Genomic DNA, 56,340 nt, shown 5'->3' on the forward strand with positions numbered 1-56,340 from the left:
GCCGGCACGGCGCTCGGCGTGGGTACCGCGTTCGCCGGCGCGTCCGCGCCGCAACTGTTCGTGCACGGAGAGTTGGACGAGGTGGTCAACTACGCGGCGGGTAAGGCCGCGTACGACAAGGTGCCCTGGCCGAAGGCGATGCTGAGCCTGCCAAAGGGCGACCACGGGCGGGCTCTGCTCAGTGATGGCGCGACACTGCGGGTCGTCTCGGACACGTCCGTCGAGTTCCTCCGCTGGTCGCTCTACGGCGACGCGGCGGCCAAGAAGCGCATCCACACCGACGCGACGCGTGGCGACATCGCCACCTTCGACGATCACCTCTGAGCCGCGCGCGTCCAGATCCGCACAACATCCAGGAAACAGTGGCCTCCCGCGACGCTGAGGCCACTGTTTCCATGATGTTGTGCGGATCTTGCGCGCGGGGCGCGGGGCGCGGGGCGCGGGGCGGGCGGGGCGCGGGGCGGGGGGGCGGGGCGGGGGGGGGGCGGGGGGGGGGGGGGGGGGGGGGCGGGGGGGGGGGGGGGGGGGGGGGGGGGGGGGGGCGGGCGGGTCAGGCGGTGTGGTCGATGACGACCTTGCCGAAGGCGTCGCCTGAGTGCAGGCGGGCGAAGGCGTCCTCGACCCGGCTGAACGGGACGACCGAGTCCACCACCGGGCGCACCTCGTTGTCGGAGCAGAACGCCAACAACTCGTACAGCTCGCCGGGAGTGCCCATCGAGGTGCCCAGGATCTCCAGCTGCATCGCGAAGACCCGGCGCAGGTTGATCGCCGGCTCGTGCCCGGCGGTCGCGCCGGAGACCACGATCCGGGCCATCGGCGCGGCCGACTTCAGCGAGTGGTCGAAGGTGGCCGCGCCAACCGTCTCGATCACCACGTCGACCCGTTCCGGCAGCCGGGCACCGGGTTCCACGGCGGTAGCGCCGAGGGCCGAGATCCGCTCCCGCTTGGCGGCGTCGCGACTGGTGGCGTACACCCGCTTGCCCATGGCGACGGCGAGCGCGACGGCCGCGGTGGCGACGCCACCGCCCGCGCCCTGGACCAGCACGCTGTCGGCGTCCGCGACGCGGCCCTTGGTGGTCAGCATCCGCCACGCGGTCAGCCAGGCCGTGGGCAGGCACGCCGCGTCGGTGGCCGTCATGCCGTCGGGCAACGGGATCAGGTTCGATCGGGGTACGGCGACCCGCTCGGCGAGGGTCCCGGCGAAGTGCTCGGAGAGGATGGAGACCCCGCGCGGGTCACCAGCGGTGACCACCACCGGGTACACGACCACCGGGTGCCCCTCCGGGTCGACGCCGACCGCGTCGCAGCCGAGGATCATCGGCAGCTGGGCCTTGGTGAGCCCCACTCCGCGCAATGACCAGAGGTCGTGGTGGTTGAGCGAGGTGGCCCGCAACTGCACGGTCACCCAGTCGTCGGCCGGGTGGGTCGGCTCGGGCCGCTCACCGACGGTGAGGGCGGCGAGCGGATCGGCGTCGTCGAAGCTGGAGGCGAAGGCGGCACGCATGATCGGCACGGTAACAAGCTGAGCGCCCGTTAAGAAGGTGCCCGGCCGCCCGGCCCCCGGTGTCCGTCGCTAGCGGCGGGCGACGCCGTCGCGGCGGGCGGCCTCGGCGACCGCCGCGGCGACGGCCGGCGCGACGCGCGGGTCGAGCGGCGAGGGGACGATCGCGTCGGCGGTCAACGACTCGGCCACCACCCCGGCGATGGCGTCCGCGGCGGCGACCTTCATCGCCTCGGTGATCCGGGTGGCGCCGGCGTCCAACGCACCGCGGAACACCCCCGGGAACGCCAGCACGTTGTTGATCTGGTTGGGGTAGTCACTGCGCCCGGTGGCGACCACCGCGACGTGCCGGGCGGCGACCTCGGGGTGCACCTCCGGGGTCGGGTTGGCCAGCGCGAACACGATCCCGCCCGGTGCCATTCCAGCGACCGCGCTCTCGGGGATCTGCCCGCCGGAGACCCCGATCAGGACGTCCGCGTCACGCAGCGCCTCGGTGATGTCGCCGCGGCGGCCGTCCGCGTTGGTGATCTCCGCCAGCTCGGCCTTGGTGCCGGTCAGTTCGGTGCGGTGCCGGCCGATGATGCCCCGGGAGTCGCAGACCACCACCTGGTCAGGGTTGACACCCCCGGCGACCAGCATCTTCGTCACCGCCACCCCGGCTGCGCCCGCGCCGCTCACCGCCACCCGCAGGTCACCGAGCTTGCGGTTGAGCAGGGTCGCGGCGTTGCGCAGCGCGGCGAGCACCACGATCGCGGTGCCGTGCTGGTCGTCGTGGAAGACCGGAATGTCCAGCGCCTCGTCGAGCCGTCGCTCCACCTCGAAGCAGCGCGGCGCGCTGATGTCCTCCAGGTTGATCCCACCGAACGAGGGGGCCAGCGCCCGCACCACGGCGACGATCTCGTCGACGTCCTGGGTGTCCAGGCAGACCGGCACAGCGTCCACCCCGGCGAACTGCTTGAACAGCACCGCCTTGCCCTCCATCACCGGCAGCGCGGCGCGTGGGCCGATGTTGCCGAGCCCGAGCACCGCCGAGCCGTCGGTGACCACCGCGACCGTGTGCGACACCCAGGTGTACTCGTCCACCAGGCTGGGATCGGCGGCGATCGCCTCACACACCCGGGCCACCCCCGGGGTGTACGCCAGGGAGAGATCTTCCCGGCTGGTGAGCGGCACGGTCGAGGTGACGGCCATCTTGCCGCCCCGGTGCAGCAGGAAGACGGGATCGGCGGGGTCCACGGTGGACGAAGACATGGTGGTGACTCCAGGATCTGTCGAGCAGATGGGGCGGCCGGCCCTGCCGCGGAGTGGGCGGCGAGCGGTGGCACGCGGTGCAGGGGGTCACCCGGGCACTTCCGAGCATAGTGTCGACCCTGCCCTGCGGATGTGAGCGGGGTCATAACCGGCGACGACGTACCCGGCCGGGACGCGGCCAGTAGCGGGCCACCACCCGCGCCCGCACGTCGGCCACCCCGTACGCCCGGGAGTCATCGGTGACCAGGTCGTTGTCCCCGCGCAGCCACCAGCCGCCGTCCTGTTGCCGGACCGCACGCTTCACCACCAGCAGTTCCGGACGGGTCCGGAAGACCGCGACCACCACGTCCCCGGGTCGGATCGGGCGGCCCCCGGGGCGCACCAGCACCGCGTCACCGTGCCGCAGCGTCGGTGCCATGGACGGACCGGTCACCAGGACGGCGGTCAGCGGCCCCCGCAATCGCGGTGCCTCAGCCGGGTGATCGGTTCCCACTGGTTTCACCTCCACCCCATCCGGGGAGCATTCCCAGGAGTAATGTCGCCTTTGATCATCGCAAACTTCCCATGGAGGATCCCGATGCGATTTCCCCGCATCCTTGCGCCCCGCGTCACCGCGAGCGCTCACTGCGACCTGCCGTGCGGTGTCTACGACCCGGCCCAGGCCCGGATCGAGGCCGAGTCGGTCAAAATGATCTGCGAGAAGTACCAGGCGAACACCGACCCGGAGTTCCGCACCCGCGCTGTCATCATCAAGGAGCAGCGCGCCGAGCTGGTCAAGCACCACCTCTGGGTGCTGTGGACCGACTACTTCAAGCCGCCGCACTTCGAGAAGTACCCGAACCTGCACAGCCTGTTCAACGAGGCCACCAAGCTCGCCGGCGCCGGTGGCGTCAAGGGCAGCCTCGACCCGGCCACCGCCGACAAGCTGCTCGCGAAGATCGACGAGATCTCGAAGATCTTCTGGGAGACCAAGAAGGCGTGACCGCACCGGTCATTCCGACGATCCGGCCGGCACGTCCCGAGGACGTGCCGGCCGTCGTCGCCATGGTGCACGAGCTGGCGGAGTACGAACGTGCCCCCGACCAGTGCCAGCTGACCGTCGAGCAGTTGGCCACGGCCCTGTTTCCGGCTGCTCCAGACCGCGGCACGGCGTCGGACGCGTCGAGTCCGGCGGCGGCTCCGGCGCTCTTCGGTCACGTCGCGGTCGACGAGCACGACGAGCCGATCGGCTTCGCGCTGTGGTTCCTCAACTTCTCCACCTGGGCCGGCGTGCACGGCATCTACCTGGAGGACCTCTACGTCTCCCCGGCCGCCCGTGGCACCGGGGCCGGTCGGCTGCTGCTCGCCACCCTGGCCGACATCTGCGTACGACGCGGCTATCGGCGGCTGGAGTGGTGGATGATCGACTGGAACCCGGCCGCCGGGTTCTACGCCTCGATCGGCGCGCAGCAGATGAGCGAGTGGGTTCCCTACCGCCTCAGCGGCGACGCGCTGCGCCAACTGGCCGATCAGGCCAGCGTCGTCGGCACGCGTACCGGCGACCGACCGGGTAGAGTCCCCGACCGGGGGGATGAGGCGTGACTCAACTGACTGGCCAGCCAGTGACCGACGACGTGGTGCACCTCACGGTGCCCGCCGACGGCGGTTACCTCGGCGTGCTCCGTACCGCCACCGCAGGTCTCGCGGCCCGGTTGCAGTTCGCGCTCGACGAGATCGAGGATCTGCGGATCGCGGTCGACGAGGCGTGCGCCATGCTGCTCGCCATCGCCACCCGGGACGCCGAGTTGGAGTGCCGTTTCGCGGTCACCGAGGACGCGTTGACCGTCGAGGTGACCGTGCCGACCGTGCGTGGCGCCACACTGCCCGCCGAGTCGTCCTTCGCCTGGAAGGTGCTCACCGCGCTGACCACCTCGGCATCCGCCACCGCCGCCGAGGGTCGAGCCACGATCGCGCTGCTCACCCGACGCTCCGGCGGCTACTGACCAACCCGGCGCACGCCGGCAGCCTCACTCGAAGCCGAGGGCCCGGGTCGTCGGAGGGCTGACCAGCAGCCAGCCCACGCCCAGACCGAGGGCCATCAACGGCACACCCAGCCAGCCGAGCCCCGCCTGGATCATGAACCAGCCGATCGGCAGCAGCATCAGCTGGAGCACGATCGCGGGGGCCCGAGCGCCCGCCTTACGGCGCAGCAGCGCACGGCCCAGCGCCCAGAGCGCGACCGCCGCCCCGGCGGCGAAGGCGGTCACCAGCAGCGCCGACGCCAGATCGGTGGTGGTGGCCGTGAGGTCGGCCCAGACCAGCCAGGCCGCGAGCAGCCCGACGACTGCCGCTTCCGCCCACAGCAGCCGGACCGCCCAGCGGAGCGTGACGGGCAACGGGGCCGAGTCGATGGTCACGCGCGCCACGATACCCGGGCTACCGAGAGGTACAGTGCCGCCCATGCGGGCCGTCCTGGTGGTCAATCCGAAGGCCACCACCACCAGCGAACGCAGCCGGGACGTGCTTGTCCGGGCGCTGCGCAGCGAAGTCGACCTCAGCGTGCGCTACACCCGTCGGCGTGGGCACGCCATGGCGTTGGCCCGGGAGGCCGCTGCGGAGGGCGCCGACCTGGTCGTCACCCTGGGTGGCGACGGCACCGTGAACGAGGTGGTGAACGGTCTGATGACGGCCGACCCGCCGCTGGGCGCCGACGGTGCCACGATGGCCGAGCGGCTGCCCGCGCTGGCGACCGTGCCGGGCGGCTCGACAAACGTGTTCGCCCGTGCGCTGGGCCTGCCCCGGGAGTGGCCGGATGCGACCAGCATGATCCTCGAAGGGTTGCGGCTGGGCCGGAGCCGAACGGTCGGGCTGGGTCGCGCGGACGACCGCTACTTCACCTTCTGCGCGGGGTTCGGCGTGGACGCGGCCGTGATCCACCGGGTGGAGCAGGCCCGGCGGAAGGGTCGGGTGTCCACGCCGTCGCTCTATCTGCGCTCGATCATGAACCAGTACTTCTTCGCCTCGGACCGACGCCATCCGGCGATCGTCCTGGAGCGTCCGGGTGAGCCGGCGGAGGCTGAACTCGCCACCGTCATCATCCAGAACACGGCGCCGTGGACGTACCTGGGCGACCGGGAGGTCAACCCGAACCCGGCGGCGTCGTTCGACCTCGGGCTGGATGTGCTGGCGTTGCGTCAGCTCCGGGTGGCTAGCACAACACGGACAGTGACTCAGTTCCTGTCCCGGCAGCCGGATCCGCGCGGTCGTCAGGTGTTACGACTCCATGACACAGCGGAGTTCACGCTGCTCTCCAGCCGCCCACAGGCGTTCCAGCTGGACGGCGACTATCTTGGCGAGCGGGAGAAAGTCAGATTCACCTCCGTTCCCGCCGCACTGAGAGTAATCTGCTAGGTCTCGGGTACTGCCCTTGGTCGACACGGTGACCGCAGCCGCTTCGGCCGGTCACCGCCACACCGAGGGGTAGGTGCCGGAAATGTCAGCAATGTCACGCGGACTGTACTATATTGATCCTCGGCTGTGGCACGGCGGGTAACCAGGAAAGCACTGGAACCCGGACAAATGGGTTGTGGGCTTGCTCACCGCCCGGAGTTTTTCCGAGCGTCACCCTTGACATCACGACTGTTCGTGAAAGTATTCACAAGCGAACTTGAGTTACCGGGACATTGCCTGGATATGCTCGTCAGGTTGAGCTGTTCCAGCAGGTCCCCGGCGCTAACCGCCTGCTCACGCACTGCCGAATGGACGAACGCTAACTGTCACCATCGGCACTGCGGATGCATATAGGAAAAGCACGACCAAGCAATTGTTGCCACCCATCCAGAATGAGGAGTGTTGCCGCCATGGACTGGCGTCACCATGCTGTCTGCCGCGACGAGGACCCGGAACTGTTCTTCCCGATCGGGACGTCCGGACCGGCTCTCCTGCAGGTCGAGCAGGCCAAGGCCGTCTGCAGGCGCTGCTCCGTGACCGACCAGTGCCTGCAGTGGGCACTCGAGTCTGGTCAGGACGCCGGCGTCTGGGGCGGAATGAGCGAGGAGGAGCGGCGCGCTGTCAAGCGGCGCGGCGGCCTCCGGGTGCTGCGCGCTCACTCCGCCTGATCCCCAACGACACAGCTGTACGCCCCGGTGGGTTCGCCCGCCGGGGCGTTCCGCTGCCCGGCACAGGATCAGCGCGCCGTCACCCTGCCGGTGTCGCTCCGCGCCCACCTGGCTGGTCATCGACCCGGCGCAGCACCAACCCGACCACCTCCGGTGCGTCGGTCAACGGCGCGGCGACCGCCACCGCGCCGGCCGCGCAGGCAGCCTCGGTCACCGCGTCGTGGAACAGACCCGGCGCCAGGAAGTACGCGGACACCGCGACCCGGCCTGCGCCGGCCGCCCGTAGCCGGGACACCGCCACGCCGGTCGCCGGTGGAGCCGCCGACGCGTACGCCACCCGGCAGGGCACCCCGAACTCCACCCCCAGCGCATCCGCGACCTGGCCCACCGAGCGCCGGGCCCGCGCGTCCCGGGTGCCCGCCGCGGCCAACACCAGCGCGTCGAACCGGCCCGGCTGCGCCTCACCGAGTCGACGACGCAGCCCGGCCAGCAGCCCAGGGTCGACCGTTCCGTCCGCCGGGCCGAGCACGTCGGTCACCCGTACCGCCAGCGGTGGCCCGGCCTGCGCCGCCGCGGCGACCGCCGCCGGGATGTCCACCCGATGGTGGTACGCGGCGGTCAGCAGCAGCGGCACCAGCACCGCCCGACGGTGACCGGCCACCGCCAGGTCGCGCAGCACCTCGGTCGGCCCCGGCTCGGTGTGGTCCAGCCAGCTCGCCCACACCGGTGTGCCCGGCCGAGCGGCCGACACGGCCTCGGCCAGCGCCCGGGTCGCATCTGCCGCTCGTGGATCACGGCTGCCGTGCGCGACCAGCACCACCGGGTCCGCCCCGGGGCCGGTGGGGGTCGCCGCCGCGGAGGTCAGACGTGCAGCCCGCACTCGGTCTTCTCGAACATGGCCCACCGGCCGGCCCGCGGGTCCTCGCCGGCCTTGGTCCGGCGTGTGCACGGCCAGCAGCCGATCGACCCGTAGCCCTGCTTGAACAGCTCGTTGACCGGCACGTTGAAGCGGGCGATGTAGGCGTCCACATCCCCCTGGGACCACGCCGCGATCGGGTTGACCTTGACCTTGCCGCGCCGCGCGTCGAAGGTCACCACCGGGGTGTTGGCCCGGCTGGGTGACTCGTCCCGACGCAGACCCGCGGCCCAGGCGTCGTACCCGGTCAGTGCCCGCTCCAGCGGCTCCACCTTGCGGAGCTGACAGCAGTCGTCCGGCGACTTGTTGAACAGCCGGGGGCCGTACTGGCCGTCCTGCTGGCCGACGGTGAGCCGGGGCCGGATCGACCGGACGTTCACCGGGAGCGTCCGGGCGACCTCGTCGCGCACCCGTAGCGTCTCGGGGAAGTGCAGGCCGGTGTCGAGGAAGACCACGTCCACCCCCGGGGCCACCCGGGACACCAGGTGGGCCAGCACGGCATCGGCCATCGAACTGGTGACGCAGAACCGGTCGCCGAAGGTCTGCGCCGCCCAGCGGGCGATCTCCAGCGCCGGGGCGCCCTCCAGGTCGCGAGCCGCCTGCTCGGCCAGCGACCGCAGCTCGTCCGGGTTGCGCCGGGCCGGATCGGCCGGCGTCGGACCACCCGGACCGACCAGGCCCAGGCCGGTGGCGGAGACGAGGCTCATCGGGTCACCGCCCGCGAGAGCAGCCCGGTGAACTTCACCGAGAAGACCCGGGTGCAGGCGTGGCACTCCCAGGCGCCGTGCCCCGCCTCGTGCGGCCGCAGGTCTTCCTCCCCGCAGTACGGGCAGTACAGAGGTGCCGCTCGGTTCTCGCTGCTCACCGCAGTTCCTCCTCGTCGACTCTGATCACCCAGTTGGCGAACGTCTCGCCCTCGCTCCGACCGGCCAGGTATCGGCGGGCCAGCCGCTCCACGTACTCCGGAAGCTCCTCGGCGGTGGTCTTCAGACCGCGTAGCTTGCGGCCGAAACCGGCGGTCTGCCCCTGGGCCATGCCCAGCCCGCCGCCCAGGTGCACCTGGAAACCCTCCACCTGCCGACCGTCCGGGCCGACCACCAGCTGGCCCTTGAGCCCGATGTCGGCCACCTGGGTGCGGGCGCACGCGTTCGGGCAGCCGTTGATGTGGATCGAGATGTCCGCGTCGAAGTCACGCAGCCGCTGCTCCAGCCGGGCCACCAACTCCTCACCGCGGGCCTTCGTCTCGACGATGGCCAACTTGCAGTACTCGATGCCGGTGCAGGCCATCGTGCCGCGCCGCCACGCCGAGGGCCGGGCCTCCAAGCCGATGCCGCGCAGCGCGTCGACAAGCGACTCCGTCCGCTCCGACGGCACGTCGAGCACCAGCAGCTTCTGGTACGGGGTGAGTCGCACCCGGTCACTGCCGTGCGCCTCGACCACGTCGGCCAGTTGGGCGAGCTGCTTGCCGGAGACCCGCCCGACCACCGGGGCCGCGCCCACGTAGTGCCGCCCGTCGGCCTGCTCGTGCACGCCCACGTGGTCGACCGGCTTGGACGGCAGGGTCGGCGCCGGGCCGTCGAGCAGCGTCCGGCCGAGATAGTCCTTCTCCAGGACCTCGCGGAAGCGCTCCACGCCCCAGTCGGCCACCAGGAACTTCAGCCGGGCCCGGTTGCGCAGCCGCCGGTAGCCGTAGTCGCGGAAGATCCCGACCACCCCGGCCCACACGTCGGGCACCTCGGCCAGCGGCACCCAGACGCCGAGCCGCTGGGCGAGCATCGGGTTGGTGGAGAGACCCCCACCGACCCAGACGTCGAAACCCGGGCCGTGCTCGGGGTGGTCGACGCCGAGGAAGGCGATGTCGTTCGACTCGTACGGGGTGTCGACCAGCCAGGAGATCGACGTCTTGAACTTGCGGGGGAGGTTGGAGAACTGCTTGTCCCCGACGTACCGGGCGACGATCTCGTCGATCGCCGGGGTCGGGTCGAGGATCTCGTCGCGGGCCACCCCGGCGACCGGGCTGCCCAGCACGATCCGCGGGCAGTCGCCACACGCCTCGGTGGTCTGCAGGCCGACCGACTCCAGCCGGCGCCAGATCTCCGGCATGTCCTCGACCCGGATCCAGTGGTACTGGATGTTCTGCCGGTCGGTGATGTCGGCGGTGTCCCGCGCGAACTCCCGGGAGATGTCCGCGATCACCCGCAACTGGGCCAGGCTGAGCTGGCCGCCGTCGATGCGGACCCGGAGCATGAAGAACTCGTCCTCCAGCTCGTGCGGCTCCAGCACGGCCGTGCGCCCGCCGTCGATGCCCGCCTTGCGCTGGGTGTAGAGGCCCCACCAGCGGAAACGGCCGCGCAGATCCTGCGGGTCGATGGAGGCGAAGCCGCGGTGGGCGTAGATGGTCTCGATGCGGGCCCGGACGTTCAGCGGGTCGTCGTCCTTCTTGATCCGCTCGTTGGGGTTGAGCGGCTCGCGGTGGCCGAGCGCCCACTGACCCTCACCCCGTGGGCGGCGCGGGGCCCGCGCCGGGCGGGCCGTCGGGCCCTCGGGACGGGCCGGGGTGCTGCTGACCGCCATCGGGGCGTCCTCCGTTGTCTGCTGTGCCTCGGGCGTGCGCGGGGCGCGGCGGCCGGCCCGGCGAAGCGGGCGGGACAACGGTGTCTTCAGACAGCCGGCGCGGAGCGCGCCCGAGACGGATTGGTCGGGCGTCGTCAGTAGGCCGGACAGATCGCGCTGAACACGCGGCCGTAATCGACGTGGCGACGGGCCACGAAGCGGCGGACGACAGCGGCGGTCATGGGGCCTATGCTGCCACACCGCATGGGGGCCGGCCAATGTCCACGTGCGGGATCCCACATCACGGGCCGAACGCTAGCCGACCAGCTGGTCACCGAGGACAGTTCGGGCATAGCGCACCACCCGCCCCTGCCGTACGCCGGCGATCAGGCCGTTGTCCCGCAGCGTGGTGAGGTGGTGCGACCGGCCCGCGATGCCCGCCTGGCGTCCACCGGCTGCCGCGAGCTGACACCCACGACCGGGATAGCCGTGGCAGGCTCGGACCGTGGGCAGATTGTCCGAGAAGTCGACCGGGGCGGCGTGGGGCGACCTGCGCCGCCTGCCGGTCTGGCTTGCCCCGGCGCTGCTGACCCTGGCGGTGACCCTGACCGGGCTGGGCTCCGCCCAGCTCTGGCGCGACGAGTTGGCGACCTGGAGCGCGGCCACCCGGTCACCGCACGACCTGGCCCGGCTGGCCGGCACCATCGACGCCGCCACCGGGCCGTACTACCTGCTGATGCACGGCTGGACCGCGGTCGTCGGCGACTCCACGATCGCCCTCCGCGTACCGGCCGTGCTGGCGATGACCGTGGCCGCCGGGTTGCTCGCCGTGCTCGGCGCCTGGCTCGTCGACCGACGAACCGGCCTCTTCGCCGGGCTGCTGTTCGCGGTGCTCCCCGGCACCTCGCGCTACGGGCAGGAGGCCCGCCCGTACGCGCTGGCCACCATGCTCGCGGTGCTCGCCACCCTGTTGCTGGTGAGCGCGCTCCGTCGGCCGAGCTGGGCCCGTTGGGCCGGGTACGCGGCCGCCGTCGCCGCTCTCGGACTCATCCACCTGATCGCTCTCACCCTGCTCGCCGCGCACGCGCTGATCGTCCTGCTCGCCTGGTGGCGTGGCACGGTCGCGGCCGGCATCGCCGCCCCGGCTGACGGCGGCGCTGAGCGGGACCGGCGGGTATGGCGGTGGGTGGTCGCCGTGGTGCCGGTCGTGCTGCTGGTCATTCCCCTGTTGCTCAAGGCCCGGGCCCAGCGGTCTCGGCAGCTGAACTGGGTCGACCTGGCTCGACTGGACGACCTCACCGCCCTGCCCGGCGGCGTGACCCAGAGCAGCGTGGTGGGCGGCCTGCTGGTCGGGGTCGCCGCGCTCGGCGCGGCCCGGCTCGGGCGGCGTGCCCTGCTGCCGGTGAGCGCGGTGCTGCTGCCCGTGTTGCTGCTCTTCGCCGCCGGCACGGTCGTCGCGCTGTGGGTGCCCCGGTACCTGGTCTTCGTGGTGCCCTTCGCCTGCCTACTGGCGGGCGCGGCGCTGGCCGCGGTGGCCGCGCCGGCCGCGCTCGTCGTGGTGGTCCTGGCCGGGCTGCTCGGCCTGCCCGACCAGACCGCGCTGCGGCGGACCCACGAGTGGCCGCGCAGCGCACCAGTGGACTACGCGGGCGCGGCGCGGGTGATCGCGGACGGTCAGCGGCCGGGCGACGCGGTGGTCTACTCGCCCCGGCAGAGCTGGCTCTTCCTCGACCTCGGCATCGAGTACCACCTCGACGACCCGCCAAGGGACGTGCTGGCCACCGAGGACGAGGTCCGCCGGGGTGACCTGTGGGCCGCCGAGTGCCCACAACCGGCACAGTGCCTGGCCGGTACCACACGGGTGTGGCTGGTCATCTCCGGCCGGCACGCGGAGCCGCTGGCCGCCGTGACCGGGGTCAAGGGCGACGCGCTACGCGCGGACTTCACCGTCGCCCAGGTCTGGCAGCGCCCCGGCCTGACCGTCGCGCTGCTGACCAGCCGCCCCGACCGCTGACCCGCCCGGTTGCCACCTCGGACCCGTCAGTCGGCGGTCCGCCGGAAGCCGCGGCCGGTTGCCCCGCCCATCGTCAGACCGCCGTCCCCTCAGTAGGCGATATACCTGGGAGTCATATCTATGACCCACAGGTATATCGCTCACAACGACAGGACCCCTCGGGCGCGACGCGCCGCCCTGCCGGACGGCGAACGCACCGCGCGCGACGGTCAGGCCTGCGAGCGGCCTTCGTGGGCGTTGCGGGCGAGCGGGACGACAAGCATCGCCTCGGTGCCGCCGTTGGCACCGGCGCGCAGCTCGATGGTGCCGCGCAGCTCCCCGGTGACCAGGGCTCGGACGATCTGCAGGCCGAGGCGGCTGCCGCGTTCGGCGTCGAAGTCGGGCGGCAGCCCACGCCCGTTGTCCGTCACCGAGACATGCAGCATCTTGCGGAACCGGTGCGCCGACACCACCACCTCCGGCCGCACCGACGGGTCGGCCTCCGCAACGGCGGCCGGCACGAATGCAGGGCCGGCCACGGCGGAGGCGGGCTCGTCGTCCGCCTCGTCGGCCGGCGGGAAGCCGTGCTCGACGGCGTTGAGCAGCAGCTCGTTGAGGACCATCACCAGCGAGGTCGCGATCTCCGCCGGCAGCACACCGAAGCTGCCCCGCCGACGCATGCCGACGCTCACCTCGGTCGCGGCCACCTCGGTCGCGGCACTGGCCACCCGGTCGACGATGCCGTCGAACTCGACCGCCTCGTCGCTGGACATGGAGAGCGTCTCGTGCACCAGCGCGATCGAGGCGACCCGGCGGACCGACTCCTCCAGGGCGACCCGGGCCTCCGGCATGGCCACCCGGCGGGCCTGCAACCGCAGCAGCGCGGCAACGGTCTGGAGGTTGTTCTTCACCCGGTGGTGGATCTCCCGGATCGTGGCGTCCTTGGTGATCAGGGCCCGATCGCGGCGGCGAACCTCGGTGATGTCCCGCACCAGCACGAGCGCGCCGATCGGCACCCCGGCCGGCATCAGTGGCAGCGCCCGGGTGAGCATCGTCGCGCCACGTGCGTCGATCTCGCGTCGGGGCGGCGCCTCACCGCGCAGCGCGGCCAGGATGCCGTTCGACGCCTCGGTGCCGTCCAGCGGGTCGCCGGCGAGCCGGCGGTGCAGCGCGGCCAGGTCCTCGCCCACCAGATGGGAGGCGTAACCCAACCGGCGGTACGCCGACTGCGCGTTCGGGCTCGCGTAGGTGACCTTGCCGCCGGCGTCCAGCCGCACCAGGCCGTCACCGACCCGGGGCGCGGAGGTGGTCTCACCCGGGTGCCGGGGTGGCGGGAAGGTGCCGTCCGCGATCATCTGGGCCAGGTCGTCGGCCGTGGTCAGGTAGTTGAGCTCAAGCTGGCTGGGGGTACGCGCGGTGGAGAGGTTGGTGTCCCGGCCCACCACGGCGATGACCTCTCCGGCCTCCCCCTCGGCGGTTCGCAGACGGACCGGAATCGCCTCGTGCCGGGCGGGAACGTCGCCGTACCAGACCGGGTCGCCCTCCCGCCAGATCCGGCCCTGGGAGTACGCCACCCCCAGGTGCGCCACCTCCGACCCGCCGACGATCCGTCCCACCTGGTCGTCCTGGTAGGCGGTGGGTGCGGTGGTCGGGCGGACCTGGGCGACGCAGAGAAACGTGCCGTCGGCGTCGACCGGCACCCAGAGCAGCAGGTCAGCGAAGGACAGATCGGAGAGCAACTGCCAGTCGCCGGCGATCCGGTGCAGGTGGTCGATGTCGGCCGGACGGAGATGGGTGTGCTCCTCGGCGAGGTCGCGCAGCGTGGACACGGTGACCAGGGTGCCACGCCGGGCCTCACATCGTCGCGGTGACCTTCTTCAACCCGCGCGGCGCGTCCGGGTCCTCACCTCGCGTGAGCGCCAGGGCCAGCGCCAACCGCTGCAACGGCAGGATGTCCAGCAGCGGGGCGTACCGCTCGTCGACCTCGGGAACCGCCAGCCGGGTGGCACCCGGCACGTCGGCGGAGCCGACCACCACGACGTCGGCGCGGCGTTCGCCGAGGCGGGGCAGCACCTCGCCCATCGACCGTCCACCGGGGCCGGAGCCGACCAGGGCGAGCACCGGCACGTCCGGGTCGGTCATCGCGAGCGGGCCGTGCAGCAGGTCGGCGCCGGAGAAGGCGAGCGCCGGCAGGTAGGAGGTCTCCATCAGCTTCAACGCGGCCTCCCGCGCGGTCGGGTAGGCGTACCCCCGGCCGGTGGTGACGAGTTGGCGGGCGAACCGGTAGCGCGGCGCGAGCTGGGCCGGCGTGCCGTCGGTCAGGGTGCGGGCGGCCAGCTCGGGCAGGGCGTCGAGCGCCTGGCGTTCGGCCGCCGGGAGCACGCCGTCGCCGGCCCGGACGCCCTCCACCAGCATCAGCAGGGCGAGCAGTTCGGCGGTGTACGTCTTGGTGGCGGCCACCGCCCGCTCGTGCCCGGCGGCGATGTCGATGCTCAACTCGGCGACGTCGACCAGCGGCGACCCTGGCGCGTTCGTCACCGCGAGGGTCAGCGCCCCGGACGCTCGGGCGGCGCGCAGCACCTCGGCCAGGTCGGGTGACCCGCCGCTCTGGCTGACCCCGACGACCAGCGCGTCGGACAGGTCGGGGCGGGCCCCGAACAGGGTGACCGCGCTGGGCGAGGCGAGCCCGGCGGGCAGGCCGAGCCGGATCTCGGTCAGATACGCCCCATAGAGGGCCGCGTGGTCCGAGGTGCCGCGGGCGGTGAAGACCACGTGCCGCGGCCGACGCTCGGCGATCACCGCCGCCACCCGGGCGATCTCGGTGGCGTTGGCGGCGGAGAGCAGCCGCGCGTAGCCGGCCGGCTGCTCCTCGATGTCGGCGGCCATCCCAGCCCCTGCACGTGTCACGGACACTCCCCCCTTGCGCGATTGCCGCGCGATTCCTGCTCAGTCTTGCACTTTTTATCGTATCTCAGCAATCGAACGAGCAGGAGTGCGCAGGCGATCACCGAATGATCCCAATATCAACTACGCTTGGCCGGCCACACACGGTCTAGGCTGCGACGAGAGGACGACGTGCCCGAGGGAACGGACGACCCCGCGCTCTCCGCGACGGAGGAGCTGGCGCTGGCCCGGCTGGCACTCGACGAGGGCGACCTGCACCACGCCGCCGGCCACCTCGCCGGCGCGTTGGCGCAGGCCCCCACCCTCCCGGAGGTGCACGAGACGCTCGCGCGGTTGGCCGCGGCGAGCGGCGGCGGCCTCGACCTCTTCCCGATCAACCACCACACCTTCGTGGGGGCGGTCGTCGCCCGCGCCCATCTGCTCGCCACCGCCGGCCGCCCCGCCGAAGGGTTGGAGCTGCTGGCCGCGGCAACCGCGTACGCGCCGGGCACGCAGTGGGCCGGCGTTCCGTGGGTCACCGCGCCCGAGTTGGCCGAGCGGCTGGCCCCGGAGCACATCGCCCGCGTCCTCATGCAGGTCTGCGCCGCGCTGCCCGACCCGGTGCCGCGGGCCGGCCGGGGCGCCCTCACGCCGTACCTCACGCTGGCCCACAACGCGGTCACCGTCCACCCCGAGCACGCTCTGCTGCTGGGCGCGGCGTCCGCGCTGGCCCGGCGTCTCGGTGACGTCGCACTGGCGGTCCGCTGGGCCACCCGAGGGGTACGCGCACAACCGTCGAAGATGGGCGAGGTCTGGCTCGGGTACGCGTACCGCAGCGCGGGCCGGACCCGCGACGGCCTCGCGGCCCTCGGTCGGGCCGTGGAGCTGGACCCCGACGACCTGGCGATCTACGCGGACATCGCCGGCACCCTGGCCGAGATCGGCCGGCTGGACGAGGCGTTGGAGTGGACCGAGCGGGCGTTGGCGCGGGACCCGTCGTTCGACTGCGCGGTGCACACCGCCCACCGTCTGCGGCACCTGCGCGACGGCGACCTGGCCCACCTGGTCGCGCTCGCCGACTTCGTCCGCGACCACCCCGACGACAGCCATGAACACGGCGACCTGGCCCAGTGCTGCCGGGGCCGGCCCTGGCTCGGTCAACTGACCCCGGCCAACGGCCCACTTGTCGACGCGATGCGCCAGGCGGTGGCCGATGACGACAACGGTCTCGGCGGTGCCGTCCGCCTACCCGCCGCCGCACCGCCGAGTGCCGTCCGGACGGCGACGTCCACCGCCCCCGGGCTGCGGATCGACGTCGTCGGGACGCTGGAGCCGGACCCGCGCGAGCCCCGGCGCGCGTCGGCCCAGCGGTTGTGGCAGTACGTGGACGACGTCCCCACGCCCGCGCTGCCGGCACCCTCGGCGACGGCGGTCGAACGGATCGGGCAGATCGCGCACCCGGCGTGGCCGCACCCACCGGCGGCGTACGACGCGGCGGTGGGCCTGGCCGGCCTCGACGTTGCCGACCTGCTCGGCCTGCTGGTGCACCCGCCGGCGGCGCCGGCCAACGCGGTGGGTCGGCTGCTGGCCGCCCACGACCCGTCGGTCTGGGTCCGGGGTGTGCAGGTATGGGCCTGCCTGGGGCTGCTGCACCACCGCACCGACGAGCCGTGGGAGGGGTCGACCCGGCGCCGCGTGCTGCTCGACCTGATCTGGGACGTCGAGGACTGGGTCACCGAGGCAGCACTGTTCGCCCTGGTCACCGCCGCCTGGGTGGATCCCTCGGTACGGTCGGACGTGGCGCGGGTGGTGGCGGACCGGCTCGCCGACGCGGCAGCCGTGGCTCGGGCCCGACCGGTCCCGATCGCCGTCTCGCTGGCTCACCTGGCGCTCGCCGCCCCGGAGCTGGACCCGGCCACCTCGGCACTGGCCACCGAACTGCTCAACACGCGATCCTCCCAACTCCCCCGCCCCCGCAACCCCCTCCGCCGCCTCTGGCAACGCCTGACCCGCCAAAACAGCAGCGCGCCGCGCCGGCCCTGACGGGCTGGCGCGGCGCGGGGGAAGGGTGCGGGTCAGGCGACCGGGGCCGCCTTGCCGAGAGCGATCTCGGCCTCCTCCTCCGGAGTGGCCTGCGGCGGCGCCTCGTTGGCGGTGCGCAGCGGGATCTCCTTGATGAACCAGGCGAGCACCGGGATCACGATGGTGAACAGCACCGCCCAGAGGAAGACGTGCGAGATCGCGTCGGAGAGGCCACCGAGCACCGCCTCGCGCGCCTGGGCGGGCAGTTCCTTGAGCTTCTCCAGGTCCATTCCGCCGCCGTCGCCGCCGAAGGCTGCGCCACCGGCCGAGCTGGCCAACCGGTTGGCGAAGATCGCGCCGAACAGCGAGATGCCGAACGAGCCGCCGATCGACCGGAAGAACGTCGCCGCGCCGCTGGCCGCACCGAGGTCCTTCTGCCCCACGCTGTTCTGCGCGATCAGCATCGACGTCTGCATGAGGAAGCCCATGCCGACGCCGAGCACGACCATGTACAGCGAGGACATCAGCTTGCTGGTGTCGGTGTCGAGCATGGACAGCAGCGCCATGCCCCCGGTCATCACCACACCACCGATGATCGGGTACATCCGGTACTTACCGTTCTTGGTGATCGCCCGGCCGATGACGAGCGAGACGACCAGCATGCCGAACATCAGGGGCAGCAGCAGCAGACCACTGTTGGTCGCCGACGCTCCCTGCACGGTCTGCTGGTAGAGCGGCAGGAAGTTCATCGCGCCGAACATCGCGAAGCCGAGCAGGAAGCCGATCACCGAGATCAGCGCGAAGTTGCGGTTGGCGAAGAGCGCCAACGGGAGGATCGGCTCCTGGACGCGGCGCTCCACCAGGCCGAAGGCCACCAGCGCGAGCACGGCCAGCACGGCCAGGCCGAGGATCTGCGGTGACGTCCAGTCGTACTCGTTGCCACCCCAGGTGGTGATGAGCACGATCGCGGTGATGCCGACCGAGAGCAGCCCGGCGCCGAGCCAGTCGATCCGGTGCTCGGTGCGGTACTTCGGCAGGTGCATGGTGCTGATCAGGACGAGCAGCGCGACACCACCCAGCGGCAGGTTCACGTAGAACGCCCAGCGCCAGGAGAGGTGATCGGTGATGAAGCCACCGGCCAGCGGGCCGGCAACCATGGCAATGGCCATGATTCCGGCGATCATGCCCTGGTAGCGCCCACGCTCGCGGGGCGGGACCAGGTCACCGATGATCGCCATCACGCCGACCATGAGGCCACCGGCACCGAGGCCCTGCACGGCCCGGAAGGCGATGAGCTGAACCATGCCGTCCTGCGGGCCGCCGAGCATCGCGGAGCCGGCCATGCCACAGAGGGCCGAGCCGACGAGGAAGACGACGACCGAGGTCAGGAAGACGGACTTGCGGCCGTAGAGGTCACCGAGCTTGCCCCAGATCGGGGTGGAGACGGTGGTGCCCAGGACGTACGCCGTGACCACCCAGGTGAAGTGGTTGAGGCCGCCGAATTCGCCGACGATCCGCGGTAGCGCGGTGCTGACGATCATGTTGTCGAGCATCGCGAGCATCATCGCGATCATCAGCCCGAACAGCACGACCCGTATGTTGTTGGGTCGTACGCCGGTCTGTGTTGCCTGAGTCATGGGTAAGCTCCCCCCGAGAAATGCCTTACTTACTTGCCGCCCGGCTAGTCACCTTACTAGCCGCACGGTAAGTTGGGTAGCAAGCAGCGGTCAAGCGATTTGGGGGGCGTGGGTGAGCGAGAGCACAGGCGGGACGCGGGAACGGATCAAGGCCGTCGCGCTCGAGCTCTTCACCGAGCAGGGGTACGAGAAGACCTCGCTCCGGGAAATCGCCGAGCGGCTCAATGTCACCAAGGCGGCGCTCTACTACCACTTCAAGAGCAAGGACGACATCGTCGCCAGCTTCGTCGAGGCCCGGCTGGAGGGGATGGACGCACTGATCGCCTGGGCCGCCACGCAGCCCGCCACCCTGGACACCCGGCGCGAGCTGATCTCCCGGTACGCCGACACGATGTTCGACGGGACCCAGCCGTCGGTGATGCGCTTCTTCGAGCAGAACCAGACGGCGCTCAAGAGCCTCTCCGCCGGCCAGCAGATGCGCGGTCGGATGTTGGAGCTGACCGACGCGCTGTGCCGGGGTGACGACTCCCCCGCCGCCCAACTTCGCGCCGCGCTGTCGCTGTTCGCAGTGCACACCAGCTGGTTCGCGGTCCGCGCCCCGCACATCAGCGACGACGAACGCCGCAAGCTCGCCCTGGACGTGGCCGACGAGTTGTTGGCCGCCATCGGCACGCATCCCGACGAGGCGGCGGAGCTCGACCGGGGCGCAGCCCCGGCCGACCTGGACTGATCGGTCGGCGGCGGATCAGCCGCGCGTCAGGTCCAGGCGCAGGCCGAGCAGGTCCACGTCCACCGCCGGCGACCAGTCCTTCTCCGGCGCGCGGACGAACCCGAGCCGCGAGTAGAGCCGGTGCGCCGACTCGGCCATCCCGGCCCGGACGCAGATCACGACCGCCGTGCAGCCCAGCTCGGCCGCGCGCTCGACACACGCCTTGGCCAGCGCGGCGCCGACACCCCGCCCCTGCGCGCCCGGGTCGACCGCGAGCATCCGGAACTCCGCCTCGCCCGGGCCGGACAACTCGGCGAACGGGGTGCCCGGCAGCACGAACGTCACCGAGCCGAGCACCGCGTCGGTCACCTCGTCGACCGCGACCAGCACCTCGCCGCTGACGGCCCGGGTCGATACGTCGGCCAGCACCGTGCCGTACCCGTGTTCACCCTTGAGCTGGCCGTCCGCCTCGTACGCGGCCACGGTCAGCCGGGCCACCGCCGGGAAGTCGGCCGGCTCGGCAGGACGAACCCATAGCCCACTCAAGCGATCACCGCAATGAGGTCGCCGTCCTGCACGACGTCCCCCTCGTGCACGGCGAGCCGCTCGATCACACCATCGGACTCGGCGATGACCGGGATCTCCATCTTCATCGACTCGAGGATCACCAGGGTGTCGCCCTCGGTCACGGTGTCACCTGCCGTGGCGACGACCTTCCAGACGTTCGCCACCATCTCGGCGCGGATCTCCTCGGCCATGTCCAGGCCCTCCCTTTTCGCGATGTGCCTGCCGACGTATCCAATCATGCGGCTGCCGACGGTGGGCCCGCAGCGGCACGGCCGGGATAGCGCGCCCGCCCTGGGGAAGGCGGCGGGTGTCGACCGCACTACCATCAGCGGGTCGGACCCGATGCCGGGCCGCCGGTGGGCACACCGGCGCCGAGGTCGTCCGCAGAACGGATCCGACCCATCACGAGGAGGTCAGCATGGCGAAGAAGTCCCGCAAGAAGAAGGCCCGTAAGAAGAGCGCCGCGAACCACGGCAAGCGTCCCAACTCCTGAACGGGTCGGCGGGCCGGCGGCCCGTCACCGATCAGCTTGACCCGGCCGACGCCGGATACACCGGTGGCCCGGGTCGACATCGACCCGGGCCACCGGTCTTGGTCCGTCAGATACGACCGACGCTCAGTCGGCCAACTCGCGGGAATCACTGGTCTCGAAGACCACCAGCTCGGTGAGCTTGACCCGCAGTCGCTCGCGCAGCTCGTCCGGCGCGGTCTCGTTGCCGCAGCAACGAGCCACCAGCGCCCGCACCTCCTGCTCAAGCCCGTACTCGCGCAGGCAGGGCCCGCACTCGTCCAGGTGGTGCCGGATCAGCGAGCGCCGCTCGTCGGCGCACTCCAGATCCAGGTAGAGGTAGACCTCCGCGAGCACTTCGCGGCAATCCGTCTCGTGCGGCTCCCCACAGCTCACGTCACACCTCCCGGCCGGCAGCGGCGGCAGTCGAGCCCTTTGCCGAGCGGGCCGCACTGAAGCCCCGCTCCCCGGCGTAGCGCTCGAGCAGCTTGCGCAGATTACGACGGCCCCGGTGCAGGCGCGACATCACGGTGCCGATCGGCGTGCCCATGATGTCCGCGACCTCCTTGTACGAGAAGCCCTCGACATCGGTGAGGTAGACGGCCAGGCGGAACTCCTCCGGCAACTGCTGGAGGGCCTCCTTGACGTCGCTGTCCGGCAGCCGGTCCAGTGCCTCGGTCTCCGCGGAGCGCAGCCCACTGGAGGTGTGCGACTCGGCCTCGGCGAGCTGCCAGTCGGTGATCTCCTCGGTGGGCGCCTGGATCGGCTGGCGCTGCCGTTTGCGGTAGGAGTTGATGTAGGTGTTGGTCAGGATCCGGTAGAGCCAGGCCTTCAGGTTCGTGCCCTGCTCGAACTGGTGGAAGGCCGCGTACGCCTTCAGGTAGGTCTCCTGGACCAGGTCCTCGGCATCCGCCGGGTTGCGTGTCATCCGCAGCCCAGCAGCGTAGAGCTGATCGACGAATGGCATCGCGTCCCGTTCGAATCGGGCCCTGCGCTCGTCCGTCTTCTCGGTGGTCAACCGCACATCCCCTCGCGTCGGATGCTTCCCCGCCGAGGATACGCGCACAGACCTGCCCGCAGATTCACTTCCGGCCGGTGTGCCCGTGCTCACCGCGCCCACCCCGCCCGGTCCCGCCGTCGCGGGCCAATCCGGGCCATCCAGCAGCCGCTTCAGCTGCCGGGCGTCCCGCTCGTCCCGTTCCAGGCTCCGTGTCTCGGTCGGCACCGTGCACCCCCCTCGCAGAAAAGTCGTCCGGGGGTTGTAACGCGAGATGACCACTGGGGCATTCCGGCCCACCCACCCCGTTCCTGGTCCCGGCCCCGACGGCGGCCGGCGCTGGGACCAGGAAGGGCCTGGGAGGACTGGTATCGCCCGTCCGGTTCGGGCCGGCGGCACCAACGGATGCAACGACCCGCGCCGGGCACCGGAAACGGTCGCCCGGGCGAGCCGGGGCCAACCGGCCGGGGGCGAGCCGGGCCGGGCGACCGCGTCGCGCCGCAGCGAGCCGGATCGGCCCGCCGGAGCGCGTCGGATCACTCCGACTCGGCCCAGCCCTGGGCACGCAGCCAGTCGCGGACGAGGGCAGCGGTGCCGGCCGGATCCCGCCGCAGGTCGTGCGTCTCCCCCGGTCGGGTCAGCACCTGCACGGCCGGTCCCGGCTGCGGCGTCCCGAACGGGTCCCGGTCGCCGTTGACGACAAGCGTCGGCAGGCCGGTGGCCAGTTCGGCGGCCCGAGAGCGCTCCGGTCGACCGGGCGGGTGCAGCGGAAAAGCCAACGCGAGCACGCCCACCGCGCCCACCGCGCGGGCCGTCCGGCAGGCCACCCGTGCGCCACTGGACCGACCACCCACCAGCACCGTCGGCACGTCGGCGTGCCGGTCACGCAGCACGCCGAGCACCGCCGTCCAGGCCTCGTCGAGATGACCCGCCGGTGCCGGCGCACGTCGACCGGCGACCCGGTAGGGCTGGGTCACCCGGACCACCGCCAGGCCGGCCGCGACCGACGCGTCCCGGACCGCGAGCAGGTCGGGGGCATCGACACTGCCGCCCGCGCCGTGCCCGAGCACGAGCAGAGCGGTGGCAGGGCGGGTCGGCAGATCGGTGTCGATCCGCGCCGAACCACGCGGAGTGGTGATCTCGTCGCTGGGCAGCACCGACCCATTCTGCGCCGCCTGTCGGGCGACGGGTGCGGACCGGGTGAGCTGATCAGCTCAACGGGACCAGCGTGAGCAGGCGATCCCGCACCGGCGGGCCGGCGTCGTCGACGGCATCCGGGTCGGGTTCGACCTCGCCGCGCCAGGCGACCAGCATCGCCCGCCGTTCGCGGGGCGTGGTGGCGCCCCAGACACCGTGGCAGTCGCCGACGTCGAGGGCCCAGGCCAGGCAGGACCCCTGCACGTCACAGCTGCGGCACAGCGCGACGGCGGCGTCCACCGGCTCGTTCGGTGCCGGAAAGAATGTCTCCGGATCGACCGCCTGGCACGTGCCTCTGGTGCGCCACGCGTCGTCCTGTCGTCGTTCCCGCACGGCCCGCAGCAGTCGCGGATCTCGCCGCGCCGCAGCCACCTCGTGCGGGCGGGGCATACGCGCCCGTGTCATCCACCCACCTCCCCCGTGGGACCGGCAAAAGCTGTGGACGTCGTCCGCCCTGTGCGAATCGACAGCCACTACCGGCGCTGTGTTCTATCGCACTTCGCAACACCGGGACAAGGGTCTGCCGGGAACATGACTGAACAGCCAGGAGACGAATCGAGCGCAACCCTGGCAAATCGGCACCCAACGATGCCCTCGGGCTCAGAACAGAGTCAACTCCTGCGGAGTCACCGCCGGCACCCGGGCGGTCAGGTGCGGCCCGTCGTTACGAACGTCGCCCACCGCCGCCCCCACCGGGCGAATCTCCAACCCGGCAAGCCACTCCGCCGACGCCGGAATGAGCAGCCGCTCCGGCTCGTCGGTCGGCGCCAGCCACGACGACCAGCGCTCCGGCGGCAGCAGCACCGGCATCCGGTCGTGCACCTCGGCCAGGTCACCGAGCGCCGCGGTGGTCAGCACGCTGAAGGTGAGCCGGTTGTCGGCGCCGGACCCCCAGACCGACCAGATGCCGGCCAGGGCGAGCACCGAGCCGTCGCGGGGGGTCAGGTAAAAGGCCTGCCGCCCACCATCGGGCCGGCGGACCCACTCGTACCAGCCGTCGGCGGGGACCAGGCAGCGGCGACGGGAGAACGACCCGGCGTACGCCCGACTGGTGGCCACCGTCTCCGCCCGCGCGTTGATCATGCGGGCCGCCCCGGCGGCGGAGCGGGACCAGTGCGGCAGCAGACCCCAACGACCGACGCAGAGACTGCGGTGCCCCTGCGGGCTGACCCGGACCAGCGGCACCGGGTCGGTGGGCGCGACGTTGTGATCCGGTCCGAGCAGGCCGTCCGTGTCGTCGGACGACTCGAACAGCGCGCTCAGCTCGCCGGAGCTCCGGGTCGTCGCGTACCTGCCGCACATGAGCCACACGCTAACGCGTGGGGGGTCCGTCGGCTGTCCCGCCAACCGGGAGTACGACCGCCGGTTCCCGCCGTCCACCGGCCGACACGGCAGAATGTAACCGTGGGGAACCTGACAGCGACCCGGCCGCCGCAGCCGTGGACCGCACCGACCGCATCCGACCCGGTGATGGCGACGCTGCGTCTGCCCGGTTCCAAATCGATGACCGCGCGCGCCCTGGTGCTCAGCGCGCTGGCCGCCGGCCCGTCGACGCTGGCCGGGCCGCTACGCGCCCGCGACACCGAGTTGATGGCCTCCGGCCTGCGGGCGATGGGCGCGCACGTGTCGATCAGCGACGACGAGCGCTGGTTGGTCCGGCCCCACCCGCTGGTCGGCCCCGCGCACGTCGACGTGGGCCTGGCCGGCACCGTGATGCGGTTCGCGCCGCCGGTGGCCGGGCTCGCCGACGGGCAGGTCACCTTCGACGGCGACCCCCATGCCCGCACCCGACCCCTCGGCCCGCTGGTCGGTGCGCTGCGCTCGCTGGGCGTCCGGATCGACGTCGCCGGCTCGGGCAGCCTGCCGCTGACCGTGTTCGGCGTCGGCCGGGTCACCGGGGGCGAGGTGGTGATCGACGCGTCCGCCTCCAGCCAACTCGTCTCCGGGTTGCTGCTGGCCGCCCCGCGCTTCGACCGTGGCGTCGTGGTGCGGCACGTCGGCCCGCCGGTGCCGTCCGCGCCGCACCTCCGGATGACGGTGCAGATGTTGCGTGCCGCCGGGGCAGCCGTCGACGACACCACCCCCGACGTGTGGACCGTCGAGCCGGGCCCGCTCACCGGCCGCGGCTGGCAAATCGAACCAGACCTCTCCGGCGCGGTGCCGTTCTTCGCCGCCGCCCTGGTGACCGGCGGCGAGGTGACCCTGCAGGGTTGGCCACACAGCAGCGCGCAGCCGGTCGAGCAGCTCCGCTCGCTGCTGCAACGGATGGGTGGAGAGGTCACCCTCTCGACCAGTGGGCTGACCGTCCGGGGCACCGGCGTGGTGCACGGTCTGACCGCCGACCTCTCCGACGTCAGTGAGCTGACGCCGGCGCTGACCGCACTGGCCATGCTTGCCGACTCTCCGTCGGTCTTCACCGGCATCGGGCACATCCGTGGCCACGAAACCGACCGGCTGACCGCGCTCGCGCGCGAGTTCACCGCACTCGGGGCGGACGTCACCGAGGCGCCGGACGGGCTGGAGATCCGGCCCCGGCCGCTGCGCGGCGGGGTGTTCCGCACCTACCAGGATCACCGCATGGCGCACTCCGCCGCGGTGGCCGGGCTCGCCGTTCCCGGCATCGAGGTGGACGACGTGGGGTGTACCTCGAAGACCATGCCCGAGTTCCCGGCACTATGGTCAGCGATGGTGACCGGCAAGAGCTGACGCGAGAAGAGGACAGGTCCTGGCGACCAAACGGCGGGAGTACGACGAGGACGACGTACGGGTCCGACCCGGGAAGTCGTCGCGCCCGCGTACGCGCACCCGGCCCCAGCACGCCGACGCCGTGGACGGCTTCGTCATCGCCGTCGACCGGGGGCGCTACCAGTGCGTGCTGGCCGGGGCCGAGCGCGGCGTGGTGGGGGCCGAGCTACCCACGGTCACCGCGATGCGGGCCCGTGAGCTGGGCCGCAAATCGGTGGTGGTCGGCGACCGGGTCAGCCTGGTCGGGGACACGTCCGGGGCGGAGGGCGCCCTCGCCCGCATCGTCCGGATCGCCGAGCGCCGCTCGGTGCTGCGCCGCACCGCCGACGACGACGAGACCACCGCCGAGGGCCGGCTGGAACGGGTGGTGGTGGCCAACGCCGACCAGTTGGTGATCGTCAGCGCGCTGGCCGACCCGCCGCCGCGCACCGGGTTCATCGACCGCTGCCTGGTGGCCGCGTACGACGCGGACGTCGAGCCGCTGCTCTGCCTCACGAAGGCCGACCTGGCCGGGCCGGAGGAGGTACTGGGCTACTACACCGAGCTGGAGCTGCCGTACGTGCTCAACCGCCCCGACTCCGACCTCGACGCGCTCCGAGCGCTGCTGAGCGGCAAGGTGTCGGTACTGGTCGGGCACTCCGGGGTGGGCAAGTCGACGCTTGTCAACCGTCTCGTCCCGGACGCCCTGCGCGCGGTCGGCGTGGTCAGCGCGATCGGCCGGGGTCGGCACACCTCCACCAGCGCGGTGGCGCTGCGGTTGCCACCGGTGCCCGGCGTCGACACCGACCCGGGCTGGATCATCGACACCCCCGGGATCCGCAGCTTCGGGCTGGCACACGTCTCCGCCGACAGCCTGCTGCACGGCTTCCCGGATCTGGTCGAGGGCACCGTCGACTGCCCGCCCAACTGCCAGCACACGGCCGACGAGGCCGCCTGCGGGCTCGACGCCTGGGTGGCTGCCGGCAAGGCCGATCCGCGCCGGCTGGCGTCGTACCGTCGATTGCTCGCCTCCCGCGCCGGCGACGGTGACTCGCGTGGCGAGAGCGACCAGCGCGGGCCCGGCGAGGGTGACCGGCGCGGGCCCGACGAGTGAGCCGACGGGCGTCGGCTAGGTTGCCGGCATGACCGGGTACGCCGACGACCTCGCCCTCGCCCACCTGCTCGCCGACCGAGCCGACGCCATCGCCACGTCCCGGTTCCGCGCGCTCGACCTGCGGGTCGAGGCGAAGCCCGACCTGACCCCGGTCTCCGACGCGGACACCGCCGTGGAGCGGGAGATCCGCGCCCTGCTGGCCGAGCACCGGCCCGCCGACGGGCTGCTCGGGGAGGAGTACGGGGCGCAGCCGGCCAGCGACCCGGACGGCCGTCGTTGGATCATCGACCCGATCGACGGCACCAAGAACTTCGTCCGTGGAGTGCCGGTGTGGGCCACCCTGATCGCGCTCTACGACGGCGACCGGCCGGCGGTCGGCGTGGTGTCCGCACCGGCGCTGGGCCGGCGCTGGTGGGCGAGCGCGGGCGCGGGCGCGTACGCCGGGCCGGGCCCTGCCGACGGCGAGCGGATCGGGGTGTCCGCCGTGCAGCGGATCGCGGACGCCAGCTTCTGCTACTCGTCCCTGGAGGGGTGGGAGCAGGCCGGTCGGCTCGACGCGATGCTCGACCTGATACGCGCCAGTTGGCGCAGCCGGGCGTACGGCGACTTCTACGGTTACATGCTGCTGGCCGAGGGCGCACTGGACGTGATGGTCGAGCCGGAGTTGTCCCTGTGGGACGTGGCGGCGCTGGTGCCGATCGTCACCGAGGCGGGTGGCACGATCACGGATCTGTCCGGTCGACCGGCCCCGGCCGGGGCCCCTGGCACCGACAGCAGCGTGGTGGCCACCAACGGTGTTCTGCACGCCGACATCCTCACGCGGCTCGATCCTCCAGCCGAGCGCTGACCGTCGGCAACCTCTATCCTCGCCAGGTGGTCTCCTCCGGCTGGTGCTTCCTCGCGGCGATGATCGTCGCGTACGGCTTCGCCAACCTTCTCCAGTCGGTGGCCGCGGCCCGCACCACGGTCCACCACACCTTCGATCCGGGCCTGCTGCTGCGCCTTGCCGGGCACCGGACGTACCTGGTCGGCCTGGGCTGCCAGATCGGCGGTTTCGTGCTCGCCTTCCTGGCCCGCCGGGACCTGCCGCTGTTCCTGGTGCAGGCGAGCGTCGCGGCCGGGCTCGGGGTGACCGCCATCCTCGGCGTGCTGGTGCTGAAGTGGCGACTACCGGTGGCGGAGGTGGTGCTGCTGGGCCTGCTCTTCGCCGGGATCACCGCGCTGGTGCTGTCCGCCCGGCCGGCCCCGTCGAAGCAGCTCGGCACCGCCGGCGCGATCGCCCTGCTGGTGGCACTCGGCGTCATCGCGGTGCTCGGTGTCTTCGCCGTCCGGCTGCGCGGGGCACCCGGTTCGGTGGCCCTCGGCTCGCTGGCCGGGTTGGCGTTCAGCTCGGCGGCGGTCGCCGCCCGGCCCCTGGCGTCCGCGTCGTCCGCCGAGGCGTTCCTCTCCCACCCGCTGTTCTACCTGCTGATCGCCCACTCGATCGTCGGTCAACTGCTGCTCGGTCTGGCCATGCAGCGTGGCTCGACGACCGCCGCGGTCGCCGCCATGGACGCCGCCGGTGCGGTGCCGGCCGCGATCGTCGGCCTGCTGCTGCTCAACGACAAGATCTGGCCGGGGCGGGAGTGGCTGGCGGCGGCCGGTTTCCTGGTCACCCTGGCGGCGGTGATCGGGCTGACCCGGTACGCCGAGCCGCAGCAGCAACGCTCGGTGGCGCGCCGCCGCGACCAGGCAATGGTCGCCGTCGGCCGGCCGGGCTGACGGTCCGGGCCGCCCGGCGGACAACACCGTCGCACTGCCCTCCTTCGGCTACGCGATCTTGCACTTTCTGCCCCAACCTAAGGGGCATGTCACGCAAAACGGCGACCGAAACTGCAAGATCGCCCGGGCTGACCCCACTACGCCTCGACGGGCTTGCGGCGACTCACCACCCGTTCGTAGAGGCGCTCCAACGCGCCGGCGGTGCGCTCCCACGTGTAGCTGCTGCGCACCCGGTCCACCGCGGCGTGCCCGTACGCGAAACGACCGGCGTTGTCGGCGAGCAGCCGGCGCAGCGAGACTCCGAGCGCCCGCACGTCGCCGGGGGGCACCAGCCGGCCGGTGACCTCGTCGACGACGGCGTCCGCCAGGCCGCCCATCGCGTAGCCGATCACCGGCACGCCGCAGGCCATCGCCTCCAGCGAGACCCGCCCGGCGGAGGAGTAGTGCGGGGTGCAGGCGACCACGTCCGCCGACCGGTACCAGGTGGCCATCTGGTCGTGCGGCACCGCGCCGACGAGCCGCACCTGGTCGACGACGCCGATCTGCTCGGCCAACTCGCGCAGCCGTCGCGCCTCCGCGTGGTTGACCAACTGGTCGGCCGGCGGTCCACCGGCGATCACCAGCTCGGCGTCACCGACCAGACGCATCGCCCGGATCAGGTCCTCCTGACCGTGGCCCGCGGCGAGTGACCCCACCGAGAGGATGCGGGACCGTTGTTCGCGCGGTGCGGCCTCGCCGTCGGGCTGGAACTGCTCGATGTCCACCCCGGCCGGCACCAAGGCGACCGAGCTGCGTTGCAGACCCATCCGGGTGAGCTCGTCGACCTCGTCGTTCGACTGGGCCACGGCGATGTCCACCGCCCGGGTCAGCGCACGTTCCAGCGTGATCCGCTCCCCCGGCCCGTCGTAGTGGCCGCCCAGGTGACGCAGCTGCTCGATGCCGAGCGAGTGGAAGGTCTGCACCACCGGAATGTCGGTCTCCCGAACGGCGTGTGCGGCGGCCAGGCCACCGACCCAGTAGTGCCCGTGCACCACCTCGGGTCGCCAGGCACCCGACCACTCGTCGGCCAACCAGCGGCCGACCTCCGTCACGTACGGAATCAGCTCGGCGGTGGGTAGCGGGGTGGGCGGGCCGGCGGGCACCTGGTGCACCTGGTAGCCGTCGATGTTCATCGTCGCCGGCAGCGTCGGGTCGTCCCGGCGGTCGTAGAGGCGGACGTCATGGCCCCGCTCGGCCAACTCGGTGGCGACCCGCGCAATGTGCTGTCGGGTACCGACCGGCGGGCCGTCGGCGTGGCGATAGGAACTGGCGTGCGCGCAGACGAGGCCGACGCGCATGGGTCACCTCCCTGCGATCTTTCCTCGGCGGTGGTCCTCCCGTTCAGAGCGTCCCATTAACCTCGGGACCCGGAGTCGAAACCTGGCAGATCGGGAACAGTCCCCGCAGGTGCCACCGAAGCTTGCGCCACGGCAATCACAACAGCCACAATTCCTGCCGCTTCCACGGTGATCAACAAACGGTCCCTGGTATGACCAGGCCCGCGCGGGGGTACCGATCAGGAATGCCGCTCACCCGCAGCCTCGACGATTCGACCGTGGTGATCACCGGCGCGTCCAGCGGGATCGGCACGGCCACCGCGTACGCGTTGGCCCGTCGCGGTGCCGCCGTCGTGCTTGCCGCCCGCAGCGAGCCGGCCCTACGACAGGTTGCCCAGCGCTGTCGGGAGTTGGGCGGCCGGGCACTTGTCGTGCCGACCGACGTGACCGACCTGGAGTCGGTACAACGGCTGGCCGATCGGGCGGCGGCCGAGTTCGGGCGGATCGACGCCTGGGTGAACAACGCCGCGGTGAGCGCGGTGGGTCTGTTCGACGAGATTCCGGTCGCCGAGTTCCGCCGGGTACTGGAGGTCAACCTGCTCGGGGCGGTGCACGGCATCAAGGCGGCACTGCCGTACCTCAGCGCGGCCGGCGGCGGGGTGCTGGTCAACAACGCCTCGGTGCTGGCCGAGATTGCCATGCCGTACCAGTCGGCGTACAACGCCACCAAGCACGGCATCCGAGGGCTGGCCGACACGGTCCGGCAGGAGCTGCGGGTGACCGGTCGCGGTCAGATCTCCGTCTGCACCGTGCTGCCCGCCACCATCGACACCCCGTTCTTCCGGCACGCGGGAAACTACAGCGGACGGGAGCTGGTGCCACCGCCCCCGATCTACCCGCCGGAGGTGGTCGCCGAGACCATCGTCCGGTTGCTGCGCCGGCCCCGCCGCGAGGCGTACGCCGGTGGCGCGGCCCGGCTGTTCGGCCTGCAGTGGCGGGTGGCGCCCGCGCTGGTGGAGCGCACCCTCGGCTGGTACGCCCACCGCACCCAGTTCGGTCCGGGTGCCCGGGTGGACAGCAGCGGCAACGTTTTCCACGCCGACGCCCAGGCCCAGCGCGACGGCGGCTGGCACGGCCGACGGCGTCAGTTGGTGCGGATGACGGCCGCGTTCGGCCTCGCCGCCGCCGGCACCGCGGTCGGCACGATGGCGGCGATCAACCGCCGGTCCCGGTTGGCTGGCCGATGACCGGCATCGGGCGTCCGAATGCGCGAACTGTCACCGACGCGCACAATGGGGCGATCATGTCGAGCTGCCTCGTGGACATCGATGATTCGTCGGTGGTGGTCCGGCTGTCCGGGGTGCTCGACGCCGCCGGAGCCGAGGCGGTACGCGGCGCGCTGCTGGCCCGACTCTGCGACCGGCCAGGCCCGGTGGTGGCCGACGTGACCGGACTGCGGATCGTCGACCCGACGGGGTGGGGTGTCTTCGCCGAGGTTCGCCGGGAGGTCGCCGACTGGCCCGCCGCGGATCTGCTGCTGTATGACCCGACGATGGACGGGCCCGACGACGCGGACGCGCCGCTGGCCGGTGTGCCGGCCTGGCCGGCCATGGTGGCCGGTGTGCCGGCCTGGCCGGCTCTGGACGGCGCGCTGGCCGCTGCGGCGCCGCTGGCGGCGGTGCTCACCGCCGAACTGGCCCCGACGGTGGGAGCGGCCCGGGAGGCCCGCGAGCTGGTCGCCGCCGGTTGCGAACGCTGGGGTATGCCGACGCTCATCGACCCGGCCTGCATCGCGATCACCGAGATGGTCAACAACGTGGTGGCGCACGCCCGAACTCCGATGACGGTGCGGCTGGCTCCCCAGGACAGCGCCCTGCACCTGGCGGTCCGCGATCGCTCCACGCGTCGGCCGACGTTCGCCGGGCTGTCCCCGCCGAACCGGATCGGTGGCCGAGGGCTGCTGCTGATCGACACGGTGGCCCGTCGCTGGGGCAGCAGCGCCGTACCGGACGGCAAGGTCGTCTGGTGCGTGCTGCACCCGGACGACGAGGCCGCGGGCTCCGAGTGACGGGGATTTTCACCTCCGGTGCCGGTTTCGCCGGGGCATGGCCGGCGGTGCTCCGGTTATGGCGGCAGGGCAGCGGGTAGTGATCAGACATGCGCGACAACGAGTACCCGACCCCCGTGTCCGACACCGAGGCGCAAGGGCTTCCCGACACCGCCGATGACGACTCGACCGCCAACGACGACGTGCTCACCGGGCGCGAGGCGGACGGCCCGGACCCGGCCCAACTGCCCGGCGACCGGACGCCGGTGGCGGTGGACCGGTTCGGTACGACCGCCGAGGAACAGCTCGACGGTGAGTCGTTGGACTACAAGCTCGACCGGGAGGTCTACGAGCGACCGGCGGACGACCCGCTGGCCGGGACGATCGACCCGAAGATCGCCTTCGAGGCCGACAACCTGGAAGCCGCGGCAGAGGCCCAGCTGGACGCCGACGTGATCGACCCGGGGCCCACCTCGGACCCGAACTCGCCGGTCTCCCTCTACGACCATGGCCAGCTCGGCACGGTGGCCGACGCCACGGTGGGCCGGCTGGTGGAACCGGACGAGGGGTCGCACACCGACCAGGAGACCGACTCGGTGGCGTACGACGCCGGTTCCGCTGGCGGCGGGGCGACCGCCGAGGAGTTGGCCATCCACGAGACGGAGCCGCCGCGCTCGGTCTGACCCGGGTCAGTCGCTCAGCTCGGTCTGACCCGGGTCAGTCGCCCAGGCCGCGTTCGATGGCGTACCGGGTCAGCTCGACGCGGTTGTGCAGTTGCAGTTTGCCCAGGGTGTTCTGCACGTGGTTCTGCACGGTGCGGTGCGACAGCCCGAGCCGCTGCGCGATCTGCTTGTAGGACACGCCCTTCGCCACCAGCCGCAGCACCTCCGTCTCCCGGTCGGTGAGCTGGGGCGTCACGGGCCCCGCGCTGCCGGCCGGGTCGGTCCCCTGTCCCGGTCCGGCGGCCAGCCGGCGGTACTCGCCGAGGACGAGCCCGGCCAGGCCGGGGGTGAAGACCGCCTCGCCGGCTGCGGTGCGGCGGACCGCATCGAGGAACTCGGCGGGGGCGGTCGACTTCATCAGGTAGCCGGTGGCCCCCGCCTTGACCGCGTCCAGCACACTCTGCTGTTCGCCGCTGGCGCTGAGCATCAGCACCCGCACGTCGGGCAGCGCCGCGCGCAGCCCGAGGATCACCTCGACGCCAGAAACGTCCGGTAACTGCAGGTCGAGGACGACCACGTCGGGCCGGGCTGCGGCGGCGATCCGGATGGCCTGTCGCCCCTCCCCGCTGGTCGCCACCACCAGGAAACCGGCCTCGGTCAGGTCCCGGGCCACACCCTCGCGCCACATCGGATGGTCGTCGACCACCATCACCCGGGTCGGGTTCACCGCCGCGTCCTCGGCACGGTCAGCTCGATCTCGGTGCCGGCCTCGGGGGCGGACACGATGCGAACCGTCCCGCCCAGCTCGGCCACCCGGCCCCGGATCGACTGGGTCACGCCGAGCCGGCCCTGAGCGGCCGCCTCGGCCAGCCGGCCGTCCGGAATACCCGGCCCCTCGTCGCGGATCGACACGGTCACCGTCGCCCCCTCGTCCTCGATCAGCACCCAGGCCCGCCCGCCGGCGTGCCGCCCCACGTTGTCGAGCGCCGCGCCGGTCGCGGCGGCCAACTCTCCGGCCACCCGTCGAGGCAGCGGCACCGGGGTGGCCGGGGCGGAGAGCGCCACCGCCGGGGAGGCGTACCGGCCGAGGAGAGTCCGCAGGTCCACTGCGGCGGCCTCGGGGCCGTCCGGGTGCACGGCGGCGGTCGGGCTGGCGCCGGCGATCAGCGCCCGCAAGGCGACCTCCTGCTCGCCGGCCAGACGGGCCAGCTCGCCGGCCTCGCCGGGCAGGTCAGCGCCACGACGCTGCACCAGCGCCAGCACCTGGAGCACCGAGTCGTGGATGCCGCGGGCCAGCCGCTCCCGCTCCCGGGTGGCGGCCTCCAGCTCCACCGCGCGTTGCAGCCGTTCCTCGGCGCTCGCCGCGAGCCGGGCCATGTGCCCGACCACCACTCCGGCGAGCAGCATCAGGATCACCCCGGTGAACGAGGACTGACCTATCCGCTCCCGGGTGGTCAGGTCCGCGCCGGCGACCAGCAACGCCGCGATCGTGCCGCGCCGGCGGCCACCCGAGACGGCCCAGGCCAGCACCGGGCCGGCCATCCAGGCCACCCCCATGGTGGGTACGCCGGTGGCGAGCGCCGCCCGACCGACCACCCACGGGGTGGCCAGCACGACGGCCAGCACCACCCCGAGGTCGGCCAGCAGCAGCGGCCAGCGCCGCCAGGCCGGTCGGGCGTACCCGATCGCGGTCACGCCGGTCCAGATGATCATCACGAGGAGCAGCGTGCCGACGGCGTACGGGTGGGCGTACCGGTCGGAGTCGCGGATCGCGAGCACGCAGACGTACGCCAGGGACGCCAGCCGGAAAACGGTGAGCGCACGCCACAGCGGCACCTCGAATCCACCTGGCGGCGACGGCATGGCGGTCAGGATGCCACAACCGGGCCAGTGGCACGGCGAGCAGTGAGTGCGGTTCGGGAAACCCTGACGTACGGTGGAAAAGCCGCGAAGTACTCCGAGATCCGCCGCCAGGACGGGCCCATGACCAACGCAGATCCGCACGCACCGCGTACGGTTGTGCCCATCGAACCTGCCCTCCTGATCGCCGACGCCTTCGACCAGGCCCAGGTGACCGAGATTCGACACTCGGTCACCTCCTGTGCGCACGCCTCCGGGCTCGCCGGCCAACGGCTGGACGACTTCGTGCTCGCGATCAACGAGTTGATCACCAACGCGGTGCGGCACGGCGGCGGGCGCGGATGGCTGCGGCTCTGGCACGAGTCGAGCCTGCTGGTGTGCGAGGTCGCCGACCACGGGCGCGGGATCAGCCCACAGCGGTTGGGCGACCGCACTCGGCCGGCCCCGGACACCGCCGGCGGTTGGGGCCTCTGGCTGGCCCGCGAGCTGACCGACGCCATGGAGGTCGTCACCAGCACCGCCGGCACCACAGTCCGCGTCACCACCGGCCTCACCAGCCCCAACCACACCCCGAACTAACCCACCCCCCCTGCCCCACCCCTCTGCCCCACCCCTCGCCCCGCGCCCCTCGCCCCTCGCCCCGCGCCCCTCGCCCCTCGCCCCGCGCCCCGCGCCCCGCGCCCCCGCCAACCCCGGCGATCTTGCACTTACTGTTGCGACAAAACCACCCAGACCCGCATATCTCGGGGACAGGAACCGCAAGATCGCGGGCTGGTCGCGGGGACGGGGACGGGAGGGTTAGGCGAACAGCGCCGAGACGGACTCTCCGTTGTGGATCCGGCGCATGGCTTCGGCCAGGGCAGGGGCCACCGACAGGACCTGCAGTTTGGGGACCCGCTTGGCGGCCGGGATGGGCACGGTGTTGGTGCAGACGACCTCCAGGACGCCGTCCTGGTCGCTGAGCCGCTGCAACGCGTCACCGGAGAAGAGCCCGTGCGTGCAGGCGAGCCGGATCGAGCGGACCTTCAGGCCGCGCAGATGCTCCATCAGCTCGACCACCGTGCTGCCCTTGGCGATCTCGTCGTCCAGCACGATGACGTCCCGGTCGGTCACCTCGCCGATCACCGCGCTGATCTTGACCAGGTCGTCGCTGAACCGCTGCTTCGCCCCGGCCGCGACCGGTGTGCCGAGCAGCCGGGCGAAGGCCGCCGCCTCCTTGGCGTTGCCCAGGTCGGGCGAGACCACCACGGTGTTGCTCAGGTCGTAGCGCCGGAAGTGGGTGGCCAACTCCCGCAGCGCGTGCAGGTGATCCACGGGAACGCTGAAGAAGCCGTGCACCTGCGGCGAGTGCAGGGTCATCGCGAGCACCCGGTCCGCCCCGGCCGACGTGAGCAGATCGGCGACGAGCCGCGCACCGATCGAGATCCGCGGCGCGTCCTTCTTGTCCGAGCGGGCGTACGCGTAGTGCGGCAACACCACGGTGATCCGGCCGGCGGACGCACCCCGCGCGGCGTCGATCATCAGCAGCAGCTCGACCAGGTTCTCCTGTACCGGCGGCACCAACGGTTGGATCAGGAAGACGTCGCGCTCCCGGCAGTTGGCCTGCAACTGCACTTCCAGGCAGTCGTTCGCGAACCGGGACACCCGCACCGGAAGCAGCGGCACCCCCAGGTGGGTGCAGATCTCGGCAGCAAGGTCGGGATGGGCAGTTCCACTGAAAACGGCGATGTCGCGCACGTTCGCACATCGTAGGCGAAGTGGCCGGTGGTGCCCGGCGGCGGGCCGAATCCGGCCGTGACGCCTGTCGCACCGCGCCGCCGGTCCGGGTACGGTGCTGCGGGTGACCCCCCAGTACGTCGCCGCCATCGACCAGGGCACCACCTCCTCGCGGTGCATCGTCTTCGACCGGGCCGGGGAGATCGTCGCCGTGGCCCAGCGCGAACACCGGCAGATCTTTCCCCAGCCCGGCTGGGTGGAGCACGACGCCGAGGAGATCTGGGACAACGTCCAGCAGGTGGTCTCCGAGGCGCTGCGGGCCGCCGGCACCGACGCGGCCGGGCTGGCCGCCGTCGGCATCACCAACCAGCGGGAGACCACAGTCGTCTGGGACCGGGCCACCGGCCGCCCGGTGGCCAACGCCATCGTCTGGCAGGACACCCGGACCGGGCCGCTGCTGCGCGAGCTGGCTTCGGCGTACGGCGAGGAGCGGTTCCGTACCCGCACCGGCCTGCCGCTGGCCACCTACTTCGCCGGGCCGAAGCTGCGCTGGCTGCTCGACGAGGTCGACGGCCTACGCGAGCGCGCCGAGCGCGGCGAGGTGCTCTTCGGCACCATGGACAGCTGGCTCATCTGGAAGCTGACCGGTGTGCACGTCACCGACGTGACCAATGCCAGCCGGACCATGCTCATGGACCTCACCACCCTCGACTGGGCCCCGGACCTGCTGGACGCGATGGGCGTTCCGCCGGCGATGCTGCCGGAGATCCGCTGCTCCGCCGAGGTGTACGGCCACGCCAACGGCGTGCTCGCCGGAGTGCCGGTGGCCAGCGCGCTCGGCGACCAGCAGGCCGCCCTGTTCGGGCAGACCTGTTTCCAACCGGGCGAGGCGAAGTGCACCTACGGCACCGGCAGCTTCCTGCTGCTCAACACCGGTGCCAGCCCGGTCCCGTCCACGCACGGCCTGCTCACCACGGTCGCCTACCGGATCAAGGGCCAACCGCCCGCGTACGCCCTGGAGGGCGCGATCGCGGTCACCGGCTCGCTGGTGCAGTGGTTGCGGGACAACCTCGGGTTGATCTCCACCGCCGCGGAGGTGGAGGAGCTGGCACGCACCGTCGACGACAACGGCGGCTGCTACGTCGTACCGGCGTTCTCCGGACTGTTCGCCCCGCACTGGCGCAGCGACGCGCGCGGCGTGATCGCCGGCCTGACCGGCTACATCACCAAGGGGCACCTGGCCCGGGCGGTGCTGGAGGCATCGGCGTGGCAGACCCGCGAGGTGGTCGACGCGATGGACGCCGACTCCGACGTGGCGCTGCGCCGACTCCGGGTGGACGGTGGGATGACCGCGAACGGGCTGCTCATGCAGTTCCTCGCGGACGTGCTCGACGTGCCGGTGGTGCGTTCCCGGATCACCGAGACCACCTGTCTGGGTGCCGCGTACGCGGCCGGTCTGGCGGTCGGTTTCTGGCCCGATCTGGCCACCCTGCGGGCCCAGTGGCGCTCCGACGCGCAGTGGGAGTCGACGATGGCTCCGGAGCTGCGCGACCGGGAGCTGCACAACTGGCGCAAGGCCGTGCAGCGCACCCTCGACTGGGTGGAGTGACCGCCAGCCCGGCGGTCACTCCCAGCGGTTGCCGGTGAGCTTCTCGTAGACGTCGATGTAGCGCGCCCGGGTCGCCTCGACCACCTCGGCCGGCAGGTCCGGGGCCGGGCTCTGCTTGTCCCAGCCGGTCCCGGTGGCCCAGTCCCGCACGTACTGCTTGTCGTAGGAGAACTGCACCCGACCCGGCTGGTACGACTCGGCCGGCCAGAACCGCGACGAGTCGGAGGTGAGCAGCTCGTCGGCGAGGACCAGCGTGCCGTCCGGCGCCCAGCCAAACTCGAGCTTGGTGTCGGCGACCAGGATGCCCCGGTCGGCGGCCAGCTCCGCGCCGCGCCGGTAGACGTCGAGGGTGATCTGCCGCAGTCGCTCGGCGGTCGCCTCGCCCACCTTGTCCACCATGTCGTCGTACGTGATGGGTTCGTCGTGCTCGCCCATCGGCGCCTTGCTCGACGGCGTGAAGATCGGCTCGGGCAGGATCGACGCCTCGCCCAGCCCTCGCGGCAGTGGTACGCCGGAGACGGCGCCGGTCCGCTCGTACTCCCGCAGGCCGCCGCCGGTGAGGTAGCCGCGAGCGACGCACTCGACCGGGAGCATGTCCAGCCGCTGGCAGCGGATGGCCCGCCCGGCGAACTCGGCGGGCACGTCGGTGGCGGAGATGACGTGGTTTGGCACCAGGTCGGCGAGCTGCTCGAACCACCACAGCGAGAGTGCGGTGAGCAGGCGACCCTTGTCCGGGATCGGCGTCGGCAGCGCAACGTCGTAGATCGAGATGCGGTCCGAGGCGACCAGGATCAGGTCCTCGCCGTCGGCGTAGATATCCCGAGCCTTGCCTGAGTGCAGAAGTTCCACGCGCCCTAGTACACCATGTGCCATCGGAGTGCCCGATTCGACCACCCCACCCGGGGGGTGACCGGACGGACGTTGACACCTTCGTGCGCCGCCTGCGTGAATGGTCCGACCCACGACCCCGCAGGTCCAGGAGAGCCCCGTGCCCGTTGTTCGACCCCCGATCGACCGCCTCGGCGCCGACCCGGGCCGGCGCCGACTGCTCACCGCGCTACTCGGTGCGCCCCTGCTCGCGTCCGGTGGGCTGGCGGGATGCAGCGACGGCGCCGCCACGTCGACGCAGAACGGGCCGATCGAGCTGTCGGTCTTCTGGTGGGGTGGCGCCAAGCGGGCCGAACTCACCGAGAAGGCGCTGCGGCTCTACTCGGAACGGAACCCGCGGGTCACCTTCCGGGTCACCTGGCAGGGTGCCGACGGCTACTACGACCGACTGGCCTCGCAGGCGGTCGGTGGAAACGTCCCGGACCTGATCCAGATCGACGACGCGATGCTGACCGAGTACACCCAACGCCAGATTCTCCTCGACCTCACCGACCGGGTCGCCGACCACCACCTGGATCTGCGGGGCCTGTCGGAGGGCCTGATCCGCTACGGCACGGTGGAGGGGCGGACGATGGCGGTGGCCGCCGGGCAGACCCACGCCGCCGTGGTCTTCAACCGGGACCTGCTGCGGGAGCTGCGAGTGCCGGAGCCACGCGGTGGAATGACCTGGGCCGAGTACGTCTCCTGGGCGGAACAGGTCACCGAGGCCAGCGACGGCCAGGTGGCCGGCACCATCGACGCGTCCGGTGACTACCGGGCGCTCTGGCTCTGGCTGCGCTCGCAGGGCGGCGAGTTCTACCGGGGCAACCAGCTCGGTTTCGGCGCGGACGAGCTGATCGGGTGGTTCGAGCTGTGGCAGCGGGCCCGCAGTGGACGGGCTACGCCGGGCGCGGCGCTGGTCGAGCAGGCCGACAGTGGAGAGCCGGCGCGGCAGCTGGTGGTGACCGGGTTGACCGCCGCGTCCTTCGCCTGGTCGCACCAACTGCCGGAGCTGCAACGACTCACCAAGTCCGAGTTGGGCATCGTCGGTCTCCCCGGCCCGCCGGGCGCCCAGTGGGCACGGGCGTCGATGTACTGGTCAGCGTTCCGAGGAACCCGCCACCCGGACGTGGTCACCGACGTGATCAACTTCTTGACCACCAACGGTGAGGTCGGCACCGTCCTCGGCCACGAGCGTGGGCTGAACGCCAGTCTTCCGGTCCGTCGCTACGCCGAGGGCAGCATCACCGACCCGGCCCAGAAGCGGGTCGCCGCGTTCGGCGCCAGCATCGACGACCTGCTCGGGCCCGCACCGGCGCCACCGCCCAAGGGGCACCCCAAGGTACGCACCCTGCTGGTCACCGCCGCCGAACGCATCCGCGTCAGGCGCGACGGCACCCGTGAGGCCACCGCGCGCTTCCTGTCCCAGGCCATCGCGGCCCTCGCGGTGTGAGCACCGGCGGCCGGCCGGGGGCCGGCCGCTGGTGACCTGTCGTTGCCTTTCGGCCGATCAGCGGGGCGGACCGCCCCGGCGGTTGCGGGTCAGCCGCAGCACCAGGAACACGATGATCGCGACCACCACCAGGCAGCAGAGCAGGCCGAGGACACCGAAGCCGCCACCGCTGCGTCGCCGCCGCGCGGCCTCCACCACCAGCTCGCCGGTGCCCGTGGACGCCCACGCCGCGACGGGCACGAAGACCGCCAGTACGACCGCACCGAGGACGGCGCTCAGCCGGCCCCACCACTTACCAAAAGAAGACATGTGCCCATCTTCGCCGAAGGGCGCAACCGGGGCACGTCGGTCCACACCGAATCATGGGATCGGAAAGCTCGATGCCGGTGAGCCGCCGACGAGACAGTCCACTCGCCGGCACCTCGACGTACGAGGCTTCCGGACAGGGTGGCAGATCACGCGCTGCCCCACCGGGAGCCTCGTCCTCAATCGAGCATCGACAGGCGCTGACCGTCAGCCCTGCCGTCCACCGATCCATACCGAGCCCTTGCCCGGACCAGCCCGGCCGACCAGATCGTGCCGTTCGACTTCGACCATGTCGGGTCACCGGTAACGGTGACTGCTGGCCGCAGATCCGTAGCTCCAGCGGCCCGCCAAGGTGAAGGAACCAATACCAGTAGACGAACGAATGCGCCCGAAAAGGATCAAAGCCCCGTCCCATTATCGGGGCGGGGCTTTGATCCTTACTTCCTTCGTAGCGGGGACAGGATTTGAACCTGCGACCTCTGGGTTATGAGCCCAGCGAGCTACCGAGCTGCTCCACCCCGCGTCGACTGGTTAACCTTAACCCATCCGTCCCGGCGATGATCAGCGGGGGGTCCACAACCACTGCGGACGCCCGCGCCCAGGAATGTCGAAAGCCCGCCTCCGATAATCCGGAGACGGGCTTTCGAACTGGTGTTTCTCTCGTAGCGGGGACAGGATTTGAACCTGCGACCTCTGGGTTATGAGCCCAGCGAGCTACCGAGCTGCTCCACCCCGCGTCGGCTCGTTAACCGTAGCGCACCACCCCCGGGCACCGCAAAACGACATCCGAATCCACCGGAACGCGGTCCGGCACACCGAGGTCAGTCAAGCCAGGCCTCGATGGCGGCGACCGCTCGGCGACTGTCCGCGTCGACCTGTGTCCGCGGGCTGGACCCGGTCTCCCAGCCGATCTCCCAGAGGACGGTCACGACGTCGCCGACCCGGATCACCCGAACCAACCGGACCTCGTCTCCGCCGGTCGGGTCGCCGTTGATGTCCAGATTCGGCCTCCGCGTCTCGAGCAGCACCGACTCGTCGCCGTACCCGTCGCTGCCGAGCAGGCGCTGATACATCTCACCAAGTTCACGCGACATCAGTGGGCTCCAATTCCACGCTGGCGAGATCGGGCAGCAACGCGGCGAGCCGCGACCGGCCGCGGGACAGCCAGGACTTCACCGTGCCGACGGGCACGCCGACCTCACGGGCGATCTCTTCCACCGACATGTCGAACAGGTAGTGCAGAGCCAACGCCTGCCGGTGGTTCGCCGGCACCTGGCGCAGAGCCTGAAGCAGCAGCACGCTGTCCTCACTGGGCGGCCCGACCGCCGGTGGCGGCCCCGCCAACCGCAGCGCCCCGCGCAAGGTGCGCAACCGACGCCACCGATCGGTCGCCAACCGGGACACCACCAGCCGCAACCACGCCTCCGGCGCAGGATGCGCCGACAGTCGCCCCCAATGCCGCCAGGCCCGGGTGTACGCCTCCTGCACCAGATCCTGCGCTCACTGTGGTCACCGGCCACCGCATAGCCGTACCTCGCCATCCGCCGCGAAGTGCTGCGGTAGAACTCATCGAAGCTCTGCGCGTCCCGCACGAATGTCCTCCCTCGTTCCCACCCCGTTGACTTGAGGACGGGCGACCGGTGTCACGGGTTGCGGTCAGCCGGACCTTTCGGCGAGGCGTATGCGGGGCACCCGCCCGGACACGAGGGAGCCCCCGCCGTCAGGACCGGGTGTGGTCCGACGACGGGGGCTCCGAGAGGAACTCCGGGCGGTGGCGGGTCAGCCGCCGGCGCTCGGCGACGGGCCGCCGCTGGGCGCACCAGACGGGTTGGCGGCCTGCTGCGCCTGCTGGAACGCGGTGAGCGCCTCGTCCAACGCCTTGAGCGCGCGACCGTACCGCTCGAAGTCGCCGGACGTCTGCGCGGCCCGGACCTCGGTGATCGCGGTCTGCACCCGGTCCGCGGCGGCGGCCAGGTCACCGGTCGGCGGCGGGTTGCCGGTGCCGGCGCTCGGCGTCGCCGAGGGGGTCGCAGTAGGAGTCGGAGTGGTCGGGGTCGTCGGGTTACCCCCGGTGGTCGGTGGCGGCGACGTGCCCTGCCCGGCCTTCTTGCCCTGCTCGACCAACTGCTTGATGCCGTCGTTGATGTTGTCGGCGAGCGCCACGAAGGAGCCACCGTCACCGTACGAGAGCAGCACCTTCTGCAGCAGCGGGTACGCATCCTGCTGGTTGCTCTTCACGTAGACCGGCTCGACGTAGAGCATCCCGTCGGCGAAGGGCAGCGAAAGCAGGTTGCCGTACTGCACCTGCGCCTGGTTGCTGGAGAGCAGGTTGAGCTGCTGACGGATGTTGGCGTTGTTGGTCATCTGTTGGTGCACCTGCACCGGGCCGGAGATCCGGGTCTGATCCGGCAACTCCAGCACCTCCAACCGGGGCTTCCCGTCGACGTACGACCCGGAGATCAGTGCGGCGAGGTTCTGTCGGCCGTTCGGGGTGACCGCGGAGGTGAGCTGGAACCGCGGGCCCTCCTGCCCCGGGAACTGGGTGAACAAGTAATACGGGGGCTGCTTCTGGCCGCTGTCCGGAGCGTCCGGCACGTTGGGCACCTGCCAGAAGTCCTGTGCGGAGTAGAAGTCGCCCGGGTTGGTCACGTGGAACTTGGTGAGCAGGTTGCGCTGCACCTTGAACATGTCCGCCGGGTAGCGCAGATGCTCGGTCAGCTCGACCGGGATGTCCGCCTTCGGCAGCACCAGGTCACCGCCGAACGCCTTGTTCCACGCCTTGAGCACCGGGTCGGTGTCGTCGTACTCGTAGAGCTTCACGGTGCCGTCGTACGCGTCGACGGTGGCCTTCACCGAGTTCCGCATGTAGTTGACGTTCTCCCGGGCCAGCTGGAAGGTGCCCCGGTTGGTCAACTCGTCGGTCGTCTCGGTCTGCAGGTTGACCCGCTCGGCGTACGGGTAGGTGGCCGCCGTGGTGTAGCCGTCGACGATCCACTGCACCCGACCGTCGACAACCGCCGGGTACGGGTCGCCGTCTAGGGTGAGGAACGGCGCGACCTTCTCCACCCGGTCCCGCGGGTTACGCACGTAGAGCAGCCGGGAGTCCTTGTTGACCGCCTCGGAGAGCAGGAAGTTCGACTCCTGCTCCTTGATGGCGTACAGCAGCCGCCGGGTGAAGGAACCGATCTTGACGCCGCCCTCACCGGTGTAGGTGTAGGACTCGCCACCACCCTCACCGACCGGCCGGTCGAACTCGGCCTTCTTGTTCGGGTCGGCCTGACCCACGATCGCGTAGTCGTCGGCCGCCATCCGCTCGCCGTAGTAGATGCGCGGCTGCTTGGCCGGGATCTGCTCGGTCTGCGAGGAGCACGCCTCCTGGGTCTTCTCCCCCAGGAAGCCGGAGACGAAGAACGGCTGCCCGCCGCAGACCACCTGGTTGGCCGGGGCGGCCACCAGCCCGTACCCGTGGGTGTAGACGGTGTGCCGGTTGATCCAGGTGTTCTGCTGGTCGGTCAGCTCGCCGTAGTTGATCTCCCGGACGCCGACCACGTAGTCGGAGACCTTCCCGTTCACCCCGTAGCGGTCGATGTCCAGCTTGGGGCCGAAGTCGTAGAAGCCACGCACCTGCTGGAGCTGGGTGTACGTCTCGCTGACCAACTGCGGGTCGAGCAGCCGCACGTTCGACACCACCGAGACGTCGGTGGCCAGGTTCCCCGGTGGGGTGAGGTTGCTCGCCGCGTACGGGGTGGTCTCGGTGGCCCCCAACCCGAACGCCGCCCGCGTCGCGTCGATGCTGCGCTGGATGTACGGCGCTTCCTTGTCCTTGGCGCTCGGCTTGACCTCGAAGGTCTGCACCGCCCAGGGGTAGATGCCGCCGATGGCCACCGCGGACACGCCGAGCAGTGCCAGCGAGATCCCCGGCCAGACCAGGTTCCGCATCCAGGCGTTGGAGAAGACGACGATCGCGATCGCCACCACGATCGAGATGTACGCCAGGATCTCCTTCGCCGGCAGCAGCGCGTTGACGTCGGCATAGCCGGCGCCGTACAACTTGGCGCCCTCGTTGTACTCCAGCAACATCGCTCGCCGGTCCAGCACGTACGCGATGGCCTTCAACAGCACGAAGACCGCGATCAGGCTGCTCAGGTGCGCGCGAGCCGCGTTGCTCATCCGGTCCCCGACGCCCTGCAGGCGGACCCCGCCGAAGAGGTAGTGCACCGCCAGCGCACCGATAACGGCCAGCACCACCGCGGTGAAGGCAACCCCGAGCAGGTAACGCCAGAACGGCAGTTGGAAGACGTAGAAGCCGATGTCCACCCCGAACTCCGGGTCCTTGATCCCGAAGTCACCGCCGTTGCGGAAGAGCAGCCACTGGTTCCACCGGTTCTGCGCGGAGATGCCGGCGAAGAGCCCGACCACCGCGGCGGTCAGCGCGATCCAGGTGCCGAGTCGCGGGCTGAGCGCGATCCGGTAGCGCTCCAGAGTCGCCTGCTCCACGGAGTGCGGACGCAGTCGCGGGCGCAGCCGGTACGCCAGCCACAGGTTGCCACCGACGACCACCGCCATGCCGAGACCGACGGCGAGGAAGAGCAACAGCCGGGTGAGCAGGACACCGGTGAAGACCTCGGTGTAGCGAACCTCGTCGAACCAGAGCCAGTCGGTCCACGCCTGGACACCCCAGCCGAGCAGGGTGAAGAGCACGAACACCCCGACCAGGACAGCGATGGTGACGCGCCCGCGCCGGCTCATCCTCGGAAGGGGGCTGCTGCTACGCATGACCACTGTTGGCTCCGCACGCTCGATGTGATCGGCTCCGACCAGGCACCCAGAGTACGGGGTGTTCCTGAGCGTGTCGGGGCACGGTCACACCGGTCAACAGCGGGTCGGCTGACCCCCTGCGCGCAACGTTTCCAGAGCGGTCATCGCTTCGTCCAACGAACCCACCCGAAGCAGCGGCAGACCGGGCTGCGGATTGCGGACCGCCTCGGCGCAGTTGTCCGCCGGCACCAGGAAGACCTTGGCCCCGGCGCGCTTCGCGCCGACCAACTTCTGCGCGATTCCGCCGATCGGGCCGACGGTGCCCTCGTCGTCGATGGTGCCGGTGCCGGCGATGACCTGGCCGCCGGTGAGGTCGGCCGGGGTCAGCTTGTCCACGATCCCCAGGGCGAACATCAGACCGGCGCTCGGCCCGCCGATGTCCCCCAGGTCGATGCCGAGGGTGAACGGATGCGGCTGCTGCTGATCGATCTCGACACCGATCCGCGGTCGGCCGTCCTGCTCACGACTGGTCACCGTCGCCGTGGCCGACGCGCCGTCACGGATGTAGGCGACGGTCAACGCCGTGCCGGCCGGCTTGGCCCGGACCAGCTCGGTGACCTTCGCGGCCACCGGCACCGGCTGACCGTCGACCGCGGTGATCACGTCGCCGACCTTCAGCAACCCGGCGGCCGGGCCATCCCCGGCCACCGTCTTGATCACCACCTGCACCGGAAAGCCCAACTCCCGCAGCGCGGCAGTCTCCGCGCTGGTCTGCGACGCCTTGAAGTCCTCGGCGTTGCGCTGCTCGACCTGCTCGGTCGACTCCCCCGGCGGGTAGACCAGCTCACGCGGCACCACCGCCTCGTCGTCGGAGAACCAGCCCGCGATCGCCCCGCGCAGCCGCACCGTGGGCTGCACCCCCACCGTGGTCAGCCGCAGTTGGCCGGCGGAGGTCGAGGTTTCCCGCCCGGAGACCTGGATGACCTCCTTACCGTCGGCCGTGCCCAAGGTGTTGACCGTCGGGCCCGGACCGAGCACCACGTACGGGATCGGCACCCGGAGCACCCCGATGCTCAACAGGGCGGTGAACAGGGCACCGAGCAGGACCGTCAGGCCACGACGTCTCATGCCGCAGAGCGTACCGACCGGCTGAGCGCGATCTGCCGGATGCGTCGCTCGACTTCGCCCTCAGCGCAACGCCAGCGCCGCCGACCTGGGGCGCGGCCCGCGTACCGTAGACGTCGTGCCTGATATTCCGTTCGGTTTCGCGCTCCCGGGTGGGCAACCACCAGACCCCAACGATCCCGCGCAGATGCAGCAGTTCATGTCGCAGTTGCAGCACCTGCTCTCCGCGCCGGGCACCGGTCCGGTCAACTGGGACCTGGCCCGGCAGGTAGCGGCCAGTCAGCTCGCGGCCGTCGGCGACCCGGCGGTGTCACCGTATGAGCGCAACGCGGTCGAGGAAGCGCTGCGCCTGGCCGACCTGTGGTTGGAACCGGCCTCGGCATGGCCGTCGGGCATCCAGTCCCCGGTCACCTGGAACCGCAATGAGTGGATCTTCAAGACGCTGGACGTGTGGCGCAAGCTCTGCGACCCGGTCGCCAGCCGAATGGTCGGCGCGATGGGCGACCTCGTGCCGCCGGAGGCACGCGACCAGCTCGGCCCGATGCAGTCGATGGTGGCCACCCTCGGTGGCGCGCTCTTCGGCGGTCAGCTCGGCCAGGCCCTCGGCTCGCTCGCCGCGGAGGTGCTCTCCGCCGGCGACATCGGGCTGCCGCTCGGCCCGGCCGGCACGGCCGCGCTGATCCCGGCCAACATCCGCGCGTACGGCGAAGGCCTGGAACTTCCCGAGGATGAGGTACGCCTCTACGTGGCGCTGCGCGAGGCCGCCCACCAGCGGCTGTTCCAGCATGTCCCGTGGCTGCGTGGGCATGTGCTCAGCGCCGTCGAGATGTATGCCTCGGGCATCCGGGTCAACCGGGAGGCGATCGAGGAGGCGATGGGCCGGGTCGACCCGACCGACCCGGAGTCGATGCAGGCGATCGCCCTGGAGGGCATCTTCACCCCGGAGGACAGCCCGGCGCAGAAGGCCTCACTGGCCCGACTGGAGACCGCCCTCGCCCTCGTCGAGGGCTGGGTGTGCCACGTCGTGGACAACGCCGCCAGCGACCGGCTGCCCAACGTCGTCCGGTTGGGCGAGGCCTTCCGCCGTCGCCGGGCCGCCGGCGGTCCCGCCGAGCAGACCTTCGCCGCACTTGTCGGCCTGGAACTGCGCCCGCGCCGACTGCGTGAGGCCGCAGCGCTCTGGGCCGCGCTCACCGAGCACCGCGGCATCGAAGGCCGGGACGCTGTCTGGGGCCACCCGGACCTGCTCCCCTCGGACGACGACTTCGCCGACCCGGTCGCCTTCGCGATGAACGACATGGACCTGAGCGAGCTGGACAGCTTCGACTTCACCGCTCCCGGCGGGGCGGAGGAGAAGGCCCTGGGCCAGCCCGACGAGACCGACGGCGAGGGCGACGCCAAGCCCTGACGCCGGTACCCGGGTGCCTGCTCTCGTCGACGACGGGCACCCGGCGTACCGGTGGGCTCTGCCCCGAGTCCGCCCATGACTCGGACCTGGCCCGACAGGTGGCAGTTCCGCCATCGCTTCACCCTGCCCGAGGGGACCTTGACCGGCGCGTAGCCGACGTAGGAAACCCGGACCAGCGCAAGGCCGACGCCGGTACCCGGACCAGCGCGTAGCCAACGCAAGAAACCCGGACCAACGCGAGGCCGACACTGGTACCCGGACCAGCGCATAGCTGGGGCCGGGGACCGGACCCGGCGGTAGCCGGCGCCGAGAATCCGGACCAGCGCGTCGCCGATGCCGAGGCGCGGCCCTGCCGAGGCGCGGCCCTGCCGAGGCGCGGCCCTGCCGAGGCGCGGCCCTGCCGAGGCGCGGCCCTGCCGAGGCGCGGCCCTGCCGAGGCGCGGCCGGTTAGGCGGGTTGGCTGGTCAGATGGGTCGGCCCGAGCCCGAGAGGAGGGCGCGGGTCGCATCCCAGCCCTCGAAGGCCGGGTCCAGCGTGGCCAGGTCGGCCGGCCCGCGCAGCCGTCGCCAGCCCGCGGTGACCGCTACGTCCCCCGGGCGAGGGGCACCGGAACGTGCGTCAGCTGGCATCGCGGTGTCCAGATCCAGCGGGGGCAGCCAGCCCGGCACGGGCAGTCGCACAGCCACCCCGAGCAGGCCTGGGCCGCCGCCCTCGACCGGAGCCACCGCGACCGGTCGGGTGGTGAGCGGACGCAGCAGCTTGCCGACGGTAAGTGCGGGCAGGTCGGGCACGTCTCCGGCGAGCACCGCCGCCTGGTCGTAGTCCTCCAAGGCGGCGAAAACGGCGTTCGGCGTCGGCTCGGTCACCTCGTACACGGCCGTGCCGGGCCACACCAGTGCGTCGGCCAGAGCACGATCGGCCGGGGTCACCGCGACCGCGACCTCGACCTCGTTGAGTGTGGCGAGCAGGTCGATGACATCTTCTGCGAGAGCCGCTCGCCACTGCGCACGGTCGACGCCGGGCGGCGACCAGTGGACCGGTCCGAGCAACGCCACCACAACTCGTCGTGCCACCTCCCGACCCTAGCGCTCGACCCGGCCCAGACCTGACCCCGCCCAGCCAGCCCTACTCCGGCAACCCGCCCCGGCCCGCCCCGGTCCGGCCCGTGACCCCGCCGACCCGACCTAGCCCTCCGGGTCCAGCCGGTGGCCTCGCCGGCCCGCCCTGACCGGTCCCGCCTCGGCCGTGACCCCGCCGAATCCGACCTGACCAGTTCCGGTCAGGCCCGCCCGCCTGTGACCGTCGCCAGCCCGACAGGCCCGGCCAACCTCGGCCCGTGACCCCGGCTACCCGGTCCGGCCTGCCTGCCTGCCTGCCGTGAACACGCCCGTTATGGTCGCTTGATCCCGCCTTGAGGCGAATCATCTGACCGCATCTGGCGAGGTTTGACCTGCCGCCACCCAGGCCCGAGGTGTGATCGACTCCGTTTCGGCGATGTGGGGCTATCCCAGCGCGGGGATACCGCCACATCGGGGATATGGAGTCGATCAAAAAGGTTTCGCCGCAACCGCCCCAGCAACGTCGCTGCTGAGAGCCGATTTGTCTGAATAGGGGCTACACCGAAGGTCCAGCGCGGACAAACGGGCGGTCGGAACCCATGGGCACAACGACCGGCCGGACGGGCGGGCACAACGAGCCCGTGGGCAGGCGGATGCGCGGGCTCGGACAGGCGGGCGCACGGACCGACGGACGAACAGGAGCGACGCGCGCACCAGACCGACGGGCGCACAAACCGGCGAACGACGGTGGGTCAGGTTGCGACTGGGGCGCCGGAGGCAGCGGCAACGCCCTCCAGGTAACCGCGGGCGCGTTCCGCTTTGGGATAGCGGCCGACCAACGCCCAGAACCGGGCGTTGTGGCTGGGCACGATCAGGTGCGTCAGCTCGTGCAGCAGCACGTAGTCGATCACCCAGTCGGGCATTTCCTGAACGCGGTGCGAGATCCGGATGCTGCGGTCGGCAGGGGTGCAGGAGCCCCAACGGCCGTTCTGGTTGGTGACCCAGCGGACGCTGGCGGGCACCGCCTTCGTGGCGTACTCGGCGAGGTAGAGGTCGATGAGTCGGGTGGTTCGGGCCAGCAGTTCGGCGTCGGAGCGGGCTAGGCGCCCCTCCCGTGCGGCGAGCCGGGCGAGCATCCGGTCGACCCACTCGCTCTCCTCGGCACGGGAGAACTGGTCCGGGATGAGGACGACGACCCGCTCACCGTCACGGTACGCAGACACCGTGCGTCGCCGGCGCTGACTGCGCCGCACCTCGACGACCGGCTTGCGCGTCCCCGCCATCACTGGCCCGCGCAGCCTCGGCTACGTGTCACGAAGGAAAGCTAATGCGTACTGACCAGGGGTCCGCAAGAGTCAACCGCACGACACGCGCCCAGAAAATGGTGATTGGTCGCCTGGCGTCCCGAAAATTTCTTGACCGCGACGCCACCGCAGCGCCGCCCCGCCATCTCGTCACCCTTCGTGAACACCGAATGGCGCCGACGCGCGGCACCCCTCCACCGTAGGTGATCACCGTCCCGGACGCTGTCGCGGGGGCACCCGCACGGGTGGCTGTGAGGGTTTGGTCGGCGTGTCCCCGCCAAACTGACTTATCCGACCTATTTCGCCATGCACACTTCCGACGTCGACTTGCTCACAGTGTCGATGCACAGCTGACATGGAACTGCCCAGACCTGGGTAGGGTCCGCGGACCAACGGTCACGAAGGTGGCCGTGGAGTGAGACCCAGCGCCGGCGCCCCGTGTGGCCCGCCGCCGGGCACCCCGCCGGGACGGCAATGACCGGCGGACGAGACGAGGAGGGCACCGTGGCCGACCAGGCCCAGACGACCTACAACGGTTACTGCGTGAAGTGCAAGGAGAAGCGGGACTTCGAGGGGCACGTCGAGGTCTCGAAGACCGGAATGAACATGGCCAAGGGCAAGTGTCCGGTATGCGGAACAACAGTGAACCGCATCCTGGGCAAGGCCAAGGTCTGATCCTCACGGATGGCGGGGGTGGGGCGGCCGGTGGTCGCCTCACCCCGTTGCCGTTTCGGAATGTCGGCGCCCTGACGGGTCGCCGACGGGGTGTCGGGTGACCGACAGCCCTGCCGGTGGGCTGTGGAAAACCCGCCGAATCCTGTGGACAACGCAGGACAGGGGCCCGGCCGACCTGTGGACAACGATCGACCTAACGCGAGGACGTGGCCACCATTCGTGACCATGAGCCGCACCGTACTGCCCCGCCCCACGCTGTTGCCCGGCCTCAACCGGCTCTGGCGAGACCGACACACCCTTCAGCTCGGCGTCGGCCCCGGGCCTGCCGTGCTGCTGGAGCTGGCCAATCCCCGCGCCGCCCATGTGCTCGACCTGCTCGACGGCACCCGCAGCGAACGCGCAGTGCTGGCCCAGGCGGCCACCGCCCGGGTGACCACCGACGACGCGCGTACCCTGCTCGACGCCCTGCGGGCGGCAGGTCTGCTGGTGCCCGCGCAGAGCCTGCTCCCCCGTGACCTGGCGGGCGTGGTCCGTGCCCGGCTCACGGCGGAGGCCTGCGCGCTGGCCCTGACCGCCGCTCGACTGCCCGGCACCCCTGCTCAGGTCCTCCGTCGGCGGCGGGTCGCCCGAGTCGTGCTCACCGGTGCCGGGGCGCTCGGCGGGCCGCTCACGGTGGCGTTGGCCCAGTCCGGCGTCGGGCAGGTGATCCCGCTGCTCACCGGGCCGGTACGTCCCGTCGACCTGGTCGGCACGGGCATTCCCGCCACCGAGCTCGGCCACCCGCTGGCACCGGCGGTGCGTGCCGCGGTCGACCGCCTCGCGCCGGGCACCGGGACCCAGCCGGGCCGGACCGGCCGGGTGGATCTGGTGATCCAGCTCGGCACCGACCGGCCGCCCGCGCTGCTCGCCGCCGGTCTCGCCCAGCGTCGGCAGCCACACCTGCTTGTCACCCTGCGCGAGGGCGTACCGGTCGTCGGGCCGCTGGTCCGCCCACCCGCCGGACCCTGCCTGCACTGCGTCGAGCTGCACCGGGCCGACCGCGACCCGGACTGGCCGCGGCTCGCCGCCCAACTCGCCGCCGCCGACCCGGTCGCCGCCGGCGCGACCGGCACTCTGCTCGCGGCCATCGGGTACGCGCTGGCCGAGGCGCTGACGCAGCTCGACGGCGGGCAGCCGGAGACCCTGGGTGGGGCCATGGAGATCACTGGTGCCGGCCGTTTCCGTCGCCGGGGCTGGCCGCCACACCCGGCGTGTGGGTGCTCGCAGGGACGAGTGTCCGCACCAGCCCAGCCGCAGAGCAGCAGCGGGGCCCTCCGGTCGGTAACAATGACCGGGTGACCGACATCCCGCGCCGCGCCGTGTCCCGCACCGCCAAGCTCGCCGCCCTGCCGCTCGGCTTCGCCGGCCGGACCGTTCTCGGCATGGGAAAGCGCGTCACCGGGCTCGCCTCCGACGTGATCTCCGCGGAGATCCAGCAGCGCACCGCCGAGCAGCTGTTCAGCGTGCTGGGCCAGCTCAAGGGCGGGGCGATGAAGTTCGGCCAAGCGCTGTCGGTGTTCGAGGCGGCGTTGCCGGAGGAGATCGCCGCGCCCTACCGTCAGGCGCTCACGAAGCTCCAGGAGGCGGCGCCACCCCTGCCGATCGCCAGCGTGCACAAGGTGCTGACCGAGCAGCTCGGCCCTGACTGGCGGGACCGGTTCGTCGAGTTCAACGACGTCCCGGCCGCCGCCGCCAGCATCGGCCAGGTCCACCGGGCACGGTGGCGGGAGCCGGGGTTCGACGAGTCGGGCGCGCCGAACAGCCGCGACGTGGCCGTCAAGATCCAGTATCCGGGCGCCGGGGAGGCGCTGCTCGCCGACCTGAAGCAGCTCTCCCGCCTGGGCGGGATGTTCCGGGCCATCCAGCCCGGTCTGGACGTCAAGCCGCTCCTGGTCGAGCTGCGCGAGCGGATCACCGAGGAACTGGACTACGAGTTGGAGGCCGAGTCGCAGCGCACCTTCGCGGCCGCGTACGCCGACGACCCGGAGATCTACATCCCGAAGGTGATCCACGCGGCGCCTCGTGTGCTGGTCACCGAGTGGGTGACAGGCACCCCACTGGCTGACATCATCCGCGAGGGCACCGAGGAGGATCGGGACGAGGCGGGCCGGTTGATGGCCACCCTGCACCTCTCCGCGCCGCAGCGGGCTGGGCTGCTGCACGCCGACCCGCACCCGGGCAACTTCCGGCTGCTGCCCGACGGTCGACTCGGGGTGATCGACTTCGGGGCGGTGGCCCGAATGCCGGAGGGCACACCGGAGCCGATCGGTCGCATCGCCGCGCTGGCCCTGAGCGGCGATGCCGACGGGGTGGTGGCGGGGCTCCGGTCGGAGGGCTTCATCGGCTCCGCGGAGGAGATCGACGCCGAGGGCGTGCTCGACTTCATCCGTCCGATGTTGGAGCCGATCGCGGCGGACGGGTTCCGGTTCACCCGGGCCTGGCTGCGGGGAGAAGCGGGCCGTCTGGCGAGCCCCCGCTCCCCCACGTACCAGCTGAGCAGGCAGCTCAACCTGCCGCCGTCGTACCTGCTGATCCACCGGGTGACGCTCGGATCGATCGGGGTGCTCTGCCAGTTGGAGGCGAAGGCCCCGTACCGGAGCATCCTGGAGCGCTGGCTGCCCGGCTTCGCCCCGGTTGCCTGACGACGTGACGAAGGGCGGGTGCCGGTCGGCACCCGCCCTTCTGCGTGGGGTGGTACTAGAGAACGCCCAGGTCGCGCGCCGTCTGGTTGCGGCTGTTCATGGCGACGGTACGGGCGGATCGGGTTGCCTCAGTGCTCGTGGTGATACGACCGGCCTGAGGCCGGCGCATTCGAGCCCGGGACAACGCTTCGTGGAGTAGTTGCATCTCGAAGGCTCCACTCGGGAGGTTGAACATCGTCTTCTCGCTCACTGCCGGTGTGACACCGGCGTAGTTGGTACGGGTCGGGAACATGTCAGGCTGCCAGCCGGACCGCGCCACGCACCTCGGACAGCCCGGTGGCCGCCAAGCGTGCCTCGGCCTCGACCCGAAGCGCGGCGTCGCGGGCGACGTCCTCCTTACGCGGACGGCCACGGGGCCGCTTACGCGGGACAACCGCGCCACGCTCGAAGATCTCGCCGCCCCAGACGCCCCACGGCTCGGCCCGCTCCACCGCCCCGGCCAGGCACTCGACGCGCAGCGGGCAGTCCCCGCAGAGCGACTTGGCCAGCTCGAGCTCGGCAGGCGAGTCGGAGAACCACAGGTCGGGGTCGAACTTCCGGCAGGGCAGGTTCGCCTCCATCTCGACGCTCACGTCGAGGGGGGCCAACGCCAGACTCATCTCCCGGTCACCTCTCTCTCACTTCGATCTCGTGGATCGCATTCCGACGTACTTACGGCGGGCAAAAAACTGAGGCCGCGGATCCCGGTAAGCGGGTTCCGCGGCCTCGAGGTGAGCCGGTGTCTGATGGTCAGACCGGTTTACCTCGAGGTGGAACGCCGCGGACATCCATGCGCTTCTTGGCGACCCGGATGCCATTGCCCGTGAAGCCACTGGTCCCTTCGACTCCGGTGGGCGCGACGGTCAGGGTCAGCTCGGACTGAACCTGGTGCACCTGCGGAACCGACGGTCGTGCAGCCGCGAGGGCCACCCGGACAGCCGACAGCGGAGCGCAGACAGACGGCATCGCCGTCAGACGCTCATAGGTGAAGATCTCCACGGTGGCCACCTCCCTCACGTTCCTCGAATCGACTGGACCAACCCCCGTGAGCAGCCGGAATGGCGCCGCTCGCGTGGTGTGTTCTGAGGCTATTCCTCGCCCGGGGGCGAGGGCAAACGAATTTACGACGAGATTTCGAAAGTTTTCTCCGGGCAGACGTCGTCCACCCCCGCGCCCCCCACCAACGCCAACACCGACTCCCCGTACAGGCCCAGCTTGCGGGGGCCGATACCGGCGATGGCGATCAATTCCTCCGATCGGCCGGGTCGTCGCTCGGCCAGCGCGATCAGCGTCGCGTCGGTGAAGACCACGTACGCCGGGACCTTCTGCGCCCCGGCGACCCGCTGCCGCCACTCGCGCAGCCGTTCGTGCAGCTCATCGTCGATGTCGGACGGGCAGGTGGGGCAGCGGCCGAGCTTGCGGTCCGGGCCGGCGAGCAGGGTGGCGCCGCAGATCCGGCAGGAGACGATCTGGGTTCGACGCCGCTCGGGGCGGCGGGCCGGACCAGCGCCGCTGACGGCCCGTTCGGTGCCGCCGGAGCGGTCGAGCTGGGGCAGGAACCGCGACGGCCGCCGGGCTCGCCCGCCCGGCGAGCGCGCGGCGGCGTACGACAACCAGAGCCACTGCCGCGCGCGGGTGATCCCGACGTAGAGCAGCCGACGCTCCTCCTCGACCTGCTCGACGGTCTTGGCGTAGGTGGTTGGCAGGGTGCCCTCGGCGAGGCCGACCAGGAAGACGGCGTCCCACTCCAGCCCCTTGGCCGAGTGCAGCGACGCGAGGGTCACCCCGTCCACCGTCGGTACGTGCTGCTGGGCGGCCCGACGGGCCAGTTCCTCGGTGAAGTCGGAGAGGGTGACGGGGCGCTCCACCGACGCGGCCTCACCGATCGGCACGACCTCGGGGGTGGCCGCGTACTCCTCGGAGAGCTGGACCAGCGCGGACAGCGCCTCCCACCGCTCGCGGGCGGCGCCACCGGCCGGGGGTGCGTCGGGGGCCCAGCCGACCGCGGTGAGGGCCTCGACGACGGCGGCCGGCAGCGGAGTCTCCCCCGGGATGGAGCGGGTGGCAGCACGCAACGCGACCATCGCCTGGCGCACCTCGGCCCGCTCGAAGAACCGTTCGGCGCCCTGCACGACGTACGGCACCGCGGCCTCGGTGAGCGCCTTCTCGTACGCCTCGGACTGCGCGTTGATCCGGAACAGCACGGCGATCTCCTTCGCCGGTGTGCCCGCGTCGATCAGCGACCGGCAGCGTGCGGCCACCGCGTTCGCCTCGGCCGGCTCGTCGGTGAAGATCCGCAGATCCGGCTCGGGGCCGGGTGGGCGTTGCCCGCTCAGCTCCAGCCGCAGCCGCGCCTCGGTGCCCCGGGCCTGGGAGATCACCGCGTTGGCGAGCCCGACCACCTGCGGCGTGGAGCGGTAGTCGCGGACCAGCCGGACCACGGTGGCGCTCCGGTACCGGCGGGGGAAGTCGACCAGGTACGCCGAGGTCGCCCCGGTGAACGAGTAGATCGTCTGGCTGGCGTCACCGACCACGGTGAGGTCGTTGCGTCCGCCCAGCCAGGCGTCCAGCAACCGCTGCTGCAGTGGGTTGACGTCCTGGTACTCGTCGACCACGAAGTGCCGGTACTGGCCGCGGACCTGCTCGCCGACATCCGGGTGCTCCTCGATGCCCCACACCGCGGCACGCAGCATGTCCTCGAAGTCGATCACGCCGTTCGAGCGTTTGAGCTGCTCGTACGCGGTGAACACCTCGGCGACCTTCGCCGGCTCGTGCGGTGTGTCGCGCAGCGCCCGGGCCGCGGACACCACGTAGTCCGTCGGCTCGACCAGGGACGACTTGGCCCACTCGATCTCGCCGGCCAGGTCGCGCGCGGCGGCCCGGTCGGTGCGCAGGCCGACCCGGGCCGCGGCGAGGGTGACCAGCCGTACCTTGCTGTCCAGCAGTTCGGGCATGGCGCGGCCGGCCAGCAGGCGGGGCGCGAAGTATCGCACCTGGCGCAGCGCCGCCGCGTGGAACGTGCGGGC

56 protein-coding genes, 2 tRNA genes and 1 pseudogene (1 of these 59 only partly in view) are annotated in these 56,340 nt (G+C 71.7%); 24 read left to right on the forward strand and 35 right to left on the reverse strand.

Going from position 1 to position 56,340, the window contains the following annotated elements; translation table 11 throughout:
- A pseudogene (locus C7C45_RS10515) lies at positions 1-324 on the forward strand (alpha/beta hydrolase family protein); the annotation flags it as partial.
- A 226-nt stretch (positions 325-550) separates the two neighbouring features.
- Here the strand turns inward: C7C45_RS10515 and C7C45_RS10525 are convergent.
- The 3 genes from C7C45_RS10525 to C7C45_RS10535 all read right to left on the reverse strand — a co-directional run bounded on the left by C7C45_RS10525 (position 551) and on the right by C7C45_RS10535 (position 3,245).
- Positions 551-1,513: a zinc-binding dehydrogenase gene (locus C7C45_RS10525; RefSeq protein WP_110563450.1), complete on the reverse strand. Its 963-nt coding sequence runs from the start codon at positions 1,511-1,513 to the stop codon at positions 551-553.
- Positions 1,514-1,573: 60 nt separating this feature from the next.
- On the reverse strand, positions 1,574-2,752 hold the full coding sequence (locus tag C7C45_RS10530) for an NAD(P)-dependent malic enzyme (RefSeq protein WP_110563451.1): 1,179 nt from the start codon (positions 2,750-2,752) through the stop codon (positions 1,574-1,576).
- Positions 2,753-2,894: 142 nt separating this feature from the next.
- Complete coding sequence (locus C7C45_RS10535) at positions 2,895-3,245, reverse strand: S24/S26 family peptidase (protein WP_244200323.1); 351 nt, start codon at positions 3,243-3,245, stop codon at positions 2,895-2,897.
- Positions 3,246-3,329: 84 nt separating this feature from the next.
- Here C7C45_RS10535 and sodN point away from each other — a divergent pair, with 84 nt between their 5' ends.
- The 3 genes from sodN to C7C45_RS10550 are packed head-to-tail and all read left to right on the forward strand — an operon-like array spanning position 3,330 to position 4,734.
- Entirely contained in the window at positions 3,330-3,734 is a 405-nt protein-coding gene (gene sodN, locus C7C45_RS10540; RefSeq protein WP_110563452.1) for a superoxide dismutase, Ni, read from the forward strand.
- Positions 3,731-4,333, forward strand: a complete 603-nt coding sequence (locus C7C45_RS10545) for a GNAT family N-acetyltransferase (protein ID WP_110563453.1) — start codon at positions 3,731-3,733, stop codon at positions 4,331-4,333. Before sodN ends, C7C45_RS10545 begins: the two co-directional genes overlap by 4 nt.
- Positions 4,330-4,734 (forward strand): ATP-binding protein, encoded by a 405-nt coding sequence (locus tag C7C45_RS10550; protein ID WP_110563454.1) that lies wholly within the window; start codon positions 4,330-4,332, stop codon positions 4,732-4,734. Before C7C45_RS10545 ends, C7C45_RS10550 begins: the two co-directional genes overlap by 4 nt.
- A gap of 24 nt (positions 4,735-4,758) precedes the next feature.
- On the opposite strand, the gene C7C45_RS10555 is transcribed toward C7C45_RS10550, so the two are convergent.
- A complete protein-coding gene (locus tag C7C45_RS10555; protein ID WP_110563596.1) occupies positions 4,759-5,148 on the reverse strand; it encodes a hypothetical protein in 390 nt (129 codons plus the stop codon).
- Positions 5,149-5,191: 43 nt separating this feature from the next.
- Between C7C45_RS10555 and C7C45_RS10560 the strand changes: the two genes are divergently transcribed.
- A complete protein-coding gene (locus tag C7C45_RS10560) occupies positions 5,192-6,142 on the forward strand; it encodes a diacylglycerol/lipid kinase family protein (protein ID WP_110563455.1) in 951 nt (316 codons plus the stop codon).
- A gap of 449 nt (positions 6,143-6,591) precedes the next feature.
- Positions 6,592-6,849 (forward strand): WhiB family transcriptional regulator, encoded by a 258-nt coding sequence (locus C7C45_RS10565; RefSeq protein ID WP_007072794.1) that lies wholly within the window; start codon positions 6,592-6,594, stop codon positions 6,847-6,849.
- A gap of 79 nt (positions 6,850-6,928) precedes the next feature.
- Here the strand turns inward: C7C45_RS10565 and C7C45_RS10570 are convergent, their stop codons facing one another.
- The 4 genes from C7C45_RS10570 to C7C45_RS10580 are packed head-to-tail and all read right to left on the reverse strand — an operon-like array spanning position 6,929 to position 10,339.
- A complete protein-coding gene (locus tag C7C45_RS10570; protein ID WP_110563456.1) occupies positions 6,929-7,729 on the reverse strand; it encodes a sirohydrochlorin chelatase in 801 nt (266 codons plus the stop codon).
- A complete protein-coding gene (locus C7C45_RS10575; RefSeq protein ID WP_110563457.1) occupies positions 7,711-8,472 on the reverse strand; it encodes a phosphoadenylyl-sulfate reductase in 762 nt (253 codons plus the stop codon). Before C7C45_RS10575 ends, C7C45_RS10570 begins: the two co-directional genes overlap by 19 nt.
- Positions 8,469-8,630 carry a hypothetical protein gene (locus tag C7C45_RS34000; protein ID WP_167393614.1) on the reverse strand — a complete coding sequence of 54 codons (162 nt, stop codon included), beginning with the start codon at positions 8,628-8,630 and terminating at the stop codon, positions 8,469-8,471. Before C7C45_RS34000 ends, C7C45_RS10575 begins: the two co-directional genes overlap by 4 nt.
- On the reverse strand, positions 8,627-10,339 hold the full coding sequence (locus C7C45_RS10580; protein WP_110563458.1) for a nitrite/sulfite reductase: 1,713 nt from the start codon (positions 10,337-10,339) through the stop codon (positions 8,627-8,629). The genes C7C45_RS34000 and C7C45_RS10580 overlap by 4 nt, the downstream gene beginning before the upstream one ends.
- Positions 10,340-10,823: 484 nt before the next feature.
- On the opposite strand from C7C45_RS10580, the gene C7C45_RS10585 reads away from it, so the two are divergent.
- Complete coding sequence (locus tag C7C45_RS10585; RefSeq protein WP_110563459.1) at positions 10,824-12,332, forward strand: glycosyltransferase family 39 protein; 1,509 nt, start codon at positions 10,824-10,826, stop codon at positions 12,330-12,332.
- A gap of 209 nt (positions 12,333-12,541) precedes the next feature.
- On the opposite strand, the gene C7C45_RS10590 is transcribed toward C7C45_RS10585, so the two are convergent.
- Positions 12,542-14,140 (reverse strand): PAS domain-containing sensor histidine kinase, encoded by a 1,599-nt coding sequence (locus tag C7C45_RS10590; protein ID WP_110563460.1) that lies wholly within the window; start codon positions 14,138-14,140, stop codon positions 12,542-12,544.
- Between the two features lie 25 nt (positions 14,141-14,165).
- Entirely contained in the window at positions 14,166-15,197 is a 1,032-nt protein-coding gene (locus C7C45_RS10595; protein ID WP_110563461.1) for an SIS domain-containing protein, read from the reverse strand.
- A 189-nt stretch (positions 15,198-15,386) separates the two neighbouring features.
- Here C7C45_RS10595 and C7C45_RS10600 point away from each other — a divergent pair, with 189 nt between their 5' ends.
- A complete protein-coding gene (locus C7C45_RS10600; protein ID WP_110563462.1) occupies positions 15,387-17,237 on the forward strand; it encodes a tetratricopeptide repeat protein in 1,851 nt (616 codons plus the stop codon).
- A gap of 32 nt (positions 17,238-17,269) precedes the next feature.
- Here C7C45_RS10600 and C7C45_RS10605 read toward each other — a convergent pair whose 3' ends face one another.
- Positions 17,270-18,853, reverse strand: coding sequence for an MDR family MFS transporter (locus C7C45_RS10605; RefSeq protein WP_110563463.1), 1,584 nt, complete (start codon positions 18,851-18,853; stop codon positions 17,270-17,272).
- A 112-nt stretch (positions 18,854-18,965) separates the two neighbouring features.
- Here C7C45_RS10605 and C7C45_RS10610 point away from each other — a divergent pair, with 112 nt between their 5' ends.
- Positions 18,966-19,583 carry a TetR/AcrR family transcriptional regulator gene (locus tag C7C45_RS10610; RefSeq protein ID WP_110563464.1) on the forward strand — a complete coding sequence of 206 codons (618 nt, stop codon included), beginning with the start codon at positions 18,966-18,968 and terminating at the stop codon, positions 19,581-19,583.
- A 15-nt stretch (positions 19,584-19,598) separates the two neighbouring features.
- On the opposite strand, the gene C7C45_RS10615 is transcribed toward C7C45_RS10610, so the two are convergent.
- Positions 19,599-20,108: a GNAT family N-acetyltransferase gene (locus C7C45_RS10615; protein ID WP_110563465.1), complete on the reverse strand. Its 510-nt coding sequence runs from the start codon at positions 20,106-20,108 to the stop codon at positions 19,599-19,601.
- Positions 20,105-20,326, reverse strand: coding sequence for a biotin/lipoyl-binding carrier protein (locus tag C7C45_RS10620; RefSeq protein ID WP_208641127.1), 222 nt, complete (start codon positions 20,324-20,326; stop codon positions 20,105-20,107). Before C7C45_RS10620 ends, C7C45_RS10615 begins: the two co-directional genes overlap by 4 nt.
- Before the next feature lie 221 nt (positions 20,327-20,547).
- Here C7C45_RS10620 and C7C45_RS35830 point away from each other — a divergent pair, with 221 nt between their 5' ends.
- Positions 20,548-20,622 carry a 50S ribosomal protein bL37 gene (locus C7C45_RS35830; RefSeq protein ID WP_369814844.1) on the forward strand — a complete coding sequence of 25 codons (75 nt, stop codon included), beginning with the start codon at positions 20,548-20,550 and terminating at the stop codon, positions 20,620-20,622.
- A gap of 123 nt (positions 20,623-20,745) precedes the next feature.
- Here the strand turns inward: C7C45_RS35830 and rsrA are convergent, their stop codons facing one another.
- The 5 genes from rsrA to C7C45_RS10650 form a co-directional block, all read right to left on the reverse strand.
- Positions 20,746-21,033 (reverse strand): mycothiol system anti-sigma-R factor, encoded by a 288-nt coding sequence (gene rsrA, locus C7C45_RS10630; RefSeq protein WP_030336658.1) that lies wholly within the window; start codon positions 21,031-21,033, stop codon positions 20,746-20,748.
- 1 nt (position 21,034) lies between these two features.
- Positions 21,035-21,862 carry a sigma-70 family RNA polymerase sigma factor gene (locus tag C7C45_RS10635; protein WP_110563468.1) on the reverse strand — a complete coding sequence of 276 codons (828 nt, stop codon included), beginning with the start codon at positions 21,860-21,862 and terminating at the stop codon, positions 21,035-21,037.
- 308 nt (positions 21,863-22,170) lie between these two features.
- Complete coding sequence (locus C7C45_RS10640; RefSeq protein ID WP_110563469.1) at positions 22,171-22,791, reverse strand: alpha/beta hydrolase family protein; 621 nt, start codon at positions 22,789-22,791, stop codon at positions 22,171-22,173.
- 52 nt (positions 22,792-22,843) lie between these two features.
- A complete protein-coding gene (locus tag C7C45_RS10645) occupies positions 22,844-23,236 on the reverse strand; it encodes a WhiB family transcriptional regulator (protein WP_110563470.1) in 393 nt (130 codons plus the stop codon).
- 195 nt (positions 23,237-23,431) lie between these two features.
- On the reverse strand, positions 23,432-24,133 hold the full coding sequence (locus C7C45_RS10650; protein WP_110563471.1) for an SOS response-associated peptidase: 702 nt from the start codon (positions 24,131-24,133) through the stop codon (positions 23,432-23,434).
- 102 nt (positions 24,134-24,235) lie between these two features.
- On the opposite strand from C7C45_RS10650, the gene aroA reads away from it, so the two are divergent.
- The 4 genes from aroA to C7C45_RS10670 all read left to right on the forward strand — a co-directional run bounded on the left by aroA (position 24,236) and on the right by C7C45_RS10670 (position 28,430).
- Positions 24,236-25,537, forward strand: a complete 1,302-nt coding sequence (aroA, locus tag C7C45_RS10655) for a 3-phosphoshikimate 1-carboxyvinyltransferase (protein ID WP_110563472.1) — start codon at positions 24,236-24,238, stop codon at positions 25,535-25,537.
- 121 nt (positions 25,538-25,658) lie between these two features.
- Entirely contained in the window at positions 25,659-26,669 is a 1,011-nt protein-coding gene (gene rsgA, locus C7C45_RS10660) for a ribosome small subunit-dependent GTPase A (protein ID WP_110563473.1), read from the forward strand.
- A gap of 28 nt (positions 26,670-26,697) precedes the next feature.
- Positions 26,698-27,516, forward strand: a complete 819-nt coding sequence (hisN, locus tag C7C45_RS10665) for a histidinol-phosphatase (protein WP_110563474.1) — start codon at positions 26,698-26,700, stop codon at positions 27,514-27,516.
- Between the two features lie 59 nt (positions 27,517-27,575).
- Positions 27,576-28,430, forward strand: a complete 855-nt coding sequence (locus tag C7C45_RS10670; protein WP_244200331.1) for a hypothetical protein — start codon at positions 27,576-27,578, stop codon at positions 28,428-28,430.
- 137 nt (positions 28,431-28,567) lie between these two features.
- Here C7C45_RS10670 and C7C45_RS10675 read toward each other — a convergent pair whose 3' ends face one another.
- Complete coding sequence (locus C7C45_RS10675) at positions 28,568-29,767, reverse strand: glycosyltransferase (RefSeq protein WP_110563476.1); 1,200 nt, start codon at positions 29,765-29,767, stop codon at positions 28,568-28,570.
- 224 nt (positions 29,768-29,991) lie between these two features.
- Between C7C45_RS10675 and C7C45_RS10680 the strand changes: the two genes are divergently transcribed.
- From C7C45_RS10680 to C7C45_RS10690, 3 genes are all read left to right on the forward strand, one after another.
- The gene (locus C7C45_RS10680) at positions 29,992-30,993 is read left to right on the forward strand and encodes an SDR family oxidoreductase (protein ID WP_167454697.1); all 1,002 of its coding nucleotides are present in this window, start codon (positions 29,992-29,994) and stop codon (positions 30,991-30,993) included.
- 56 nt (positions 30,994-31,049) lie between these two features.
- A complete protein-coding gene (locus C7C45_RS10685; RefSeq protein WP_244200324.1) occupies positions 31,050-31,814 on the forward strand; it encodes an ATP-binding protein in 765 nt (254 codons plus the stop codon).
- A gap of 89 nt (positions 31,815-31,903) precedes the next feature.
- The gene (locus C7C45_RS10690; RefSeq protein WP_110563479.1) at positions 31,904-32,476 is read left to right on the forward strand and encodes a DUF5709 domain-containing protein; all 573 of its coding nucleotides are present in this window, start codon (positions 31,904-31,906) and stop codon (positions 32,474-32,476) included.
- A gap of 34 nt (positions 32,477-32,510) precedes the next feature.
- Here the strand turns inward: C7C45_RS10690 and C7C45_RS10695 are convergent, their stop codons facing one another.
- Both C7C45_RS10695 and macS read right to left on the reverse strand, forming a co-directional pair.
- Entirely contained in the window at positions 32,511-33,164 is a 654-nt protein-coding gene (locus tag C7C45_RS10695; protein ID WP_110563597.1) for a response regulator, read from the reverse strand.
- A 14-nt stretch (positions 33,165-33,178) separates the two neighbouring features.
- Positions 33,179-34,318, reverse strand: coding sequence for a MacS family sensor histidine kinase (macS, locus tag C7C45_RS10700; protein ID WP_110563480.1), 1,140 nt, complete (start codon positions 34,316-34,318; stop codon positions 33,179-33,181).
- 120 nt (positions 34,319-34,438) lie between these two features.
- On the opposite strand from macS, the gene C7C45_RS10705 reads away from it, so the two are divergent.
- A complete protein-coding gene (locus C7C45_RS10705) occupies positions 34,439-34,894 on the forward strand; it encodes an ATP-binding protein (RefSeq protein WP_110563598.1) in 456 nt (151 codons plus the stop codon).
- Positions 34,895-35,113: 219 nt separating this feature from the next.
- Here the strand turns inward: C7C45_RS10705 and C7C45_RS10710 are convergent, their stop codons facing one another.
- Complete coding sequence (locus tag C7C45_RS10710; protein WP_110563481.1) at positions 35,114-36,052, reverse strand: ribose-phosphate diphosphokinase; 939 nt, start codon at positions 36,050-36,052, stop codon at positions 35,114-35,116.
- A 103-nt stretch (positions 36,053-36,155) separates the two neighbouring features.
- Between C7C45_RS10710 and glpK the strand changes: the two genes are divergently transcribed.
- On the forward strand, positions 36,156-37,640 hold the full coding sequence (glpK, locus tag C7C45_RS10715; protein ID WP_110563599.1) for a glycerol kinase GlpK: 1,485 nt from the start codon (positions 36,156-36,158) through the stop codon (positions 37,638-37,640).
- Between the two features lie 15 nt (positions 37,641-37,655).
- Here the strand turns inward: glpK and C7C45_RS10720 are convergent, their stop codons facing one another.
- On the reverse strand, positions 37,656-38,489 hold the full coding sequence (locus C7C45_RS10720) for a phosphoribosylaminoimidazolesuccinocarboxamide synthase (protein WP_110563482.1): 834 nt from the start codon (positions 38,487-38,489) through the stop codon (positions 37,656-37,658).
- Between the two features lie 139 nt (positions 38,490-38,628).
- Here C7C45_RS10720 and C7C45_RS10725 point away from each other — a divergent pair, with 139 nt between their 5' ends.
- The gene (locus C7C45_RS10725) at positions 38,629-39,960 is read left to right on the forward strand and encodes an ABC transporter substrate-binding protein (RefSeq protein ID WP_244200325.1); all 1,332 of its coding nucleotides are present in this window, start codon (positions 38,629-38,631) and stop codon (positions 39,958-39,960) included.
- A gap of 57 nt (positions 39,961-40,017) precedes the next feature.
- Here the strand turns inward: C7C45_RS10725 and C7C45_RS10730 are convergent, their stop codons facing one another.
- From C7C45_RS10730 to C7C45_RS10760, 7 genes are all read right to left on the reverse strand, one after another.
- On the reverse strand, positions 40,018-40,269 hold the full coding sequence (locus C7C45_RS10730; RefSeq protein WP_110563484.1) for a hypothetical protein: 252 nt from the start codon (positions 40,267-40,269) through the stop codon (positions 40,018-40,020).
- Between the two features lie 446 nt (positions 40,270-40,715).
- A tRNA-Met gene (locus C7C45_RS10735) sits at positions 40,716-40,789 on the reverse strand.
- Between the two features lie 140 nt (positions 40,790-40,929).
- Positions 40,930-41,003: transfer RNA gene (locus C7C45_RS10740), tRNA-Met, on the reverse strand.
- Between the two features lie 84 nt (positions 41,004-41,087).
- Entirely contained in the window at positions 41,088-41,360 is a 273-nt protein-coding gene (locus C7C45_RS10745; RefSeq protein ID WP_244200326.1) for a hypothetical protein, read from the reverse strand.
- Positions 41,350-41,754, reverse strand: a complete 405-nt coding sequence (locus C7C45_RS10750; RefSeq protein WP_425271127.1) for an RNA polymerase sigma factor — start codon at positions 41,752-41,754, stop codon at positions 41,350-41,352. Before C7C45_RS10750 ends, C7C45_RS10745 begins: the two co-directional genes overlap by 11 nt.
- Positions 41,755-42,045: 291 nt before the next feature.
- A complete protein-coding gene (locus C7C45_RS10755; RefSeq protein WP_110563600.1) occupies positions 42,046-45,042 on the reverse strand; it encodes a UPF0182 family membrane protein in 2,997 nt (998 codons plus the stop codon).
- A gap of 96 nt (positions 45,043-45,138) precedes the next feature.
- Positions 45,139-46,152: a YlbL family protein gene (locus C7C45_RS10760; RefSeq protein WP_208641123.1), complete on the reverse strand. Its 1,014-nt coding sequence runs from the start codon at positions 46,150-46,152 to the stop codon at positions 45,139-45,141.
- A 184-nt stretch (positions 46,153-46,336) separates the two neighbouring features.
- On the opposite strand from C7C45_RS10760, the gene C7C45_RS10765 reads away from it, so the two are divergent.
- Positions 46,337-47,557, forward strand: a complete 1,221-nt coding sequence (locus C7C45_RS10765; protein WP_110563485.1) for a zinc-dependent metalloprotease — start codon at positions 46,337-46,339, stop codon at positions 47,555-47,557.
- Positions 47,558-48,021: 464 nt separating this feature from the next.
- On the opposite strand, the gene C7C45_RS10770 is transcribed toward C7C45_RS10765, so the two are convergent.
- Positions 48,022-48,630 (reverse strand): glycosyltransferase family protein, encoded by a 609-nt coding sequence (locus C7C45_RS10770; protein WP_110563486.1) that lies wholly within the window; start codon positions 48,628-48,630, stop codon positions 48,022-48,024.
- A gap of 737 nt (positions 48,631-49,367) precedes the next feature.
- Positions 49,368-49,898 carry a M48 metallopeptidase family protein gene (locus C7C45_RS10775; protein WP_110563487.1) on the reverse strand — a complete coding sequence of 177 codons (531 nt, stop codon included), beginning with the start codon at positions 49,896-49,898 and terminating at the stop codon, positions 49,368-49,370.
- Between the two features lie 525 nt (positions 49,899-50,423).
- Between C7C45_RS10775 and C7C45_RS10780 the strand changes: the two genes are divergently transcribed.
- The 3 genes from C7C45_RS10780 to C7C45_RS10790 all read left to right on the forward strand — a co-directional run bounded on the left by C7C45_RS10780 (position 50,424) and on the right by C7C45_RS10790 (position 53,275).
- Positions 50,424-50,594, forward strand: coding sequence for a DUF5679 domain-containing protein (locus C7C45_RS10780; protein ID WP_167457767.1), 171 nt, complete (start codon positions 50,424-50,426; stop codon positions 50,592-50,594).
- A 225-nt stretch (positions 50,595-50,819) separates the two neighbouring features.
- Positions 50,820-51,932 (forward strand): TOMM precursor leader peptide-binding protein, encoded by a 1,113-nt coding sequence (locus C7C45_RS10785; protein ID WP_110563488.1) that lies wholly within the window; start codon positions 50,820-50,822, stop codon positions 51,930-51,932.
- On the forward strand, positions 51,929-53,275 hold the full coding sequence (locus C7C45_RS10790; RefSeq protein ID WP_110563489.1) for an ABC1 kinase family protein: 1,347 nt from the start codon (positions 51,929-51,931) through the stop codon (positions 53,273-53,275). The genes C7C45_RS10785 and C7C45_RS10790 overlap by 4 nt, the downstream gene beginning before the upstream one ends.
- A gap of 293 nt (positions 53,276-53,568) precedes the next feature.
- On the opposite strand, the gene C7C45_RS10800 is transcribed toward C7C45_RS10790, so the two are convergent.
- From C7C45_RS10800 to C7C45_RS10810, 3 genes are all read right to left on the reverse strand, one after another.
- Positions 53,569-53,934, reverse strand: a complete 366-nt coding sequence (locus tag C7C45_RS10800) for a WhiB family transcriptional regulator (protein ID WP_110563491.1) — start codon at positions 53,932-53,934, stop codon at positions 53,569-53,571.
- Positions 53,935-54,064: 130 nt separating this feature from the next.
- A complete protein-coding gene (locus C7C45_RS10805; RefSeq protein WP_425271130.1) occupies positions 54,065-54,280 on the reverse strand; it encodes a hypothetical protein in 216 nt (71 codons plus the stop codon).
- Positions 54,281-54,435: 155 nt separating this feature from the next.
- A protein-coding gene (locus C7C45_RS10810) for an ATP-dependent DNA helicase UvrD2 (RefSeq protein WP_110563492.1) crosses the window boundary here: on the reverse strand, positions 54,436-56,340 show its 3' portion. 261 nt of this gene lie beyond the right edge of the window; the window shows 1,905 of its 2,166 coding nt (coding positions 262-2,166); the start codon falls outside the window, past its right edge — the gene reads right to left on this strand; its stop codon occupies positions 54,436-54,438.

It is taken from the genome of Micromonospora arborensis, assembly GCF_003205615.1.
GTDB classification, from domain to species: Bacteria; Actinomycetota; Actinomycetes; order Mycobacteriales; family Micromonosporaceae; genus Micromonospora; species Micromonospora arborensis.

Coding starts and splice junctions, on each gene's coding strand:
- C7C45_RS10595 (WP_110563461.1), bottom strand. CDS start 15,197: ATGGCCGCCGACATCGAGGAGCAGCCGGCCGGCTACGCGCGGCTGCTC.
- C7C45_RS10650 (WP_110563471.1), bottom strand. CDS start 24,133: ATGTGCGGCAGGTACGCGACGACCCGGAGCTCCGGCGAGCTGAGCGCG.
- C7C45_RS10675 (WP_110563476.1), bottom strand. CDS start 29,767: ATGCGCGTCGGCCTCGTCTGCGCGCACGCCAGTTCCTATCGCCACGCC.
- macS (WP_110563480.1), bottom strand. CDS start 34,318: ATGCCGTCGCCGCCAGGTGGATTCGAGGTGCCGCTGTGGCGTGCGCTC.
- C7C45_RS10785 (WP_110563488.1), top strand. CDS start 50,820: ATGAGCCGCACCGTACTGCCCCGCCCCACGCTGTTGCCCGGCCTCAAC.
- C7C45_RS10580 (WP_110563458.1), bottom strand. CDS start 10,339: ATGGCGGTCAGCAGCACCCCGGCCCGTCCCGAGGGCCCGACGGCCCGC.
- C7C45_RS10645 (WP_110563470.1), bottom strand. CDS start 23,236: ATGACACGGGCGCGTATGCCCCGCCCGCACGAGGTGGCTGCGGCGCGG.
- sodN (WP_110563452.1), top strand. CDS start 3,330: ATGCGATTTCCCCGCATCCTTGCGCCCCGCGTCACCGCGAGCGCTCAC.
- C7C45_RS10745 (WP_244200326.1), bottom strand. CDS start 41,360: ATGTCGCGTGAACTTGGTGAGATGTATCAGCGCCTGCTCGGCAGCGAC.
- C7C45_RS10575 (WP_110563457.1), bottom strand. CDS start 8,472: ATGAGCCTCGTCTCCGCCACCGGCCTGGGCCTGGTCGGTCCGGGTGGT.
- hisN (WP_110563474.1), top strand. CDS start 26,698: ATGACCGGGTACGCCGACGACCTCGCCCTCGCCCACCTGCTCGCCGAC.
- C7C45_RS10705 (WP_110563598.1), top strand. CDS start 34,439: ATGACCAACGCAGATCCGCACGCACCGCGTACGGTTGTGCCCATCGAA.
- C7C45_RS10670 (WP_244200331.1), top strand. CDS start 27,576: ATGATCGTCGCGTACGGCTTCGCCAACCTTCTCCAGTCGGTGGCCGCG.
- C7C45_RS10730 (WP_110563484.1), bottom strand. CDS start 40,269: ATGTCTTCTTTTGGTAAGTGGTGGGGCCGGCTGAGCGCCGTCCTCGGT.
- C7C45_RS10685 (WP_244200324.1), top strand. CDS start 31,050: ATGTCGAGCTGCCTCGTGGACATCGATGATTCGTCGGTGGTGGTCCGG.
- C7C45_RS10755 (WP_110563600.1), bottom strand. CDS start 45,042: ATGCGTAGCAGCAGCCCCCTTCCGAGGATGAGCCGGCGCGGGCGCGTC.
- C7C45_RS10605 (WP_110563463.1), bottom strand. CDS start 18,853: ATGACTCAGGCAACACAGACCGGCGTACGACCCAACAACATACGGGTC.
- C7C45_RS10560 (WP_110563455.1), top strand. CDS start 5,192: ATGCGGGCCGTCCTGGTGGTCAATCCGAAGGCCACCACCACCAGCGAA.
- C7C45_RS10765 (WP_110563485.1), top strand. CDS start 46,337: ATGCAGCAGTTCATGTCGCAGTTGCAGCACCTGCTCTCCGCGCCGGGC.
- C7C45_RS10805 (WP_425271130.1), bottom strand. CDS start 54,280: ATGCCGTCTGTCTGCGCTCCGCTGTCGGCTGTCCGGGTGGCCCTCGCG.
- C7C45_RS10775 (WP_110563487.1), bottom strand. CDS start 49,898: ATGGCGGGGACGCGCAAGCCGGTCGTCGAGGTGCGGCGCAGTCAGCGC.
- C7C45_RS10530 (WP_110563451.1), bottom strand. CDS start 2,752: ATGTCTTCGTCCACCGTGGACCCCGCCGATCCCGTCTTCCTGCTGCAC.
- C7C45_RS10565 (WP_007072794.1), top strand. CDS start 6,592: ATGGACTGGCGTCACCATGCTGTCTGCCGCGACGAGGACCCGGAACTG.
- C7C45_RS10800 (WP_110563491.1), bottom strand. CDS start 53,934: ATGAGTCTGGCGTTGGCCCCCCTCGACGTGAGCGTCGAGATGGAGGCG.
- C7C45_RS10690 (WP_110563479.1), top strand. CDS start 31,904: ATGCGCGACAACGAGTACCCGACCCCCGTGTCCGACACCGAGGCGCAA.
- C7C45_RS10760 (WP_208641123.1), bottom strand. CDS start 46,152: ATGAGACGTCGTGGCCTGACGGTCCTGCTCGGTGCCCTGTTCACCGCC.
- C7C45_RS10695 (WP_110563597.1), bottom strand. CDS start 33,164: ATGGTGGTCGACGACCATCCGATGTGGCGCGAGGGTGTGGCCCGGGAC.
- C7C45_RS10680 (WP_167454697.1), top strand. CDS start 29,992: ATGCCGCTCACCCGCAGCCTCGACGATTCGACCGTGGTGATCACCGGC.